This is a genomic window from Hamadaea sp., assembly GCF_013362815.1.
In the GTDB taxonomy this organism is placed as follows: Bacteria; Actinomycetota; Actinomycetes; order Mycobacteriales; family Micromonosporaceae; genus Hamadaea.
The window spans coordinates 1-55,951 of the sequence record NZ_JABFVK010000018.1; the positions used below are offsets into that span (position 1 = coordinate 1).

The following is a 55,951-nucleotide window of genomic DNA, read 5'->3' on the forward strand; positions in this document are numbered from 1 at the left end:
AACAACGAGCCGAACAAAGCCGCAGCCAGAGGACAGGTTCACCGAAGGATGTCGTAGCGAACGCGTACAGAACCCTTGTCGAGGTCGTCGATGACGTCGAAGGCAGCCCGGGAAAGGTCCAGGCAGCGGCCGGAGACGTAAGGCCCGCGGTCGTTGATGCGTACGACGACGGACTTTCCGGTGTCCAAACTGGTCACTCGGACGCGCGTGTCGAAGGCGATCGTCTTGCTCGCGGCGGTCAGCGCGTCCGGGTCGAACGTCTCACCGTTCGCGGTCTGCTGCGGCTCGTCGTAGAACGACGCTCCGCAGGTTCCGCTCGAGACGACGGCGCGCGTCTTGGTCGGGGTGGGTGACGCCTTGGTGGTACGCGTACCGCCGCGCGACGCCGGGGTGGAGCTGGACCGGCTCGGGGTGGCCGACGGACTGGCCGTAGGACTGGACGATGTAGGCGCCGCAGCGGGAGTCGCAACGGAAGCCGTCGTCGGCAGCGACGTGGGGGTGCCGACGTGCGCGATGGCGGCGGCTCCGCCGGCGATGATCGCAGTGGCGACGACAGCGGTCGTTATGGGAGCGAGGTACCGGCGGGCACCCGGCTTGCTGTGGTTCGACAAGATCCTGACCTTTCGCGGGGGTTCCAGGACAGGCCATCGAACCTAGTCAGGGTGCCGGGTGCCGGGTCAAAAGGATCATGCCCATTGGCCCGGGTATGCCCGTTATTCCCGACCGTTCGACCGAGGCGTACAGGGCCCGGACGTGCCGAAACAGGTCGGAGCCCGCTACGAACCGGCTGGGACCAGCAGCGCGACGCACTCGACGTGGTGGGTGAACGGGAAGCAGTCGAACGCCCGGAGCTGGGCGAGTTCCCAGCCCAGCCCGGCGAAGGTCGCGAGGTCTCGGGCCAGGGCGGCCGGATCACAGGCGACGTAGGACACAGCTCGCGCGCCCGAAGCGGCTACGGCTGTGACCACCTGCTTGCCTGCGCCCGTCCGGGGCGGATCGAGGACGACGAGATCCACAGGTCCATTGACTGCGGGCTTGCCGCGCCGTGGCGCGAGCGCACGTTCGACCGTCGACTCCAGGATGCGTACGGGCAGCTGGGCGAGGTTCTGCCGAGCGGCGGCCACGCCGTCGGGAGCCGACTCGACCAAGGTCACCTGGCCGGTGACGCCGAGGTGGTCGGCGAGGGCGGCGGCGAACAGCCCAGCCCCGCCGTAGAGGTCCCACGCCGTCTCCCCCGGCTTCGGCGCGAGCTGCTCGATCACGGCGTCGGCCAGGGTCTGCGCGGCGGCCGGATGCACCTGCCAGAAGCCACCGGCGGCGAGGGTGAAGTCGTGCCCGACCGCGCGCTCCACGATCGGCCGGGCCGGATCGGTCACCACGAACGCCGGTTCGCTCGATGGAGCCACCGTCTCGACGGCATCGGTGGACCACGTCCGGTCCAACACCGGCAGCGCTCGGATCCCGGGGTGGGCGATCATGCAGCGCTCGATCGGGACGACCTCGTGCGAGCGGTGTTTACGCAGCCCGGCGCGACCCTCTGCGTCCACTGTGTACCGTACGCGGGTGCGCCAGCCGGTGTCGGGTTCGCCATCCGCACCTACCGGCGACGGCAACTGCTCTACGCGTACCACTTGATCGAGGTGCGCGAACCGCGCGAGCAGTTCCTGAACGACGGAGGCCTTCCACTGCAATTGCGCGGACGGCGAGACGTGCTGGAGGTCGCAACCACCGCAAGCATTGGGGCCGGACCACGGACAGGGCGCCGGTACGCGGTCCGGCGAGGCCTCGAGGATCTCGACGGCATCAGCCCGGACGTAGCCGCGGTGCACCTCGGTGACCTCGGCGATCACCCGCTCGCCGGGGAGCGCGTGCCGCACGAACAGCACCATGCCCTCATGCCGGGCGACACAGTGCCCGCCGTGGGCCGGCGCGCCGACGGTGACCTCGACCCGGTCGAGTTCAAGCAGCGTCATAGCACCGAGGCGTCGTCGGGCGATCGTTCGCCGCGCGTGGGCCCGAGCGCGGTACGCCGGTCGAAGCGATCGAGGTTCTTCGACGCGGTCGATGAGAGCTGCCAGGGCACGCTGGTGACCATGACGCCCGGCTCGAAGAGCAGCCGGGCCTTCAGCCGGAGCGCGGACTGGTTGTGCAGCAGGTTCTCCCACCAGTGACCGACGACGTACTCGGGGATGTAGACGGTGACGATGTCGCGTGGCGCGTCCTCGCGCTGCCGCTTGACGTACTCGATGATCGGCCGGGTGATCTCGCGATAGGGCGAGTCGATCACGGTCAGCGGCAGGCTGATGCCGCGGCGATCCCACTCGTCCTGAATGTGGCGGGTGTCGGCGGTGTCCACATTGACCGTCAGCGCGGTCAGCGTGTCGGGCCGGGAGGCCTTGGCGTACGCCAGCGCCCGCAGCGTCGGCATGTGCAACTTCGACACCAGGACGATCGCGTGGTTGCGGGCCGGCAGGATCGGCTTCTCCTCGGTCGGTTCCAGCTCCCGGGCGACGCGGTCGTAGTGCTTGCGGATGGCGACCATCAGCGCGTAGATCACCGCCATCGCCGCGATCGAGATCCAGGCGCCCTTGGTGAACTTCGTGACCAGGACCAGGATCAGCACGAAGCCGGTCAGGATCATGCCGAACGTGTTGATCGCCCGCGAGCGCTTCATCTTCGCGCGTACGCCGGGATCGCGTTCGGTTCGCAGGAGCCGGTTCCAGTGCCGGATCATGCCGGTCTGCGACAGCGTGAACGACACGAACACGCCCACGATGTAGAGCTGGATCAGCTTGGTGGTCTCCGCCCGGAAGGCCACGACCAGCACCGCCGCCGCGGCCGCCAGGAAGACGATGCCGTTGGAGAAGGCCAGCCGGTCGCCCCGGGTGTGCAGCTGCCGCGGCAGGAACCGGTCCTGGGCCAGGATCGAGCCGAGCACCGGGAAGCCGTTGAACGCCGTATTGGCCGCGAGGACGAGGATCAGCGCGGTCATCGTCAGCACGATGAAGTAGCCGAACCGGAAGTCGCCGAAGACCGTCTCGGCCAGCTGCGCGGTGACCGTCGGCTGCTTGGTGAAGGGCGCGGTGCCCTCGATCTGGCTCTCGGCGCACCCGATCGCCGGGTTGACCTCGAAACACTCGACGTACTGCAGCTTGGTCGCCCGCGCCAGCAGGATGATGCCGGCCATCATGGCGATCGAGATCGAGCCGAGCAGCAGCAGCGTGGTCGCCGCGTTCCTCGACTTCGGCGGCTTGAACGCCGGTACGCCGTTGGAGATCGCCTCGACACCGGTCAACGCGGCACAGCCCGAGGAGAACGCCCGGACCAGCAGGAAGACGAAGGCGAAGCCGGCGCCCACGTACAGCCCGTGCTCCGGCTTGATCGTCATGTCGGCACTGGGCGCCCGCAGATCCTGGCCGGCGACGAAGATCCGCCAGACGCCGACGATGATCATGACGCCGATCGCCACCATGAACGCGTACGTGGGCACGGCGAAGGCGCTGCCCGCCTCCCGGATGCCCCGCAGGTTCATCGCGGTGAGCACGGCGATCAGAATCACCGCGACGCCCACCTTGTGCTCGCCGACATATCCGATCATGTCACCGAGGGCGTCCACGCCGGACGAGATCGACACCGCGACGGTCAAGACGTAGTCCACAAGCAGCGCGCTGGCGACCGTCAGGCCGAACTTGGACCCCAGGTTCACCGTGGCGACCTCGTAGTCACCGCCACCCGACGGGTACGCGTGCACGTTCTGCCGGTAGGAGGCGACCACCGTCACCATCACCACCGCGACGGCGAGCGCAATCCACGGCGAGTACAGGAACGCCGCCGCACCCGCCGCCGACAACGTCAACAGGATCTCGGCCGGGGCGTACGCGACCGAAGACAACGCGTCGGAGGCGAACACCGGCAGCGCGATCCGCTTCGGCAGCAGCGTGTGATGCAGCCGGTCCGAGCGGAACGGTCGACCCAGGAGCAGGCGTTTCAGCACGGACGTCGGGTTCGGCACACCCGCAGCCTACGGCCCTTTCCTTTGCTGCACCGCCCAGGGCGGCTCGCGTGCCGCGCCCACGCTTCCGCAGGGTGGCCCGGTGCGGCTCGGGCGTTCCGTGGCGGGTGGCCCGGTGCGGCTCGGCCGGATGTGGCACGCTCAGATCAACAGCGACAGGAGGCGCCGGGTGCATATCGTGATCATGGGCTGCGGACGGGTGGGGTCCACCGTCGCGCACAGCCTGGAGAGCCGAGGCCACTCGGTGGCCGTCATCGACCAGGACGGCGACGCGTTCCGCCGCCTCCCGGCCGACTTCTCCGGGATCACCGTGACCGGGGTCGGCTTCGACCGCGAGGTCCTGATCCAGGCCGGGATCGAACGGGCCGACTGCTTCGCCGCCGTGTCCAGCGGAGACAACTCCAACATCATCTCGGCCCGGCTGGCCCGGGAGACGTTCGGCGTACCGAACGTGGTGGCGCGCATCTACGACCAGAACCGCGCCGAGGTCTATGAGCGCCTGGGCATCCCGACCGTCGCCACGGTGCGGTGGACCGCCATGCGTGTCGTCCGGCATCTGCTCCCCGAGGACACCGGCGAGGTCTGGCGCGACCCGACGAGCGTCGTGTCGATCGTCGAAGCGCCGCTGCACGCGGACTGGATCGGCCGGCCGCTCTCCGCGATCGAGGAGGCCTCCGGCACGCGCGCGGCGTACGTCATGCGCTTCGGACTGGGCATCCTGCCCACCGTCTCGACCGTCCTCCAGGACGGCGATCAGCTGTTCATGCTGGTCACCGACGAGATCGCGGCGGCTGTCCGCAAGGTCACCGGCTCCGCCCCCACCGCACACTGAGGAGTCCGCATGCGCGTCGCCATCGCCGGAGCCGGCAACGTCGGCCGCTCGATCGCCCAGGAGCTGGTCGAGAACGGCCACCAGGTCCTGCTGATCGAAAAACTGCCCAAGATGTTGCGGCCGGAACGCGTACCGGCCGCGGAGTGGGCCCTCGCCGACGCCTGCGAGCTGTCCAGCCTCCAGGAGCTCGACATCGCCAGCTGTGACGTCGTGGTCGCGGCGACCGGCGATGACAAGGTGAACCTGGTCGTGTCGCTGCTGGCCAAGACCGAGTTCGCGGTCGCCCGGGTCGTCGCCCGGGTCAACCGGGCCGAGAACGAGTGGCTGTTCACCGAGCAGTGGGGGGTGGACGTCTCCGTCAGCAAGCCACGCCTGATGGCCGCGCTGGTCGAGGAAGCGGTCACGGTCGGCGACCTGGTCCGGCTGATGACCTTCCGGCAGGGCGAGGCCAATCTGGTCGAGATCACCCTGCCGTCGACCGCGCCCTACGTCGGGCGACCGGTCCGCGAAGTCCCGCTGCCGCCGGACTCCGCCCTGGTCGCGATCGTGCGGGGACGCCGGGTCATCGCGCCGAGTCCCGACGACCCGATCGAGTCGGGCGACGAACTCATCTTCGTGTGCACGGCCGCTGTCGAGGAACAGGTACGCGCGACGCTGCTGGGCGTTTGACGGTTCAGTTGCAGATCACGGTTACGCGTGCTTCCTGAATCCACCAGGCGCGGAAGCGTGCGTAACCGTGATCTGCAGAAGGTCTGCGGGGTCAGGCGGCGTCAGCGGCGCGGATACGCCGGACGGCGTACACCGTGAGCGCCAGGAGCAGTAGGTAAGGCGGGTAGCCGAGGACGATCCGGGCGATGCCCAGGGCGACGTCGGCGTGCGCCAGGTAGAGCAGGTACTGCAGGCCGGCCTTGATGATGTAGGTGGCCGCCCACAGCACGGTCAGCCAGGCGAACGCCCGGACCAGCCGGGGTTCGGCCCGCCAGCCCTTCTTGCCGCCGTCCGCGACGACGGAGTAGATCCAGCCGACCAACGGCTGCCGGAAGACCACCGAGGCCAGCAGCGCGATGCCGTAGCAGAGGCTGTAGATGATCCCGGGCAGGTAGAACGAGCGCTCTTCGCCGGACCGCCAGGCCAGGATCGCGCCGAGCGCGATGCCGACGAGCCCGTTGATCGCGAACCGCACCGGCTTGCCCTGCGCCAGCCGCCATCCGGCCAAGCCGACCGCCACCCCGACGGACGCGATGATGGCCAGCTTGAGGGCGGGCTTGTCGCCGAGCGCGGTGAAGCTCCCGTCCGGCACGACGGCGTCGAAGATCATGTTGGCGATGATGAAGACGAGCACCGGGATGCCGGACTCGACCAGCCCACGCCAGCCCCCGAGCTGCTCGGCCATCTGCTCCGACAAGGGCGGCAGCTTCTCCGGGTCACGTTCGTCGGTCACGACCGGTCCACGCGCGTCATCGGTCATCGGTGCCTCACTTCGGGGCGTCGAGCGAATAGTGCGGGTTGTAGATGACCTTGCGGCCGTCCCGGACGGCGACGCGCCCGGCGGCGGTCAGCGCCCGGCCCGGTTCGATGCCGGCGATGTGCCGCCGACCGAGGAAGACAAGGGTCACGACGTCTGTGCCGTCGTAGAGCTCCGCCTCCAGGGTCGGCAGGTTCGTCCGCGGCGTGTAGACCACGGTACGCAGTCGGCCCGACAGCTTCACGAGCTCGCCGCGGCGTACGCGGTCGGCGCAGACGCAGTCGGCCTTGGCGCTCTCCCGCCGGACCTCCTCCGACTCGAGCTCTTGATCACTCGCGGTGAATTTCCGCAGGAAACGCCGTAGACCGGACGCCTCCGGCTGGGACTGATGATCCTCGACGGCCGCCATGACCCCGTCGTCACACCCTCTCAAGCATCAATGCGACTTCTCTAGCGTACGTCGATTCATGCCCGGCGGGGCCGGGGCGAGGGCTTGCGCTTTTCCTCGCCACCCGGAGTGGCGGTAATGGCGGGCTCCCCGTCGGTGGCGGCCTGAGCGGCGGCCGCGTCGGCCATCTCCCGGGGGAGGCGTAGCAACAGCGGCTCCCGGACCGGCTTGGCCTCCGGTCCCCGGGCCACCACGAGGCCCTGGAGGCACTCGACGAGGGGCTCTGCGGTGCCCGGGTCGATCGCGGCCGGGCCCTGATAGACGCCGCGCACCATCCAGCGCGGCCCGTCCACGCCGACGAAGCGCAGATCGGTCAGGCCGTCCGGCGTACGCACGCGGGCGCGCAGCTCGGTGCCGTAGTCGCCGGGCTCCTCCTCGGCTGCCACACCGTCGTCGAACAACGACTTGCGGATCTCTCCGCGTACCTCGTCCCAGATGCCTTCGCCCCGGGGGGCGGCGAAGACGCCGAGCTGCAGGGCGCTGTCGCCGTACACGAGGACCACCTGCTGGATGATCCCCTCGGCGTCGGCCTGCACCCGCAGGTCCACGCCGTCGATCGCCGGGACGAGCAGTGCGCCGAGATCGAGCCGGGCCACCCCCTCGGGCGCCTCCGACTGGTCGTAGGGGCCGACCGGGCCCGACGGCTCGCCGAACTCCGCCGGGAGGTCGTCGGCGTCAGCCGGGGTACGGCGTTCCGCGCCGCGCCGCGGAGCGTCGGCCTTCGCGTGTCGGCCGCTGCGCTGGCGGGAGAACATCACTGCATCGCCTTTCCGATCGGGGCGCCGGTGACACTACCGGCCGCGAGCGCGGCGTGACCACCCGTCGAACCGTGGCCGCCGTCGCCGCGTACCGACTCCGGCAGCTCCTGGACGAGATGGAACGCGGCCCTCTCTACCCGTTGTACAACAAGCTGGGCGATCCGGTCACCTCGAGCGACGTGCGCGGTGTTCCGGGGGTCGTGGTTGATGAGATTGACGAGGATTTCGCCCCGATAGCCCGCGTCGACCGTGCCGGGGGCGTTCAGCACCGTGAGACCGAGTTTCGCGGCGAGCCCCGAGCGCGGGTGGACGAGCCCGACGAAGCCCTCGGGCAGCGCCACCGCCACCCCCGTACGCACCATGCGCCGTTCGCCTGGGGCGAGCGTCACATCCTCGGCCGCCACGAGATCGGCGCCGGCGTCGCCGGGGTGGGCGTACGCCGGGAGCGGCAGATCGGCGTCGAGCAGGCGCACGGCGATCTCAACCTGACTGGTCATTGCTTGAACCTCCGGGGGAAGGACCTTACCGAGTGCTCACCTGCGGCACGCGCGTACCCTCGGTCACCATGGCACCCGCACGGACAACGGCGACACCCCGTCTCACGGAACGGCTCACCGTCCCCTGGTGGTGGTGGCCGCTGGGCGGTGCGCTCGCCGCGCTCGCCGCGGGTGAGATCGGCCTCGGCGCGCCGGGTCCGCGGGGCTGGGCGCCGTTCGCCGTGTTGCTGCCGCTGACCGCCGCGCTGCTGCTGTGGTTCTCCCGTCTGCGTCTGCGGGTGGCAGACAACGAGAGCGGTCCGGAGTTCGAGATCACCTTCGGCAACGACCGGGCTCACCTGCCGTTGAGCGCCATCCGCGAAGTCGTCGCACTGGACGCCTCCGGCCGGGCCGACCTGCTCGGCCCGTACGCCGACCCCGATGCCTTCGTCGTCCTGCGCCCCTGGATCGGGACGGCGGTGCAGATCGTCCTCGACGATCCGGCCGACCCCACGCCCTACTGGCTGGTCTCGACGCGCCGCCCGGTGAAGCTGGCCGAGGCGCTCCGCGAACGGCTGTCCGCCAAGACGGCCTGAGCCCACCCGGCGGTCAGCTGGGCGGCAGCGACGGGGGCAACTCGGGGCCGGGCAACGCCGGCCGGTGCCGCAGCCGCAGATCCCGCCGCAGCGCCTCACCCAGCGCCTTGGTGGATCGCCGGTTGAGGTAGCTCGCGACGGCCGCACCGGTGAGGAGCGGCCCGAGAGTCGTCAGATTGCGACCGAGCCGCTTGACGATCATGTCCCGGAGTTCCTTGCGGGCGGCGGTCCCCAGGATCGAGGCGACCCCGCCACCGGGCAGGAACGGGTTCACGCCTCGTTTGTGCGCCCAGGACTGGAGCAGGGCCGCCGAACGTTGCGCGGTGGTGCCGCGGACCGGCTGGCCGTAGACCTCGTGCAGTTCGCCGATCAGCTTCAGCTCGATGCCGATCACCGCCACCGTCTCGACCGCGAGCAGGACCGGGGTGGACAGGAGCGTCGGCGGAACCGCCCACTGGACCGAACCGACACCGCCGCCGATCGCGCCGATCCCGCCGGTCGAGCGAGCGGCGTTGCGGATCAACCGCTCCGCGAGCGCGTCGCCGTCCAGACCGGGGAAGTGCCGGCGCAGGGTCTCGTAGTCGCGTACCGGCACATGCGGCGCGAGATCGGCCACCGCGTCGGTGACCCAGCGGACGGCCTTGCCGGGCTGGAAGAGCTTGCCGACGCCGCGCCCGCGCAGGGCGGTGACCATGCGGGAGATCGCCTTGCGGCGGCTGGCGCTGTCCAGATCGGACTCCGCCAGCTCCGCCACCGCTTTGCTGAAGCCGTCGACGTCGGCGGCCTGCTCGTCGAAGGTGTCCGGCGGGCCGGCCGGATCGCCGGTACGGCCGGTGCCCGGCACGTCGTCGCCGGGCACCGGATTCTCGCTCGCCATCGCCAGCCTCCTACCGCGTCGGTGGTCTGAGAACAGTTGACCCGACTCGGTCAACCGCCGCCACCCCAAACTGCCGGATCAGATGCACTCGCGGCAGATCGGCAGGCCGTTCTTCTCCCCGGCCAGCTGACTGCGGTGATGCACCAGGAAGCACCGGGAGCAGGTGAACTCGTCCGCCTGCAGGGGCACCACCTTGACGCTGAGCTCCTCGTCGGTGAGGTCGGCTCCTGGCAGCTCGAAGCTCTCCGCAACCTCGGTCTCGTCGACGTCTACGCTGCCCGACTGCGAGTCGACGCGGCGGGCCTTGAGCTCCTCAAGGCTGTCTTCGCCGAGTTCGGCCTCGTCACGGCGCGGGGCGTCGTAGTCGGTCGCCATCGGTTCTCTCACACTCCACTAACTCGAATTCCTGCGGTGCATCCAAAGCCGCGCCGCGCGTGGGCGTCGCCGGCCGGTCCCAGCGGACGCGGCACAATACCTCGCCTGTGTCGGTGATGTACGCCCGAGCGCGCCGGGATGTTCCCAATGTGACTGAGCCGACAACCGAGCGAGACAAAAGTAGGGTCAGCGACCGCCCGAACATCGTCGGCGCGCCGGTGGATATTCGGGCTTTCCGCCGGGTCCTGCCCTCCCGGGCGGCGTCCAACGGTTACCCTCACCGTGCTGGGCCGGTGCGCGTCACCCTGTCCGGCAGGCCGGACGGCCTGTCGGCCGAGGACGTGTCGCCCCCGTTACGCCACATCGACAATCCTTCTGATATCGACTGACATCGACGGGGAGCTGGGACATGAGCTTCGCACGCATCCGAGCGCTGGCGCTGGTCGCCGTACTCGTGCTGGCCGCCGGAGTGCTGACCGTCATGGCCTTGGTCAAGGGGTCGGGCAGCTCGGCGACACCGGACGCGTGCCCGTCGGGCTACACCGTCGTGGACATGAAGCTCCCGGACGACCCCCGGACCATCCACATCAACGTCTACAACGCGACGGACAAGGCCGGCCTGGCGACGAGTGTGAAGCTGGACTTCGAGTACCGGCGGTTCAAGGTCGAGAAGACGGGGAACAACCCGCTGGGCAAGCCGGTCAGCGGCGTGGCGATTCTGCGCTACGGCCCGAAGCGGGTCGGCGCGGCGTACGTGCTGGACGCGTACTTCCTGAACAACGCCGTCCATGAATATGACAAGAATCGGACTGACGAGACCGTCGACGTGATCCTCGGCCCGGGTTTCAAGCAGCTCGCCACCCAGACCGAGGTCAACCAGGCGTTCACCGCCCTGGCCGGCGCGGGTGGGCCGCAGTTGCCCAAGAACTCCTGCGCCGCCAAGGAAGACAACTGACGTCCTAGGGTCCGCTGTCGGCCCGCAAGGCGACGAGTTCGTCATGCAGCTGCTCGTGCAACGCCGGTGGCGCGGCGAGCGCCATGTCGCCACCGGCCGGCTTGCCGGTCAGCCCGGTCACGAGCAGTCCGGCCTCCTGAGCGATCAGCCCGCCCGCGGCCAGATCCCACGGATTCAGGCCCCGCTCGTAGTACGCGTCGAGCATGCCTTCGGCCGCCGCGCACAGGTCGAGCGCGGCCGAACCGAATCGGCGGATGTCGCGTACGCGGGTGATCAGCCCGGCCACCACCACGCCCTGCTGCGCTCGCTGGTCCGCCGAGTAGCCGAAGCCGGTGCCGACCAACGCCTGTGCCAGCACGGTCTGCGCCGAGCCGGTGAGCCGCCGGTCGCCCCGCCACGCTCCCCCGCCCAGGGTCGCGTGCCACTCGTCGCCGGAGGCGGCGTTGACCACCACGCCGGCGATCACCACTCCGTCGGCCTCGGCGGCGATGGAGACGGCGTACTGGGGTAATCCGTAGAGGTAGTTCACCGTGCCGTCGATCGGGTCGATGACCCAGCGGACACCACTGGCCGCCGTGTCGTCCTGTACGCCGTACTCCTCGCCGAGGAACCCGTCGTCGGGCCGGGCCGCCCTGATTTCTTCGACGATCTGCCGTTCCACCGCCCGATCAGCGGCGGTGACCACGTCGGTCGCCGTACTCTTGGTATCGACGTGCCCGATGGCCTCGGTTCGCGTCCGGCGAGCAGTTTCCGCCGCTCGCCGGGCCACCCGCTGGGCCAGCCCGAGCAGCTCTCGTGCATCCTGATCCACCACGTTCCCATCCTCGCAAAGGCACGATCGGCGCGCGCGATGGGATGATCACCAGAGACGGCGCTACAATTCACGCCTGCCGCCCTCCGCCGCCGGGCCGACACCCTCGCGGCGAGCCGGTGGCTCCCAATCCGATACACCCGGCCGTGTCCCACGGCGCGCCCGCGGGCCGGCCGGAGGGCGCCCATGCTGATAAGCCCACTCGCTGATGACGGAAGGTCGTTCGTGACAGAAGCCCGCCAGATCGGCGCCGACGTACGGTCGCTCACCGACGCTCTCCTCGCCCAGGCCGCCGAGGCCGGTGGCCAGTTGACGCAAGCGGAGATCGCTCGTTCCGTCGAAGCCGCCGAGGTCACCCCGACTCAGGCCAAGAAGCTGTTGCGCGCCCTCTTCGAGGCGGGCGTGACGGTGGTGGCCGACGGGCGGACCGCCAAGGCTCCCGCGAAGAAGGTCGCAGCCGCGCGCTCGGCGACCCCGGCCTCCAAGGCGACCACCGCCAAGGCGACGCCCGCCAAACCGGCTGAGAAGCCCGCTGCCAAGCCCGCCGGCAAGACCCCCGCCCAGGGTGGTCCGATCGACGGCGACGGCGCTGAGGCGGTCGTCGAGCCGATCGAGAAGGCTGCCGCGAAGAAGGCGGCGGCTCCGGCTGCGAAGAAGGCTGCTCCGGCCAAGAAGGCGGCGCCGGCCAAGAAAGCCGCCGCCAAGGAGGAAGGCGACGCCGATCCGGCGGCCGCCAAGAAGGCCGCGCCCGGCAAGAAGGCCGCGCCGGCCAAGAAGGCGGCCGACGGCAAGGAGAAGGCGCCGGGCGAGGAGCCCGACGTCGAGGACCTGGAAGTCGAGGAGCTCGCCGGCGACCTCGAGGACGTGGTCGTCGACGAGCCCGTCGAGATGGCTCAGGCCGCCGCCGCGGATGCCGCCGCAGCCGACGACTTCGACTGGGACGCCGAGGAGTCCGAGGCGCTCAAGCAGGCCCGTAAGGACGCCGAACTCACCGCCTCGGCCGACTCCGTCCGGGCGTACCTGAAGCAGATCGGCAAGGTCCCGCTGCTGAACGCCGAGCAGGAGGTGGAGCTCGCCAAGCGGATCGAGGCCGGGCTCTACGCGGCGGAGCGGCTGCGCGCGGCCGACGAGGGCGAGCTGACGCTGGTCCGCGACATGCAGCGCGACCTGCTCTGGATCTCCCGCGACGGCGACCGGGCCAAGAACCACCTGCTGGAGGCCAACCTCCGGCTCGTGGTCAGCCTCGCCAAGCGGTACACGGGCCGGGGGATGGCGTTCCTGGATCTGATCCAGGAGGGCAACCTGGGTCTGATCCGGGCGGTCGAGAAGTTCGACTACACCAAGGGTTACAAGTTCTCGACGTACGCCACCTGGTGGATCCGGCAGGCGATCACGCGGGCGATGGCCGACCAGGCCCGCACGATCCGCATCCCGGTGCACATGGTCGAAGTGATCAACAAGCTCGGCCGCATACAGCGTGAGCTGCTGCAGGACCTGGGCCGGGAGCCGACTCCGGAGGAGTTGGCCAAGGAGATGGACATCACCCCGGAGAAGGTGCTGGAGATCCAGCAGTACGCCCGGGAGCCAATCTCGCTGGACCAGACCATCGGCGACGAGGGCGACAGCCAGCTCGGCGACTTCATCGAGGACTCCGAGGCGGTCGTCGCGGTCGACGCGGTCTCCTTCTCGCTGCTGCAGGACCAGCTCCAGCAGGTGCTCCAGACGCTGTCCGAGCGCGAGGCGGGCGTCGTCCGGCTGCGCTTCGGGCTGACCGACGGCCAGCCGCGGACGCTGGACGAGATCGGCCAGGTCTACGGGGTGACCCGGGAGCGCATCCGGCAGATCGAGTCCAAGACCATGTCGAAGCTGCGCCACCCGTCGCGATCGCAGGTCTTGCGCGACTATCTCGACTAAGTCTCTGCGGCGGTCGACCGCCGTCTCACTACGCAGGAACAGGGCCCCCGAGTGGGGCCCTGTTCGCGTTCAGCGAACAGTCCCCCAGACGGGCCTGCGAAACCGGACATTGAGCGCGACGGCGGTGGTTTTCGTGGCATACAGTGGGGCGGAATTGCCGTGGATTTCCCTCCAACACTCCACCGAACGTATCGGTCTGGTCACCGTGCGTACGAACTCAGGGGTGTGACCGGGCCGCTATCGCAAAGTCCGTGTTGACGTGGCACGCTGGGGGAACGCAAGGTTGGGGCACGTGGGGCCCTTCATATGTCCCAACCGAACCGTGTGGTCCGCCCCCGATGTGAGTTGAATCCAAGCTCGGATCGGGAAGCCCGTCCACGGCACCGACGTTGGAGGGTGAGTGGGCGTAAGGAAGGAACCGCCGGCAGGTTCGGCGGAGAACGAACGGACCAGCATCGGTGACGATCAGAGGAGGCCGGGCATGACAGCGACCCTCACACCGCCGCCGGAGACGGCGACGGCTCAAGACGCCGATGAGCGCTGCGACCGCTGCAACGCGGCGGGCAAGCTGCGCATCGTGCTCGCCGGTGGTGGTGAACTGGTGTTCTGCGGGCACCACGCGAACAAGTACGCCGACGACCTGGTGAAGATCACCGTCGACTACACCGTCGAGCCGGACTTCACCTGGCGGGGCAGCGAGCTCATTGCCAAGAACTAACCCCCAGACGGTGTGACCTAGACTCCAGACCCCGTCGTGCCGGGTGTGCGGCACGGCGGGGTTTTCGCATGCCAGGGCAGGCTCGCCGATAGCATTCCCCGGTGGACTCCAGCGAAGCCCTGCTCATCGCCGACCTGACCGGCGTCGCGGTCTTCGCGGTCTCCGGTGCTTCGGCGGGCGTCTACAAGCACCTCGACGCCTTCGGCGTGGTCTTCGTGGGGTTCGTCGCCGCGCTCGGTGGTGGCATCTTCCGGGACCTGGCGATCGACACCGTCCCGCCGTTGGCCTTCGCCGACTGGCGGTACTCCGTGACCGCCGTGGTCGCGTCGCTGGCGACCTTCTGGCTGCATCCACACCTCGGCAAGATCGTGCGGACGATCCTGACGCTCGACGCGGCCGGTCTTGCGCTCTTCACCGTCACCGGCACGCTCAAGGCCCTGAACGATCCCACTCCCGTCCCGGCCGTCGGCGCGTGCTTCATCGGCATGCTCACCGGCATCGGCGGCGGCCTGATGCGCGATCTGCTCACCGGGGAGATCCCCCTCGTGCTGCGCAAGGAGATCTACGCCGTCGCGTCGCTCGCCGGCGCGGCCGTGGTCGCCACCCTCAACTGGCTCCACGACGACAAGGTCATCCCGTTGTTCCTGGCCGGGTTGCTGGTGTTCGTGATCCGGATGATCGCGGTCAAGCGCCAATGGTCCGCGCCGACGGCCCGGCCCGTCGTGGCCGGTCCGACCGGCTGGCCGAGCACGCCGCTGCGCCGTCGCCGGTTCGGCGCCTGGCCGTCCGACCGACGGGCCGCTCAGGGGGGCTGGCCCACTCGACAGGGCTGGCCCGGCGAGCCCGATCAGCCCGGCGACACGCGGGGATGGCCCGAGACGGGCAGCCCGGACTGGGGCTCCGAATCGGACAGCGAGCCAGGCCAGGGCCCTGACGCACCCACCCGGTAAAGTTTGGCGGTGCCACTCGAGACCGCTCGCATGAACCCCGATCCGGACACCTTTCCCTCTCTGCGAGCCTGGCAGCGTAAAGCTCTCGTCGAGTACCTGCGGCGGCGGTCGCCGGACTTCCTCGCCGTCGCCACCCCGGGTGCGGGAAAGACCACATTCGCGCTTCGCATCGCCGCCGAGCTGCTCGCCGACGGCACCGTCGAGCGGGTCACCGTGGTCGCCCCCACCGAGCACCTCAAGACCCAGTGGTCGCTCGCGGCCGCGCGGGTCGGCATCCAGCTCGACTCGGCGTTTCGCAATTCCGACGGGTACGCCTCTCGCGACTTCCACGGCGTGGTCGTCACGTACGCCCAGGTCGGCATGGCCCCCATGGTCCACCGCCGGATGACGATGACGAAGCCGACGCTGGTCATCCTGGACGAGATCCATCACGCGGGCGATTCGCGGAGCTGGGGCGACGGCGTACTGCAGGCCTTCGAACCGGCCGAGCGGCGGCTGATGCTGACGGGGACCCCGTTCCGGTCCGACGACAACCCCATCCCGTTCGTCGAGTACGTCCGCGACGGCGCCGACGGACTGCCCCGCAGCCGGGCCGACTCGACCTACGGGTACGCCGATGCACTGACCGACGGCGTCGTCCGTCCGGTGATCTTCCTGGCGTACTCGGGCGAGACGCGGTGGCGGACCAGTGCCGGGGATGAACTCGCCGTCCGACTCGGCGAGCCGATGACGCAAGACGTGGTGGCCCAGGCTTGGCGGACCGCACTTGATCCGAGTGGCGACTGGATGCCGCAGGTGCTCCGGGCAGCCGACGCCCGCCTCCAGGTGAAACGGGCCGGTGGGATGCCCGACGCCGGCGGTCTGGTCATCGCCTCGGATCAGCAGGCCGCCCGGGCGTACGCGAAGCTGCTGGAGCGCATCACCGGGGAGAAGGCGATCGTCGTGCTCTCCGACGACGCCGGCTCGTCGAAGCGGATCGCCGACTTCGCCAACGGCGGCGAACGGTGGCTCGTCGCCGTCCGGATGGTCTCCGAAGGCGTCGACATCCCGCGGCTGGCCGTCGGGGTGTACGCCACCAGCGCTTCGACGCCGTTGTACTTCGCGCAGGCGATCGGCCGGTTCGTCCGGGCTCGGCAGCCCGGCGAGACCGCCAGCGTCTTCCTGCCCAGCGTCCCGCACCTGCTCGGGCTGGCCTCCGAGATGGAGATGCAGCGCGACCACGTCCTCGGGGCGCGGAACAAGCGCGAAGGGTTCGACGACGACCTGCTGGAGCGGGCGCAGCAGAGCGAGGACGCCAGCGGGGAGCTGACGAAGAAGATCGAGGCGTTGTCCGCCACCGCCGAGCTGGATCAGGTGATCTTCGACGGGGCGACGTTCGGCCTCCCGGCCCAGGCCGGTACGCCGGAAGAGGAGGAGTTCCTCGGGCTCCCTGGACTCCTCACGCCGGACCAGGTCGCAGCGCTGTTGCACAAACGCCAGGCCGATCAGGTGGCCGCCGCGCGGAAGCGGTCGAACGCAGCCGCCACTGCGGCAGTGGCGTCGGGCGTACCGGCGCAGCCGCGGGACATGTCGGCTGCCGAGCGCCGCCTGCACCTACGGCGGCAGCTGAACGCGCTGGTGGCCGCCCATCATCACCGGACGAACCTGCCGCACGGGAAGATCCATGCCGAGTTGCGCCGGCTCTGCGGTGGCCCGCCGAGCGCGCAGGCCACCATCGAGCAGCTCGAAGAGCGGATCGCCACCATTCAAACGATGTGAGATACGGCGAAGCCCCGCGTCAGCGGGGCTTCGGGCCGGATGGGCGGGTCACTCCTCAAGCGACTCGTAGATCTCCTTGCACTCCGGGCAGACCGGGAAGCGGCTGGGGTCGCGCGTGGGAACCCAGACCTTTCCGCACAACGCCCGGATCGGCGTGCCCTCGATCAAGGCCGCCATGATCTTGTCCTTCGGCGCGTAGTGCGAAAAGCGCTCGTGGTCGCCCTCTTCGAGGCGGTAATCGGTGTCGGTGCGCTCTTCGATGAGCGTGCCGGTCTCAGGGGTCGTACTCACCCCTCAAGTCTCTCAGAGTCTGAGCCTGTCGGCGAGTGGGATAGCGACTACCAGCAACGGAGTGTCCGACCCGCCCGCTAGGTTAGGTGGCGTGAGCATCAGGTTGAGCGAGGAAGTGGCGACCGCCCTCGAAGAAGGCGCGCCGGTAGTGGCACTGGAAAGCACGATCGTCTCGCACGGGCTACCCCGACCGGACAATCTGCGCATCGCACGCGAAATTGAAGAAACCGTACGGAAGAACGGCGCGCTGCCTGCCACCATAGGCATGGTCGAAGGCGAGCTGGTCGTGGGGCTGTCCGACGCCGAGTTGACCCGGCTCGCCACCCGCGACGACGTCGTCAAACTCTCCGTACGCGACCTCGCCACCGCGGCCGCGAAGAAGGCCGACGGCGCGACGACCGTGGCCAGCACGTCTGCCATCGCGGCAGCGGTCGGCATCGGTGTCTTCGCCACTGGTGGGCTCGGCGGCGTACACCGCGAGGCCAACCAGACCTTCGACGAGTCGGCCGACCTCATCACCCTGGCCCGGACGCCGATCGCAGTCGTGTGCGCGGGGGTGAAGTCGATCCTCGACGTCGGGGCCACCCTCGAACGCCTGGAGACGCTCGGCGTCGGCGTACTCGGCTATCGCACGCTGCGATTCCCCGGGTTCTTCATCACCGACTCCGGCTTCGACCTGACCTGGTCGGTCGAGAGCCCGGACGAGATCGCCACCGTCATGCAGGCGCAGAACGAGCAGGGTCTGCACGAGGCCGGCCTGATCGTGGCCAACCCGCTCCCGGTGAACGAACAGCTCGACCCGGACCTGCACGACAAGACGCTCGCCGAGGGCCTCCGCCTGGTGGCCGAGCGCAAGATCACCGGCAAGGACGTCACGCCCGCGCTGCTCGCCCACTTCCACTCGGCCACCGAGGGTAAGAGCCTGGAGGTCAACGTCCGGATCATCCTGCACAACTCCGCTCTCGCCGCGCAGATCGCCGCGGCCGCCAGCCGCCTGTGAAGCCCTGAACATGACCACTATCTGCTGCGTCGGCGACATCATCACCGACGTCCTCGCCGCGCTGCAGGCCCCGCTCGCCCCGGAGTCGGACACACCCGCGCACATCCAGGTCGCCGGGGGCGGCCAGGCCGCGAACACCGCATCCTGGCTGGCGGCGTCGGGTGCGGATGTCGTGCTCGTCGGCGCGATCGGCGACGATCAGTCCGGTCGGGACCGGGTCGCCGAACTCACCGCGGCCGGCGTGCGCGTTGCGGCTCAGGTCTGCCCCGGCTCGGCCACCGGCGCGATCGTCGTCCTGTCGACGCTGCACGGCCGCAGCATGATCACCGACCGTGGGGCCAATCTGCTGCTCACCCCGGAATCCGTGGCGGCCGGACTCAGCGACGCCGGCCGACTGCACCTATCGGCGTACACGTTGCTCGATCCGGGCTCGAGGCGCGCGGGTCGCTATGCGCTCGACCAGGCCCTGGCCCGCGGGATCGCGGTCAGTGTCGACGCGGCGTCCGCGCATCCGCTCGAGCAGGTGGGCCCAGAGCTTTTCTTCTCCTGGGTACGCGGAACGCAGATCCTGCTCGCGAACAGTGATGAAGCACGAGTCCTGGCTGGTGACGGTACCCCGGAAGAGCAGGCGCGGCGGCTGGCCGACGCGGTCGAGGGATCGGCGGTCGTCAAACTCGGCGGGCGGGGGGCGGTGTGGGCGCTGCCGGATGGCGAGACGATCAGCGCGCCCGCCCCCGAGGTACGCACCCTGGACACGACGGGTGCCGGTGACGCGTTCGCCGCCGGGCTGATCGGGGCGCTGGCCGCCGGCGCGTCGCCCGAGAAGGCCCTGGAAGCCGCCACGGCCCTTGGTTCGCAGGCGGTCACGACGTTGGGCGCGAGGCCGCCGGTGCGGGTTCCGTCAGAAGTGGGACGATGAAGGTATGGCTCGCAACGCCCCCATTCTGATCACCGACGCTGAGCCGAGTCTCGACAAGCAGCGACACAGCCGGGAGATCCGCTACCTGGTCATGATGTCGCTGCGGGCCGTCTGCCTCCTGCTGGGCTCGTTGCTGGCCGTCTGGCAGGTCCCCCTGCTGTGGCTGTGGCTGCTGCTCTGCGGGCTGGGCATGGTGCTGCTGCCGTGGATCGCCGTCATGGTCGCCAACGACCGCCCGGTCAAGCCGGAGCATCGGTGGCGTCACCGGCCGCCGGCCGCTGCCGGGACCTCCACCACTGAGCTGCCGACGCAGCCCGCCGGAAAGACTATCGACGTAGAACAATGAGTGATCTGATCATGGGGCCAGACGGCCTGGCCCGGTGCCCCTGGGGTGCGAGTACGCCCGACTACGAGGTCTACCACGACACCGAGTGGGGTCGTCGGATCGAAGGCGACGACGCCTTGTTCGAGCGGTTGACGCTGGAGGGGTTCCAGTCCGGCCTGTCCTGGCTGACCATCCTGCGTAAACGGGAGAACTTCCGGGCCGCGTTCGCCGGATTCTCCATTCCGGCGGTCGCCGCCTTCGGGCCGGACGACGTCGAACGACTCCTCGCCGACACCGGGATCGTCCGCAACCGGGCGAAGATCGAGGCGACCCTGCACAACGCCCGGGTGGCTGACACGCTGGACCTGTCCGAGCTGCTCTGGTCGTTCGCTCCCCCGCGACGGGGCCGCCCGGCGGCGCTGAGCGCCGTCCCAGCGGTCACCTCCGAGTCCACTGCGATGGCGAAGGCGTTGCGGAAGCGGGGATTCCGGTTCTTCGGGCCGACGACGGCGTACGCCCTGATGCAGGCGACTGGGATGGTCGACGACCACCTGGACGGCTGCCACGTCCCCCTCCTCGCCTGACGCGGAACGGCGCGCCGACCGGAGGCCGACGCGCCGTTGGAGTTGGTGGGGGTCAGGCGGCGTACACGGCCAGGCGGCCGGCGCGCTCGGGCTGCCGAAGCTTCGACAGCGTGGTCTTCTCGATCTGACGGATGCGCTCGCGAGACAGGCCGAACTCTTTGCCGACCTCGTCCAGGGTGCGCTGGCGACCGTCGTCCAGGCCGAACCGCAGCCGGATCACGGCCTGCTCGCGCTGGCTGAGGGTGGCCAGCACGAAGGCGACCTCGCCGCGCAGCTGACCCATCGCCACACTGTCCTCAGTGGCCGGAGCCGCGCAGGAGACGAAGTCCCCGAGCGCGCTCTCGCCGTCGTCGCCGACGGCCTGGTCGAGGCTGACCGGCTCACGGTCGTAGGACATCAGCTCGATGACCTGGTACTCCGGGACCTCCAGGGCAGCGGCGAGCTGCGCGATGGAGGGCTCCCGGCCCAGCTGGACCGCCAAGTCACGGCGTACGCGGACCATGCGGTTCACCTGCTCCACCATGTGCACCGGGATGCGGATCGTGCGGGCCTGGTCGGCCATCGCCCGCGTGATCGCCTGCCGGATCCACCAGGTGGCGTACGTCGAGAACTTGTAACCCTTGGTGTAGTCGAACTTCTCGACCGCCCGGATCAGACCCAGGTTGCCCTCCTGGATCAGATCCAGGAACGCCATCCCCCGGCCCGTGTACCGCTTCGCAACGCTGACGACCAGGCGAAGGTTCGCCTCGAGCAGATGGTCTTTCGCGGCTCGCCCTTCGGCCACCACGATCGCCAGATCGCTCGCGGCCGGGCAGGCGTAGCCCGCCTCGTGCGCCGCCTCCAGGAGGTGCTCGGCCATGAGCCCGGCCTCCACCCGGCGCGCCAGCTCGACCTCCTGCTCCGCGGTGAGGAGCTTGGTCTTGCCGATCGCGTTCAGGTAGGCCCGGACCAGGTCCGAGGAGACGCCGCGCTCGTCGACGGCGTCGAGGTCGTTCGTCATGACCGTTACCGCGGTGTCGTCCATGGTCTCTCCCCGTTCACTGAACATGAGAAGAGCTTGCACTTGTACGCGTGAAGTGACGGTGAGCTGACTCAACCGCGGATGTGGCGTGGCTTACGCTTGCCCGCGAACGTGAAGTTCATGGGGAGGAACAAAACGTGTTGAACCGGTTGCGCCAGGTCTTCGGCGCCGGTGGACCGAGCGTCGCCACGACCCTGCACACCAAGCGCACCCAGCCCGGTGGCGACATCAGCGGCGTCGTCCAGGTGGTCGGCGGATCGCGGCCGGTCACCATCGCCAAGGTGGTCCTCGGACTGTCCACAAAGGTATGCGTGGACGGCGACGACACGCACTTCGACGACGTCTTCTTCGCCCGGCAGGCGTTGACCGGTCCGTTCGGGCTGGCTCCCGGCGAGGAACGGGAGTTCGCGTTCGAGTACCTCGTTCCCTACGAGACCCCGCTCACGACGATCGCCGGGCACCGGCTCGGTTCGGTCGAGCTCGGTCTGCGTACGGAGCTCGAAGTGGCACGGGCCTTCGACCGGAGCGACCTCGACCCGATCGAGACGACGGCCCTCGCTGCGCAGGACACGGTGGTCAAGGCGCTGCTGGACCTGGGATTCCGGATCATCCGGTCCGATGTGGAACATGGCTCGCTGCGTGGGGTGGACCAGACGCTGCCGTTCTTCCAGGAGATCGAGTTCCACCCCGCCGCCAAGTACGCCGCCATGCTCAACCAGCTCGAAGTCACCTTCGTCGCCGGGCCGGTCGCCACTCAGGTGGTCCTCGAACTGGACCGCCGGGGTGGCCTCATCCCCAATCGCGAGGTCTTCGGCCGCTTCGTCGTCGACCACTCGGCACTGGGCGACACCGACTGGAAGGGCACCCTGGACGACTGGATCATGGAGTCCTGCCGTCGCGGCGGACTCTTCTGAGCCGAAGTCGATCACCAAGCTACGGAGTCGATCACCCGGTAACCGGAGACGGCACCTGCGGAAACGCAATCGATCACCCCGACAAGTTCATGATCGCGCGGAAAGCGGCGCGCGCGGAAAGGGGGCGCGCGGAAAGGGGGCGGGGAGCACGGAAAGCCCCGAGGGGGGCAGCGCAGGGGCTCAGGTGGGGAGGAGGAGGCCGCGGGTGATCAGGTGGCGGACGATGCCCGCCAGCGACAGCGCCAGCAGCTCGGAAGGCGCCTCGTGAGCCGCGGCGAGCAGGCCGACGAGGTCGCGAAGCGAGGTGGAACCGTCACATCCCCCGACGAGGGAGACGATCAGCGGATCGATCTCCTCGGCCCAGTGCATACCGTCGGTCAGTTCGAGGATCTGCCGCTCGACCGCCCAACCGTCCGGGCTCATCGTGGCGTCCTGCCGGAGCCGCAACCCGGGAGCCGTACGCAGACGCAGATCAAGCAGCCCTTGTAGGTCCACATCGGACAGCCGGTCCTGCCGGTCGAACCACGCGGCGACCTGCTCCCCCACCGGCGGGTCGAGGCGCTGGAAGGCGTCCTCGCAGACCACGACGGGATCGTCGGAACCGCTGTAACGGGCGCTGATCAGGCCGAATCCGATGGACTCGATCTTGTTGCGGTCGAACCAATCCAGCCAGGCGGCCGCGCGCTGCGGATCGTGACCTTCGGCCGCGTCGTAGAGCCAGAGGCGTACGTAGTCGAGGGGTTCGGTGACCTCGCGCTGGATCACCCACAGGTCGCATCCGGTGCCCGCGAACCAGCCCGCGACACGCTCGGCCCAGTCCTCCCCCGCCACGTGCACCCAGTTCGCGAGGTACTGCAAAGTGCCGCCGGGGTTCAGCAGCCGAGGCGCGGCCGCCGCCAGCTCAGCGCATACGCCGTCGCCCGGCCGTCCCGAGTCACGATAGGTGTGGGTGGTCACGCCCGGTCCGACCACGAACGGCGGGTTGCTCACCACCTGGTCGAACCGCCGCCCGGCCACCGGCGCCAGCATGTCGCCGGACAACAGCTCCCACGACAGTCCGTTCAGGTGCGCGGTAGTCGCGGCGAACCGCAACGCCCGCTCCGACAGATCGGTCGCCGTGATCGCATCCACGTGTTCCGACAAATGCAGAGCTTGTACGCCGCATCCAGTGCCCAGATCCAGTGCGCTGCCGACGGGGCGACGGATGGTCGCATCGGCGAGCGTCATCGAAGCCATGCCGACGCCGAGCACGTGGTCGGCGGGAAGCGGACGGCCCGGCCGGGCCGCTGACGGCAGATCGGCGACGACCCACCAGTCGCCGTAGATGTCGAGGTCGACGCCGGCCCGCAGGCCACCCTCGGCCCGTTCGAGCAGCCCGGAGGCGATCGCCTGCGGCAGCGGCAGCGCGCCGAGTGCGCCCGCGACCGTCGCCTCCGGCTCGGTCTGCCCCGCGAGAAAAACCCGCACGAGTACGCCTAGAGCATCGTCCGCGCCGTCGGTGGCGGCCAACGTGGCCCGGAAGTCCTCCCGCTCAGCGGCGGCCCATGCCTCCGGCCCGATCCGGGCGGCGACCCCGGCTTGGGTGAACTCGGCGTCGACGAGCGCATCGCGTAGCTGATCGAGGCCGGCGCGGTCCAGGATGCCCTGCTGTTCGGTCACTGCCCTATCCTGCCAGGACCATGCCTTCGGACCTGATAGCGGCACTGATCCAACGCTGGGGACTGGTTCTCGTCTCCACCGCGGCGGTCGCTGCGTTGTGCGTACTCATAGTGTGGGCGAGAGCTCGACGGGGCCGGAACTGGCGCGCGGACGCCCTGCTGACGGGCGTGTTCGTGGGGACCCTGCCCTGGACGTGGATGGCGCTGACCGCCCTGCACGGGCCGGAGGGCGTCAGCCTGCGCCCGTTCGTGGACCTGCTGGCCCAGGTACGCGGAGACGGCGCGGAGGCGTTCGTGCAGATCTTCGCGAACCTGGTCTTCCTGTTGCCGCTGGGCGCGTTGGCACCGCTGCGCTGGCGATGGCTGGCGAGTATGCCGCGCGTGATCCTGCTGGCGGCCGGCTACTCCGCGGCGATCGAGTTCGCCCAGTACGCCTTCCACCTGGGCCGGATCTCCAGCCTCGACGACGTCCTGCAGAACACCGCGGGAGCGGCTCTGGGCGCGCTGCTGACCCGGCGCTGGTGGAGCTCAGTGGCGTCGACGCCGCTTGGCGACCACCCGGGTGCGGCAGTAGACCGGGTCGCCGCCGGTCCGCGGCTCGTGCCCGGTGAGCAGGGCCTGCTCGAGCGGGCTGCCCTCGGGGAGACTGCCACGTTGGGTGGGGGTGCTGGGATGGGTGCGCGTGCGGCGCTGGACGATCTTGGTGCGGCGCAGCATCGACTCGGCCCGGCGCAGCGCGCGGGTGAGATCGGCGGGGCCGGCCACGCTGGACACACCGACGGTGGCGGTGATCCGGACGACCTGGCCGCCGACCCAGATCGGCGTGGCCAGCAGCTCCTCTAGCCGGGCGGCGTCGGGATGGTTGTCGCCGAGGACCCGGACGAGCGCGACGAACTCGTCCCCGCCGAGCCGGGCCACCAGCTGCCCGCCCACGTAGTCGGCGAACCGCCGGCCGAGCGCCACGAGGACCTCGTCCCCCACGATCTGCCCGTACGCGTTGTTGATCCGGTGGAAGCCGTCGACGTCGATGAGCACCGCGGACATCGGCTGCCGGGCCGGATCGGCGAGCAGCGCCGTCCCCAGCTCGTAGAACGCGCGCCGATTGAGCAGGCCGGTCAGGGAGTCCTGCCGGGCGGCGATGCGCTCGGCGAGCACCTTGCGGCGCAGCTCGACGGCGGCCGCCTCCGCCCGGCGGACCCGCCGGCCCAGCCAGACCGCCACCCCCGCGCCCGCCAAGCCGGTCAGTAAGACCGCGACGACGGCTGGATTCACGGCTGCGTTCCCCTTTCGCGCGGGCCGACGGTGTCGGCCGCCCGATTTCGCAATATGGCCGTTCGATGGAATATGCGGACCTCAGACCGCTTATCGAGGCTTCCGGTCGGCTCGACCCTCATCCACGGAAGACGATCAGTACCAGGTCACTGGGGTTATGATGCGCTCTGCATCGTGCAGATGCAAGAGCGGATGCACGTGCAGATGGCAGATACACCTCGGGGAGGGAATCAAGTTCGTGACTGAAGCGAGCCAGGGCCAGCAGCTGAGCTGGCGCAAGAGCGGACGCAGCAATGCGAGCGGGAACTGCGTCGAGGTCGCCCGGCTGCCGGAGGACGGCGGCGTGGCGATCCGGAACTCCCGGAACCCCGAAGGGCCGGCTCTCGTGTTCACCGCCGACGAGATCGCCGCCTTCGTGGGCGGCGTACGCGACGGCGACTTCGACGATCTTTTCCCAGAAGCCGCGCCTCGCGCTGGATCAGGGTTCTCGGTCGAATCTCGCCCCAAGATTCGACCCGGAACCCTGATCCAGCGCGAGGCCACCGACGGGCGGGCGTGACAGCTCGTCCCCGACACGCATACCACCGGATCGGTGAACCGCCGTTCGGTCCGCATAAGGCATGCTTCAGTTCACGACCTTGAGAAGTGGGAGGTGAGAGCCCGTGGTCGCCCCGTTCGACGCCGGCAGCGGCGGGCCCACCGCCCTGCGGATCATGCTCGGGGCGCATCTGCGCCGGCTTCGGGAGGCGAGCGGGATCTCCCGGGAAGACGCCGGCTGGCAGATCCGGGCGTCCGAGTCGAAGATCAGCCGGATGGAGCTCGGCCGCGTCGGCTTCAAGGAGCGCGACGTCGCCGACCTGCTCACCCACTACGGGCTCGCCGACGGTGAGGAGCGCGACCGGCTGCTGACCCTGGCCCGCGACGCGAACGCGCCCGGCTGGTGGCATCGGTACAGCGACATCCTGCCCGCGTGGTTCCAGCCGTACATCGGGTTGGAGTCGGCGGCGTCCCTCATCCGGAACTACGAGGTCCAATTCGTCCCCGGCCTGCTCCAGACCCGGGAGTACGCGCGGGCGGTCGTCAGCCTCGGGCATGCGCGTACCGGGCCGGAGGGGGTCGAGCGGCGCGTCGAGCTGCGGATGACCCGGCAGCAGGTGCTCCGCAAACCGGAGGCCCCCCAGTTCTGGGCGGTCGTCGACGAAGGCGCGCTCCGCCGCCCGGTCGGCGGCCGTCAGGTGATGATCGCCCAGTTGGAGGCGCTCATCGGGGCCACTGAGCTGCCCAACGTACGCATCCAGGTCGTGCCGTTCGTCATCGGCGGGCACGCCGCACACGGCGGAGCTTTCAGCATCATGCGGTTCGCCGAACCGGACCTGCCGGACGTCGTCTACGTGGAGCAGCTCACCAGCGCGATCTACCTCGACAAGCGCGAAGACGTCGACCAGTACCAGATCGTCATGGAGACGCTCTGCATCGAGGCCGCACCGCCGGAACAGACACCCGACATCCTCCGCAAAATCGCGGCCGATCTGTCCCGGTGACTTAATCTATGGATCCCCAACCCTTCATGCGAGGTGCATTGCAGTGAACGACGCACCGCCCAACGCCGAGCTGCTGTCCCGCCTGGACACTTCGGTGGCGCACTCGGCCCGGCTCTGGAACTACCTGCTCGGCGGCAAGGACAACTTCGCCGCCGACCGCGAGGCGGCCGAGCAGGTGCTGGCCTTCATGCCCGAACTCGTCCAGTCCGCGCGCTACAACCGCGAGTTCCTGGGCCGCGTGGTCCGTCACCTCGCCGGGACCGTCGGCATCGACCAGTTCCTCGACATCGGCACCGGACTGCCGACCGCGAACAACACGCACGAGGTCGCCCAGAAGACCAATCCGGCCGCGCGGATCGTCTACGTGGACAACGACCCGATGGTCCTCGTACACGCGCGTGCCCTCCTGACGAGTACGCCCGAAGGCGCGACCGACTACATCGACGCCGACATCCGTGATCCGGAGAAGATCCTGCAGAACGCCGCGCGTACGCTCGACTTCGAGCGGCCGGTCGCGATCATGCTGCTAGGCATCGTGAACTTCGTCGTGGACGACGCCGAATCGGCCGCGATCGTGCGCAAGCTCCTCGACGCCGTCCCGTCCGGCAGCTACCTCGTCATGTCGCACCCGACGGCCGAAGTCCACCGGGAAGCGGTCGAGCGGGCGATGCAGATGTGGAACTCCAGCGGCTCCGCTCCCATCTGCGCGCGTACGCCGGACGACATCGCCGGGTACTTCGAGGGGCTGGAGGTTCTCGAGCCCGGCTTCGTGACCGTGTCGCACTGGCGGCCGGACGGCAACGACGAGACCGTCGTCACCGAGTGGTGCGGCGTCGGCCTCAAGCGCTGAGCTCGCCTTTTCCCTGCCTCGGAGCCGCTGGATCAGGGTTCTGGGTCGAATCTTGCGCGAAGATTCGACCGTGAACCCTGATCCAGCGCTGATCTTGCGGACCGACGCGGATCCAGCGGGCCGGTCTGGCAAGCTGGGGGCCATGTCGAAGCTCTTCCTCGCACAGGAGCCCGCGGCCGACGAGATGCTCGCGACCGACCCGCTGGCGCTGCTCATCGGGATGCTGCTCGATCAGCAGCAGCCGCTCGAGAAGGCGTTCGCCGGGCCGTACCGGCTGGCCGAGCGGCTCGGCGTCCAGCACCTCGACGCGGCCGCCGTCGCCGGGCACGATCCCGAGGACTTCGCCCGGATCTTCGCCGTTCCCCCGGCCATCCACCGGTACCACGGTTCGATGGCGCAGCGTACGCAGCAACTGTGTCAAGCAGTCGCCGACGTTTATGACGGCGACGCCGGCCGGATCTGGGGCGAGGCGGCCGACGGCAAGGACCTCTTCAACCGGCTGACGGCGTTGCCCGGTTACGGCAAGCAGAAGGCGCACATCCTGATCGCCCTGCTCGGCAAGCAGCTCGGCGTACAACCCGACGGCTGGCGCGAGGCGGCCGGGGCGTACGGGGAGGTCGGGTCGTTCCGGTCGGCGGCCGACATCGTCGACCTGGCTTCCCTGACGAAGGTGCGCGAGTACAAGAAGGCGGCCAAAGCAGCCGCCAAAGGCTAGGGCAGGCCGCGTACTTGGGCGAGGGCGGCGAGCAGGCTGTCCGGCGACACCGCGAAGGCCCGGCTGAACGGGAACTCCACCTGATAGAGGACGAAGAGCAGCAACGCGATCATCGCCCCGACGACCGCCATCATCAGCCCGTTCGGGAAGGTGCGGTCCAGCCCGAACAGGTAGAGGAACAGCACACTGACCAGGCCGCCGGCGAGCAGCACCGGCCAAAGCAGGCCCGGCATGCCTTCACCGGCCGCCTGCAGCCGGGCACTGCGAGCGCCGGCCGCCGCACTGATCTGCGCGCTGAGTTGTGCGTACGCGTTCTGCTCCGGATCGGTCTGCGGGCGTACCGCGTCGACGCGGTGACGGAGTTGAGTGAAGGCGAGTTCGGCCCGATCATCGGGCTCGTGGCGAATCCGTAGCCGATCCCATTCCGGCCCGGTCGCATCCGCGAGGTACGCCACGATCAGCTGGCGTACCTCGGAACGGTCCACCGGGGCGAGCTGATCGGTCGACCAGTACGCCTCGACGAGGCTCCCGGCTTCGAGATCGGTGCTCGACGCCGCCGCCGATCGGGGTTCCCAGACGGCGATCGCCGCGATGGCGATGAGGATGGCGTACACCATCCCGATGGTGGCGTAGAGCGCGCTGGCGGCGTCGGAGTCGGCGACCAGCCAGCGATCGGGCACGAACTTGGAGACCACGAGGAAGCCACCCGCCGACACGGCGGCGGCCCCGGCGGTGACCAGCGTTCCGGCGAGCATGACATCCATCGAGGCCCCCAAGATCTCAGCGGCGTACGCGAGCCGCGAGGGTGATCGCGGGGACGAGCAAGCCCGCGAAGAAGGTCAGCGTGAGTGGCAGTTTCCGTTTCGGCGGCGGTGGCGGGGGTGGACGGCGGACTGCGGCCAACGCCACCGGCGAAGGGTCCACATGCGACGGTGCGACGGACGGCGGAGCAAGCGACGGCGTGGGAGGCGGAGGGGACGGTGGAATGTAGGGAGCGGGCTGAGGCCAACGGATGCCGACGGCGTACTCCTCGACTTCGCCGCCGGACGCCGATCCGGTCGGCTGCACCACCGCCGGGCTTCCGGCGTACAACCGCAGGAGCAGGCGCAGACTGCGGGCCGTGCGTGGCACTGCCACCTCGGGCCACCGCAACTCCGCGGAAGTCGCCCCCGGCGGCACCGAGGCGGTGGCGCGGACGCCGCCGAGCCAGCCCGCGAGCAGGGCGGATTCCGGGGTCGTGTTCCGGACCGCGACGGTGACCTGGAACGCCGTGGCCTCGGCGGCGATCGCCGGGGCCGCCGCCAAGCCGTCGTCGGAACCGACCACCCCACCGATGCTCAAGGCGCCCAACGTCGTCACCGTGTTGCGCGGCGCGTCCGCGTTCTCGGACGAGCCGTAGTCCCAGAGGACCGGGCAGGCCGCCGCATCGGCGTGGTACGCCGTCACCCCGGCCTCGGTGAAGGTTGCGTGCCCCGGATCGGACAACGGGATGTGATAGATGCGGCCGGTCGAGTTCTCCAACGCGAGCAGTACGCCGAACGCACTGACCGACACCGCACCGAAGGCGACACCATCCACAGTGGGCAGAGCCGCCGAGGTCATCGCTCCCGAGGACGGATCGACGCGCACGAGCCGCGTCGGCGAAGCCGCCAGCCCGTAGAGCGCGCCGTCGAGCGGATTCACCGCCCAGTCACCCAGATCGATCTGATCGGACAGCTGAACCCGCCGCACCACCTTCAGCGCGGGGAGCTGCACGTCGACTAGTGACGAGCCGTCCAGCAGGAGCCAGTCGTCGCCACTCACCGCGCCCGCGTAGGCGCTCGGCACGATCGCCGGCCCTACCGCAGTCACCTGACCAGCCGCGTCGACGGTGACCGTCTGCCCTCCGGAGATCGCGTACACGTAGTCGTCGAAGTAGCCGAGAGCGTTCAACGGCTTCGGCAGATCGGCGATCTTCGCGTACCCGTGGGCGTCCTCGTCGAAGCGCAGCAGCGTCTTGTCCTGTGCGAGAACGAAACCGTTGCGGCACAACGGTTGCGCGGCCGGGGTGGTTACTGTAGCCGGCACCACCCCGGCCGCCATCGCCAGCGCGAGCAGCCACGCGCCGGGCATGGCTCGCTACCGATCCCGCTGGGTGAGCAGCCGCGCGAGCGCGGTCAGCTCCAGCGTCCGGGCCAGCGGCGGGTCGTCGTGCAACCGGTCCAACGCCCGGCTGATCAACTCGCTCGCCTGCGCCACGCACCATTGCCGCCCGCCCGCAGCGTCCACGGCGTCCGCGAGCCGCTCCAGCTCCGCCTCCTTCAGCTCGTCTTCCTTGGCGTACGCGTCGAGCAGCGGACGGGCAGCGGGAACGCCCGAGCGCAGCGCGACGACGACGGGCAGGCTCTTCTTCCGGCTGCGCAGGTCGGAGTAGACCGGTTTGCCGGTGATCGCGGGATCGCCCCAGATGCCGAGCAGGTCATCGGTGATCTGGAAGGCGAGCCCGAGATCGGCCCCGAACCCACGGAGCCGGGCGACCTGCTCGGCGGTGCCGCCGCCGAGGAGAGCACCCAGACCGGTGGCGCATTCGATCAGCGCGCCTGTCTTGCGCCGCGCCATCGCCAGGCACTCCGCTGTCGTGACGTCGTCGCGCGATTCGAAGGCCAAGTCCTCGCCTTGGCCGTGGAGCAGGTCGCCGACCGCGCCCGACAGCATCTTCTGGGCCAGCCGGGCCCGGGTGGGACCGGCCACCCGGGAATCGGCCGGCCCGCTGAGCAGGCCGAGGGTGTCGAAGGCCAGCGCCAGGAGCGCGTCGCCGACCAGGATCGCCTGAGCGACGCCGAACTCCTTCCACACCGTCGGCCGGTGCCGCCGGGTCTCGTCGCCGTCCATCACGTCGTCGTGGATCAGCGAGAAGTTGTGGGCCAGCTCGACGGCGACGGCCGCCGGCAGCGCAGGTGCGGGCGCACCACCCACGGCCTGGGCCGCGAGCAGGACCAGCGCCGGGCGCAGCGCCTTGCCGGTGTGGGCGTGCACGGCCGGGATGCCGTGCCGGTCCCACCACCCGAAGTGGTAGCCGGACGCGTGCCGCAGCACGGCCGGCAGCGAGTCGACCGCCGCCCGGATCGCCGGTTCGGCCAGCGCCCGGGCCGAATCGACCGCCTGCCGGGCGACCTGCGCCGCCGGGGTGGGCTGAGCGGGGGCGACGCGTCCGGTGCCGACGTCCGCTTCCGGCGTACGCGATCGCAACGGGACGTCGACCGGACGCTCAGTCATGGAAGTGCCCGATCTGGACGTTCTCGAGCACGCCGAGCGCGTCCGGGACCATGACTGCGACCGAGTAGTAGGCACTGACCAGGTAGGACATGATCGCCTGGTCGTTGATGCCCATGAACCGCACCGAAAGGCTCGGCTGGTACTCGTCGGGGATGCCGGTCTGGTGCAGGCCGACGACGCCCTGCTCGTCCTCGCCGAGCCGCATGGCGATGACCGACGTCGTGTGGGTGTCCGTGACGGGGATCTTCGAGCACGGAAGCAGGGGCACCCCACGCCACGATGGCATGTGGTGCCCCTGGAAGTCGATCGTGGCCGGATAGATCCCGCGCCGGGTGCACTCCCGCCCGAACGCTGCGATCGCGCGCGGGTGCGCCAGGAGCACGTGGGTGCTCCGGCGGCGGCTGAGCAGCTCGTCGAAGTCGTCCGGGGTGGGCGGCCCGGTCCGCGTGTGGATGCGTTGCTTGAGGTCCGCGTTGTGGAGCAGACCGATTTCGCGGTTGTTGACCATCTCGAACTCCTGTCGTTCTCGAAGAGCCTCAACGGTCAATCGCAACTGTTGCTCGGTCTGATTCATCGGATGGTTATAAAGATCTGCGACTCGTGTGTGGATCCGCAGCACGGTCTGCGCGACGCTGAGTTCGTACTCCCGTGGCGACATGTCATAGTCGACGAAGGTGCTCGGCAGCTTCGGCTCGCCGTCGTGACCGGCCGACAGCTCGATCTCCGCCTCGCCGTGCCGGTTCTGCCGCGGCACCCGGCTGCTGCGCAACCGGCTCAGATGGGCGGCGAGCGCCGGAGACTGCTCGGCGATCTCGTCGAACGACCGGCGCGGGAGGCTCAGCACGATGCAGGCGGTGGCCGCGCGTACGGAGTATTCCCAGGTCAGATCGGATTCGACGAGCACCTGATCGCCGAAGCACTCGCCGTCGGCCAGGACGCCGAGGACTGCCTTCGCGCCGTACTCACCGAGGCCGACCTTGTCGGCCTTGCCGTGCGCCATCAGGTAGAGCTGGTCGGCCGGCGCGCCCGCCTCGACGATCGTGTCGCCGGCGGCGTACTCCCGTTGGGCGAATCTTCTGGACAGCGCGTCGAGCGTCTCGAGATCTTCGAAGTCGCGGAGCTGTGGCAGTTCGCGCAGCTCCGGTGGGACGACCCGGACCTGGTCACCGATGTTGGTGAAGGTCAGCCGCCCGTCGCCGACGGCATAGGTGAGCCGCCGGTTCACCCGGTACGCCGCTCCCGTGACCTGGAGCCAGGGCAGGACCCGGAGCAGCCAGCGGGAGGTGATCTCCTGCATCTGCGGGACGGACTTGGTGGTCGTCGCCAGGTTCCGCGCCGCTGCGGTACTGAGGCTCGACCGGCCGTTCGGGGACTCGGACCCCGCTTCGATGGGTTCGCTCGGAGCGTCGAGGATCGTCATTTCGCCACCGTCCGTTCTGCTGCGAGGGGCACCGCCGGCGGTCCCCGGCGATGGTTGAGCTGACGCCGCGCACTCGATCCGAATGCCTGCGGCGGGCGGCGGTACGGGCCGCTTGGCGCAATGAGATCAGCGGCCTTCGGGGTGGTGTCAAGTTAAATCACCATTGGAGGTGAAAACACGTGCTATGGGCGATTCGATGCGCTGGGATCAGGGGAGCAAGCCGCACTCCAGGAGGGTCGCTGCCCATGTCACAACCATTCCGGTTGCCCGAGTTCTACGTTCCGCACCCGGCCCGGCTGAATCCCCACCTCGAACGCGCCCGCGTCCACAGCAAGGCCTGGGCTCGGGAGATGGACATGATCGAGGGTTCCGGCATCTGGGACGAGCAGACGTACGACTCCCATGATTACCCGTTGCTGTGCGCGTACACCCACCCGGACGCCTCGGCAGAACGCCTGGAGCTGGTGACGGATTGGTACGTCTGGGTGTTCTTCTTCGACGACCACTTCCTGGAGGTCTACAAGCGTACGCAGGACCGCGAAGGAGCGAAGTCCTATCTGGACCGCCTACCCGCGTTCATGCCGATCGGCGGCGAATCGATGCCTGCTCCGGGGAACGCGGTCGAGCGAGGGCTGGCCGACCTGTGGACTCGGACCGTTCCGTCGATGTCGGCCGCGTGGCGGGAGCGCTTCGCCGAGGCGACCCTGCATCTGTTGCAGGAGTCGCTCTGGGAGCTGGGCAACATCAGCGAGAAGCGCATCCCGAACCCGGTCGAGTACGTCGAGATGCGCCGCAAAGTCGGCGGCGCACCCTGGTCGGCCGGGCTGGTGGAGTTCGCGGTCGCCGCCGAGGTGCCGGCCACGATCGCCGGGACCCGGCCGCTCCGGGTGCTGCGGGACACCTTCTCCGACGGCGTACACCTGCGCAACGACATCTTCTCGTATCAGCGGGAGACCGAGCAGGAGGGCGAGGTCAACAACGGGGTCCTGGTGGTCGAGCACTTCCTGGGATGCAGCCCGCAGGAGGCCGCCGACACCGTCAACGACCTGCTCACCTCGCGGCTGCATCAGTTCGAGAACACCGCGCTGGCCGAGTTGCCCGCGCTGTTCGCCGAGCACTACGTGGACCCGGGCGGGCAGGCCGACACGCTCCGCTACGTCCAGGGCCTGCAGGACTGGCAGAGCGGCGGCCACGAATGGCACCTGCGCTCGTCGCGCTACATGAACGACCTCGCCACCGCGGCGCTGCCGATTCCGCCCGCGTCCGTGCACGGCCTGGTCCGGACCTTCAGTCACGTGCCGCACCAGGCCGTGGGCCACCTCCCGCTCCCTGCGATTCCCATGCCGTACGCGACGAAGCAGAGCCCGCACCTGCACGCCGCCCGGCGCAACACGCTCGATTGGGCGGCCCGCATGGGCATGCTCAGCCCGACCCCCGGGCTGCTCGGCAGCGGTCTGTGGACGGCGCCCGTGATGGCCGGATTCGACTTCGCGTACTGCGCCGCGATGTTGCACTGGCGAGCCACGGCTCGTGAGTTGGATCTGTCGGCACAGTGGCTCACTTGGGGAACCTACGGTGACGACTACTTCCCGCTCGTCTTCGGGCGTACGCGCGACTTGGCCGGCGCGAAGGCGTTCACCCAGCGGATGAGGCTGTTCATGCCGCTCACCGGACCGGCTCCCGACGCGGTTCCGGTCAACCCCGTCGAGCTCGGGCTGGCCGACCTCTGGGCGCGTACCGCGATCACCCTGGACGAGCAGGCCCGCCACGAGTTCCGCGACGCGGTCCTGAGCATGGTGGACAGCTGGCGGTGGGAGCTGCTGCAGCAGTCCCAGAACCGGATCGCAGATCCGGTGGACTACCTCGAGATGCGCCGGCTCACCTTCGGCTCGCAGCTGACCATGAGCCTGTGCCGGATCACGCGATCGGACCTCGTGCCCGCCGAGATCTACCGGAGCCGGCCGGTCCGGGCGCTCGACGACTCGGCGGCCGACTACGCCTGCCTGACCAACGACCTGTTCTCCTACCAGAAGGAGATCGAGTACGAGGGCGAGCTGGCCAACGGCGTCCTGGTGATCCAGCGGTTCCTCAACTGCGACGCGCTCACCGCCTCGGCGATCACCGCCGACCTCATGGAGGCCCGCCTTCGCCAGTTCGAGCACCTGGTCGCGGAGGACCTGCCCCGGTTGTTCGTCGACGCCCAGCTGCCACCGGAGACCCGGACGGCGCTGCTGAGCTACGCCGACGAACTGCGCGACTGGATGGCCGGCATCCTGCGCTGGCACCAGGGCACCAGCCGGTACGACGAGGCCTCACTCCGAGAGCGGTACACCTCGTCCCGACCGACGATCCCGGCGCCGGCCGGACTGGGCACGTCGGCGGCCCGTCTGCCGTCGCTCAGCTCGCTGACCGGGCCAGGCTGAGGCTGAGGGCTGTCTCGAACGCGGCGTCGGCGTCGACCTCGACATCGGGGGCGACGCCGACGCCTTCCCAGTTCGTGCCGGTCAAGGGGTGCACCGCCCGCGCGGTCGGGATGCTCGCCTCCAGGTGCGGAGTCAGGCGCAGGCCGATGCGCGGGTGTGCGCCGCCGCGGGTCGCCTGACCGATCAGGGTCGCGCGGCCGGTCACCTTCAAGTCGTACGCGACCTGCTCACCGCCCGAGAACGTCTTCGGTCCGACGAGGACGTACACCGGCTTCGCCCCGCCGAAGCGTCGGCCAGGCACGGCAGCCGCCGTCCACCAGTGCCGGGTCGAGTCGGTCGCCCGCTCGTAGATGCCGGTCAGCGGGGTCTCCTCGTCGTCGAACAGGTAGCTCAGCAGGTGAGCGACGATGGCCGGTTCGCCGCCGACGCAGCCCCGCACGTCGACGATCAGCGAGTCGGCGTCGGCGATCAACGTCATGGCGGCGGTGATCACCTCGGCGGTGATCGCGGCCGGCAGCAGGCGCGGCTGGATGTCGAGGTACGCGATGTTGCCGTCCAGCCGCTCGACGCGATGCATCCCCGACGCCGTACGCCCGGCGACGCCCACCATCTCGGCGAGGAACGCCGCCTCCTGGGCCGCCCGGCTCTCGTCGGCCGGTTCGGGCAGCTCCTCCTCGTGATGGAGCAGCCGCAGGTGCTTGTCGCCGTTGATCCGCTGAGCGTCGGCGGTCACGAGCGCGGCCAGTTCCGCCTCGGAGTCCACGGCGTAGCGCCCGGAGGCGATGCCTTCGGCCAGGATCTCGTCGATCTTCTCGGCGATCTCCGGGAAGACGTAGTACTGGCGCAGCTGGTCCCGGAACTTCTCCACGATTGTCATGCCGGGAAGTGAAGCACGCTCTTGACGAAAGCGTCAAGAGTCCTTGACACTTAACTCATGACGGAACCGGAAGAGACCCTGGAGGTCTCCTCGGCCACTCAGTACGCCGCACTCGGCCACCCGATGCGACTGCGCCTGCTGTTCGTCCTCGGCAAGCGGCAGGCCACGATCAGCCAGCTCGCCGCCGACCTCGGTACGCGTAAAGGCAACATCGCGCACCACCTCGGCGTCCTGCGTGAGGCGGGGATGGTGAAGATCGCGTACACCAAACCCGTCCGCGGCGGCACCGAGCAGTACTACGAACGGGTCGCCCGGAAGATCCACTTCACGGGCGAGCAGGCGATCGCACAGAAGGCCCTGACCTTGCGCGTACTGTCCGAGGAGATCGAGGCAGCCGCTCCCGATCCGTTCCTCGTCCTGCGGCAGATCCATCTGACCCAGGCCCAAGCCGCTCAACTCGCGACGACGCTGTCCGACCTCGTGGACGGCGTCGAAGAGGCGGGCGAGGACGAGCCTCGCTACCGGCTGCTCGCCGGCCTGTTCGCCCCGCAGCCGCCCGCCGCCTAGCGGTACGCGCCGACGACGTCCTCCGGCCCGACGAGGCGTACGCCGTCGACACTGGATCCACTGCGAGAGACCACGATCAAGGGCGTCGTGACATCCGCGCCCGGAAGTTTCGCCCTGTGGACCACGAGTTCGGCGAAGTCGTGCGAGTCGAAGGCTCGCCGTTCCAGCCACTTGATCGATCCGACCATGGTGATCTTCTTCGCGATCGGACCCCGATCCGCGCCTACGAGATCGATCTGCGGATCGTTGGTACGCGTCCAGTAGCCGCCGACGACGCCGGTCTCCGGCGGTAGGACGTCGCCCGGCATGCGACCGAGCGCGTCGCGGATCACCGGTTCGACCGCCGTGCCTCGCCAATCAGTCCAAGATCGCCGGATCCGGGCCAGCGTCAGGTCGCCGCGACCTCGGTCGATCTCGGTCAGATACGGCCCGAGAAAGGCGAGCCAGAAACGCAGATGAGGGTCGGCGATGAGATAGCGGGTCTCCTTGGACGGCTGCGTCGACAGCGGCGTGACCGCCTGCACCGCCCGCTTCGCGGTGAGCAATGCCAGGGCGCGGGTCAACGACGCGTGCGGCATGCCTCCGGCTGCTCGGGCGATCAGGCTGTAGGCGCGTTCGCCGCTACCCAGTGCGGTCAGCACCAGCCGGGCTTGGGATTCCGGCGGGAACTCGGCGGCAAGCGCGCGTTCGCCGCTGACCAGCAGCGCAGACGTGGGATCCGGCACCACCTCCGCCAGGTACTCGTCCACCGACGCTCCGTGCGGCCATTCGTCGAGCACCAGCGGCAGTCCACCGGAGACCAGGTAGGCGTCGATCGCCTCCGCGGCGGGCAGGTCGAGCATGCTGCCGACGTCGGCCGGGCCGAGCGGTGGCACCACCATCTCCGTGGCACGCTGGTGGAACGGCCGGCCGTACTCGTTGAGCGCCTCCATCATCGCCAAGTCGGATCCGATGCAGATCAGCAGCACTGGCTTGGCCGAGAGGTCGCGGTCGAAGATCTTCTGCAGCGTGCCCTCGAAGCCAGGATCCGTCGCGATGACGTAGGGCATCTCATCCAGCACCACGACACTCGGCTGATCGTCTGGAATCGCCGCGACCAGCAGGCGTAACGCCGCATCCCACGTGCCCGGTTCCTGACCGTCGAACATCGAGGCACGCGGCAGGTCTGACTCCGCGCCGGCCTGGATGAACAGGCGCAGCTCCGCTTCCGCCGATGGCTGGGCGGAAGCGGTGTAGAAGACATGCGGCACTTCGGCACGCCGGACGAACTCCTCGACCAAGCGGGATTTGCCGACCCGGCGGCGCCCACGCATGAGCACCGCACGACCAGGGCGACCTGTCCGGCCGCCGGAGCGTACGCGATCAAGAAGCTTGGTGAGCTGAGCCAGCTCCGTCCGCCGGCCGACGAATCCATCCATACAGCTCACCGCCCTCGCATAATACGCTCACGCATGAGTCTTTCACGGATGATTGACTCACATCTGAGCGTATCAGGGTCAGCGGGCGGGTGGGAGGAGACGCGGACCGGTGTCCGGGCGCGGCTTCGGCTCCTCGATCACGCCCCAGGCGTGCAGGACGGCGTACCCGTCGGAGCGGGCCAGCACCGGGTTGAGGGTGAGCCGGCGTACGCCGGGGACCTCGTCGGCCAGGTGACCGATGCGGAGCAGCAGGTCTTCGAGGGCGGAAACGGCCACCGGAGTGCCGCCGGCCGCTCCGGTGAGGAGGTCGGCGGCGCGCGGCGTGCGTACGAGGTCGAAGGCGTCACGGTCGGTCAACGGGGCCGCCCGCCACGCTCTGTCGCCGACCAGGTCGGCCACGACGCCGCCGAGGCCGAATCCGACTACCGGCCCGAACGCGGGGTCGTCCACCAGCTCGACGACGCAGGGGATGCCCGGGGCCGTCATCGGCTGGACGAAGATCTCGACGCCCGTGCCGAAGAGCCCCTCCAGGTCCTGGTACGCACGGCGCAGTTGAGCCTCGTCGTCCACGTCCAGGCGTACTGCCCCGAGGTCGATGCGATGCGGGCGTTCCACCACCTTGAGCGCCACCGGCACTCCGCCGAACTTCGCGTACGCCGACAATGCCTCCTCGACGCCCCGCGCGCGCAGATGCGGCACCACCTCGATCCCGTACGCCGCCAGCGCCTCCTCCACTGTGGCGGCCTCCGGTGGCGGCCCGGACACGGGTGAGGGCGGGATGACACCCTCGGATTCGCGCAGCCACATGGCTCGGCGGCTGACCCGGGCGAGCGCCCGGACGGCCTCCTCGATCGACGGATAGGACGGTACGGAATCGGGCGCACGCCCGTAGAGGAACGTTGCCACGACGGGCTTTTCGTGGGCGCTCGCCGCGTCGGCCACCGAGGCGGCGAACGGCGCGACACCGGAGTCCGAGAGCGTCATGGCACCGGTCGGCAACGGTGGTGCGACCACGACGAGCAGCGAATCCGTCTCGTCGGCCGCGAGGGTGGCTTGCAGCGCGGCGGCGAACTCGTCCTCGGCGGCCGACGGCCCGACCGTGGCGACCGGCCCCACCGCGAGGCCGGCCGAGACCAGGGCGGAGCTGGCCAGCGAGGCGAGCGGAGCGGCGTTGCCGACGATGCCGACCCGGTGTCCGGCCGGCATCGGGGCCCCGGTGAGCAGCAGGCCGACGTCGACGAGTTCGGCGACGGTGTCGACCTGGATCACCCCGGAGTGCTCGCCGAGGGCCTGCATCGCCGACGGGTCCAGTGTGGACCCCAACCCGGTACGCCCGGACAGCACGACGATCGGCTTCTCCCGCCCGACTTCGCGAGCGATCCGGGCGAACTTGCGCGGATTGCCGAACGTCTCGAGGTACATCAGGATCACGTCGGTGTCGGGATCGCCCGCCCAGTACTGCAAGAGGTCGTTGCCGGAGACGTCGCCCCGCTGCCCGACGCTGACGAAGCTGGAGACGCCGAGCCCACGCCGGTCCGCCTCGGCCATGAGCAGCAGACCGAGGGTGCCGGACTGGCAGAACAGGGCGGCTCGCCCGGGTCTCGGCAATTGCGGGGACAGCGTGGCGTTCAACGCCTGTGTCCCGATGCCGAGACTGCCCGGCCCGATGACTCGCATGCCGGTCGCACGGGCCGTCCGGACCAGCTCCCGGCGTTGCTCCGGTGCCAGATCGGTGACGACGAGCAGCCCTGCGACGCGGCCGGCGCAATCGGAGACCACCGCCGGAACGGCGGCCGGTGGGACGGCCACCACCGCCAAGTCGACGTCACCGTCCACAGCGGACAGGGACTCGCCGGGGCGGATCAGGTGCGGGCGATGTGCATACGACTCGGAAATGTGCCGGACCAATGCGGCGCCGACGCCGGACCCGGAGCGTGCGGCCCCGTAGATCGCGATCCCCCGCGGTCTGAGCAGGCGCGCCACGGACCTGGCCTCGGTACGCCGCTCGCGGTCGGCCTGGACCTGACGCGAGCGGTCGGTGGGCGCGATCGGAAAGGTCAGGTGGACGACGCCGTCGGCGTATTCGCGGTTGACCTGGTAGCCCGCGTCGGCGAAGACGCGCAGCATCGCGCCGTTCTCCGGGAGCACCTCGGCCACGAACCTCGTGATCCCAGCGGGTTCGGCGCTCGCCGTCAGGTGTTCGAGCAGGACCGAGCCGATCCCGCGACCCTGGTACGCGTCGGCGACCACGAACGCGACCTCGGCGTCGGGAGCTTGCGGGCCGAGCCGCTCGTACCGGCCGACGGCGATGATCTCGGAACTCCCGTCGGAGCGGCCGTGCAGGACGACGATCGCCTCCCGGTCGCGATGGTCGACGTTGACGAACCGGTCGAGGTCGCGCGCCGGAATCCGCGGGTACGGCGAGAAGTAGCGCAGATAGCGGGTGCGTTCGGAGAACCGGGCGTGCATGGCCACGATGGCGTCGGCGTCGGCCGGATCGATGGGCCGGATGCCGACCGTCGAACCGTCGGAGAGGAGCACGTCCACCTGGTCGCGCACGGTTCAGTCCCGTGGGTCGTACGGGTCGAGGCCGTGCAGCGGATAGACCGCTTTGCGGGTCGCGAGGATCGCGCGGTCGAGCGGCGTCGGCTCGGACTCCGGAACCCATGGGGCGTAACGGATGTCGCCGTCGTCGGTCATCCGCTGCGGCGCGACCCGTTCGGGGCGCAGGCTCTCGGCCAGGTCGATCCACTCGCGCGGAATCAGGGTGGCCGGGTCGAGCGGATCGCCCGTGATCGTCGCCAGGAGATGGGTCCACGCCCTCGGCACCGCCTCGACCAGGGCGTACCCACCGCCGCCGGTGGCGATCCAGCGGCCGTCGCACAGCTCCTCGGCGAGATCGCGCAGGGCGAGGTACGCCGCCCGCTGACCGTCGACCGACAGCCGCAGGTCCGCCAAGGGGTCCAGGCGATGCGGATCGGCTCCACATTGGGTGAAGAGCACCTGAGGCTGGAAGGCCCGCAGCAGCCCCGGCACGACGGCGTGGAACGCCCGCAACCAGTCACGATCGTTGGCGCCCGGCGGCAACGCGACGTTCACCGCGCTGCCCTCCGCATTCGGGCCGCCGATCTCCTCCGGGAACCCCGTCCCCGGGAACAGCGCGATCGGCGTCTCGTGCAGGCTGATCGTGAGTACGCGAGGGTCGTCGTAGAACGCCGTCTGCACCCCGTCACCGTGGTGCACATCGATGTCCACATAGGCGACTCGTTCCGCTCCCCGCGCGAGCAGGTCCGCGATCGCGATCGCCGGATCGTTGTAGACGCAGAATCCCGAGGCGCGCGCCGGCATCGCGTGATGCAGACCGCCCGCGATGTTGACGGCCCGCCGCTGCTCCCCCGCCCACACCGCACGGGCGGCGGCCAAGGTCGCGCCGGCGATCAGCGCCGACGCCTCGTGCATCCCGTCGAACACGGGGTTGTCCGACGTGTTCAGGCCGTAGCCGTGGAAGAAGAAGTCGTCGGGCGCGGCCTTCACCGCGGCGATGTAATCGGCCCGGTGGACCAGGCCCAGCTCCTCGTCCGTCGCCGCGATCGGCTTGCGGACCGTGACACCCGGCCTTTCCAGCAAGTGGTACGCATTGGCGAGAGCCATCGTGAGGCGTACCCGGACCGGGTCGAGCGGATGCTCGCCGAGGTCATAGCCGAGCAGCGCCTCATCCCAGACCACCAGGCTGTTCATCACTGACCCGGATCTTTCGCGGGCTCTTCCCCGGTCGCGATCGGGCGGCTGGGGTCGGTGATCCAGTGGCTCCACGAGCCGAGGTAGAGCGCGGCGTCTTCGCGGCCCGTCGCGTGCAACTGGAGAACCGCACGCGCGGCGGTGATCCCGCTCCCGCAGTACGCCCCCACCTGCGTGTCGGCCGGCACCTCGGGAAGTACGCCAGGAGCGTTGACCGCACCGGGGATGTGCCCGGCGACGGAGTCGATCGGTTCCACCTCGCCCCGGTAGCGTTCCGCGGCGCGTACGTCGAAAAGGACGTTCTTCGCCGCGAAGTCCAACGCCTCGTCGGCTTCGATCGTCGGCAGGTGACCGGGCTCCACCGTGAAGTCGCCGGGCTTGGTCTCCGGAGTCTCCGTCGTGAGCCCGTCGGCCCAGGCCGGAAAGCCGCCCTCGAGTACTCGCACATCCCGGTGACCCGCCCAGCGCAACGTCCACCACGTACGCGCAGCGGCCAGCAGGTCACCGCCGTCGTAGACGACGACCGGGCGATCGGCGCTCACTCCGGCGGCGCGCAGCTTCCCTTGCAACTCCGCCAAGTCCGGCAGCGGATGCCGGCCACCCTCGCCGGGCGGGCCGCACAGGTCCTCGTCGACGTCGAGGAACACCGCGCCAGGCAGATGACCTTCGGCGTATGCCCCACGCCCGGAAGGTCCGCCGAGACGCCAGCGAACGTCGAGCAGGGTCACTTCGGGCAGCCGAGCCACGAGCTCTTCAGCACTGATGAACGGGGTCACGCTCGCCATTCTGTCAGGCGACCGGGCTCCGGTGCTCTTGATCTTCGCGCGATCCGGGATAACGCGGCCTCGACGCTCGCCGAGGGGACGTTATCCCGGAGATCGCGATCAGAAAGGTCAGCGGGTGGTGACGAACACCCGCGAGGCGACCTCGCGTGGCAGGCGTACCTGCTCGCCGGAGCGGTCGATGGTCACGCCGTCGCGCTCCTGCGCCACCGTGACGGTCGCGCCCGGGTCGACCCCGGCCGCGTGCAGCTGCCGCAGCACCTCGGCGTCGGTCTGCACGCTTTCGCAGATACGCCGCACGATGACCGAGCCGGACAGCCCGGGGAAGGCCAGGTTCCGCTCGGACTCCGTCTCGGCCTTCGGCTGGACGCCGTCGAACGCGTCTAGCCCGGGGATCGGGTTGCCGTAGGGCGAGCGCGTCGGCCGGTTGAGCAGCTCGTAGACCCGCTGCTCGACGGTGTCGCTCATGACGTGCTCCCAGCGGCAGGCCTCGTCGTGGGCTTCCTCGTAGGGCATCCCGATGACGTTGACGAGCAGCAGCTCGGCCAGCCGGTGCTTGCGCATCACGGCGACCGCGTGCATCCGCCCGGAATCCGTCAGCTCCAGGTGCCGGTCGCTCTCGACGACTCGCAGCAGACCGTCCCGCTCCATCCGGGCGACCGTCTGGCTGACCGTGGGACCGCTCTGGTGCAGCCGCTCGGCGATCCGGGCCCGCAGCGGCGCGACGCCCTCCTCTTCGAGTTCGAGGATGGTGCGCAGGTACATCTCAGTAGTGTCAACTAGGTCGTTCACGGTCTTCGGTCCTCCGGCAGCTCGCGCCGTGGGAGCTTCCTGACGCAGGGGCTCTGTGGCTGCCTGCGATTCTATTGGGTGATTCCAGTTAACGGCGAACACGGCACGGCCAAGATCGCCAGGTGGGCATGTCTGATCAGCCCACCGCGGCGGCGAAGGTGATCAGAACCACGAGTAACAGCAGTCCGGCGAACAGGTGACCAGCCGGGCTCGGTCCTTCGCCGGGACCGTCGACGATCTCGATAACAGTCGGTTTGTCGGCTCTGTACCTGATCAGCACCGGTGCCCGTCTGGGGTACGCCGAACGGCGGCGTACTGGGCCGAGGGCGAGGATTCGCTGCCCGCCCTGCGTCCGGAAGGACACCACCGGGCGATACCAGACCCGCCCGGCGAACCCCGATCGGAATTGACTCTCGACGATCGTCCCGGCCGCCTCGATCCCGCCCCGGCGCAGCCGCTCCGACCACAGCACCCGGCGTACGCCCGCAAGCAGGAACGCCACCGCGACCGCCGCCCAGACGACCGCGACCACCGCCGCGAACAGGCCCATGCCCGCGCAGCGTAGTGCCGACCGGCAATCCCCGAAACCCCCGGCGACCAACCGGGGGAGATGCTGCGCGACGTGAGCGGGCGTACGCTCGTCGTGACTGTCTAGACCCGTGCTGAGCTGCGGATTGTCGGACAGATGACAATGCGGTATCCGGCTCGAATCCCGAAGCGGAAGGTTCTCATGACATCGCCCGAGAACGAGGAGCAGCCCATGACTGCCGTCGCGGATGCCCGGCCGACCTATCTCGACCGGACCGAGTGGACTGTGGACGACCTCAAGGACCTGCCGGAGGACCTGAACTATGAGCTCGTCAATGGACGGTTGATCTTGCCGTCCCCAACCTTCACCCATCAGGAAATCGCTATTCGGATCAAGCTCGCGCTCGACGAGCACTGCCCACAAACGCACGTCGTCAGCACTGATCAGTCGATCGCGATCGACAACGCGAACGAACCGCGTCCCGACGTGGTCGTCATGCCGGTCGAACACATCGACGTCTCACCCGTGCCGGTTGCCGGTTCGCTCCTCGCGGTCGAGGTGGTTTCGGCGTCGCAGAGCGTCCGCGAGATGGTCGACAAGGCCCAGGCGTACGCCATCGCGGAGATCCCGCACTACTGGATCATCGACACTCACGATGACCAGCTCTCCCTCAGCGAGCTGACGCTCGACCCGTCCGATGGACAGTACAAGATGGGTAAGGCGACGGTCGGCGTGTTCAAGACGGAGCAGCCGTTCCCAGTGACGATCGACTTGCCCGCGTTGTCTACTCGATACGCGAAGCTGCGCGCGCGGGCCGGGCGCTAGTTGCTGGACTTGTCGATCTCCTTGGCCAGCTTGACCAGTCCCGGCGCAGCAGCCGCCGGATCGGCGTCGGCCGCCAACGACAGCCGCAGGAAGAGCAGCCTCGCGTCACCGGTCAGCCACCCGATCTCCACGACCGGGCCCACTTGCCCCTTCGCCGGTGTGACCAGCTGATACGCCGCCTTGCCGACGCCGGGGACGTCTGTCGCGCCCTTCGGCTTCACGACGTCTTTGAAGACGGAGGCGTCAGCCTTCGTCTGGGTCACCGAGAGCACCACTTCCGGAAGCGGGCTCTGCTCTGTGCGTACGACACAGGTGAAGGTTTTGTCTTTGGTGGCCGCGGCCGCGATCGTGAACGACTGGCCCAGCGACGCACTGACCTTGGCGAAGTCGATGAGCTGGCACGCGCCGCCCTCCGCCGCGGCCGGACGCTGTTGCACCGTGGGCGCGGGTTTCGGGGTGGGCGGGGAGGCGGTGCACCCGGACAGGAGGAGTGCCGCGGTCACCGCACCGGCAAGCGCGGCACGCACGGCGGAGAAGGTAGCACTAATCCCGCAGGGGTGAGAAGGCGTCGAGGAGCTCTTCCGCGACCCGCATCGAGACCTGGGGATCGGCGTCCGGCGAACCGATGCGCGGGTCGAAGTTGAGGTCGAGGAACAACTCGGTCATTCCCTGCTCAGCCAGGCGTTCCACGTCGCCACGGATCTCTGCGAAGCTGCCGGTGAGCGGCCGCCGGTCGGCTCGACCGGGTTCACGGACGCGGACGGCGCAGCGGCAGATGAACCGCATCGTCTCCGGATCGCGGCCGACTTCCTCGGCGCCCTGACGGATCAGTCGGATCATCGGCGCGACGTCTTGTTGCGTGGCTGAGCTGCTGCTGATCCAGCCGTCGGCGATCCGGCCGGCTCGACGCAGCGCGGCCGGCGCGGTTCCACCCAGCAGGACCGGTACGCGCGCCTGCACGGGCTTGGGTTCGAACTCCGCCCGGGGCACCTCGTAGAACCGCCCGGAATGCTCGGGCCACTTCTCCGTCCACAGTGTACGCAGAACGGAGACGTACTCGGCGACGCGTGCCCCCCGTTCGCCCAGGGAAGCGCCGGTCGCGGTGAATTCCTCAGGCTGCCAACCGGTGCCGATCCCGGCGTCCACCCGGCCGCCGGAGAGGACGTCGAGCGTCGCGAGCTGCTTGGCGAGGATGACCGGGGAGAGGAACGGAAGATTCACGACCGCGACGCCCAGCCGGATCCGCCACGTCTGCGCGGCGACGAAGGCGAGCGGCAGCAACGGATCGAGGACGCTGCGGTACTGGTCGGCCAGGCCCTCCGGGGCGAGCAGTCGCTGGAAGGTCCACAGGCTGTCGTAGCCGAGCTCCTCGGCGCGTACCGCGATCGGCAGGATGCGGTCGGGAGTCGCCCAGGAACCGGAGACCGGCAGTCCCACGCCAAGCTTCATAAGACTCAGGGTAGATCCGTCGCCATTTCTTGCACGATATGCCGGGCGATCGCGAGCGAACTGGTCGCGGCCGGAGAAGGCGCGTTGAGTACGTGCACCTGCCGGGGTGCCCGGACGATGAGGAAGTCGTCGACGAGGCTGCCGTCCGGCCGGATCGCCTGGGCGCGTACGCCCGAACCCGCGGGTTCGAGGTCGGCCCGGGTGATCTCCGGGACCAGCTGCGCCACGCTTTCGGCGAACCGCCGCCGCGACAGCGAACGAGTCACCTCGCCCAGTCCGTACTTCCAATGCTTGCGCGCCAGCCGCTGGAAGCCGCCGTAGGTGAGGGTGGCGGCCAGCTCGCCCGGCCGGACCTTCGCCCACCGGTATCCCTCGCGGGCCAACGCGAGCACGGCGTTCGGTCCGGCGTGGACGGTCCCGTCGATCATCTTGGTCAGGTGTACGCCGAGGAACGGGAACCGGGGATCGGGCACCGGATAGATCAACCCTCGGACGAGGTCGGTGCGATGCGCTTTGAGCTGTGCGTACTCCCCGCGGAACGGGATGATCCGAGCGGGCGGGGTGATCCCGGCGAGCGCTGCGATCCGGTCGGAGTAGAGGCCGGCACAGTTGATCAACGTGTCGTAGCGCAGATCCCCAGTGGTCGTCACGACGGTGTCGGGGCGGATCGCCGTCACCGCGCTGTTGAGTTGGACCTGGCCGCCGAGCTTCTCGATCTGCCCCGCCAGGGCCAGCGCCACCCGGCCGTAGTCGACGATTCCCGTCGACGGCACGTGCAAGGCTCCGACGCAGGCGACCTCGGGTTCCAGCTCCCGCGCCTCGTGCGCCGTCACCATGCGTACGGTGATCCCGTTGCCACGGGCCCGCTCCTCCAGCATCCGGAGCTGGCCCAGCTGACCGGCCGCCGTCGCCACGATGAGTTTGCCCGTGATCGCGTACGGGACGTCGTGCTCCTCACAGAACTCGATCATCTGCGCCACCCCGGCCCGGCACAGGCGTGCCTTCAGGCTGCCGGGCGGATAGTAGACACCCGCGTGCAGGACGCCGGAGTTGTGGCCGGTCTGGTGGGCCCCGGGCCGGCCCTCCTTCTCCACCACCGTCACGTCGGCGGCGGGTTGGTCGAGGAGGAGTTGACGGGCCACGGCCAGGCCGACGATGCCACCACCGATGACGACGTAGCGGGTCACCGGAGCAGCGTACGCCGATCTTCGCTGCACACAGCCGTCGCGAACTGTCACGAAGTTGTCAGCCTCGTCTTACGCTGAAGGACATGACCGGACGAGTCGTCCATTTCGAAGTGCCCGCCGAGGACATGCAGCGGGCGCAGAAGTTCTACACCCAGGCGTTCGGATGGGACCTCACCCCGATCCCGGCGATGGGCTACACGCTGGTCTCGACCACGCCGAGCGGCGATCGCGGTCCACTGACCCCGGGCGCGATCAACGGCGGGCTGCTCGATCGGAAGGCGCCGTTCGACGGCCCGGTGATCACCATCGAGGTCGCCGACATCGACGCCGCGCTCGCCTCCGTCGTCCGGCTCGGCGGTGAGGCGGTCATCGGCCGCCAGGCCGTGGGCGACATGGGCTTCACCGGCTACTTCCGGGACACCGAGGGCAACCTGATCGGCCTCTGGCAGAACGCCTGACCCCTCCTTGGGCGCTGGATCAGGGTTCCAGGTCGAATCTTGGGGCAAGATTCGACCGACATCCCTGATCCAGCGTGCATCCAAAGCCAAGCCCGGTCAGGTGACGTAGGGGCAGTGGCGGCAGCCTCGCTCGCAGCAGGTGCCGCGGTTCGCGAGGAACCTGGCGCTGAGGACGAACAGGCCGGTCTCGGGATCGAGGTAGCCGGCCTGCCCGTCCGCGACCGCCTCAGCGTGCCGGCGCAGGATCTCCGCTCGCCTCGGGTGATCCGGCGCCAACCGGCTCGGGTGCGGCTCGGTCAAGGCCCGCGGCGCCAACGGCAACGGCTTCACGGCTCCCCTTCCGCACCGGAACGCTCATGGCCGCGACGGCGGCCAGCAGCATCACGGTACCGGCGACGGCCGGCAGGCCGAGCCGCTCCCCCAGCGCCGCCACTGCCACCGCCAGTGCGCTGACCGGCTCGATCAGCACCAGCATCGCCGCGGTGGTCGCGGGCACGGTCTTCAAACCATTGAAGAACATGGTGTACGCCATCGCAGTGGGCACGATTCCGAGAAAGATCAGCCACCCGAACGCGGCGGGCCCGTTCGACCCCGGAAGCAGGCCCTCCGCTGCGGCCAACGGCAAGAGGCACAGCGTCGCCACCACGAACGAGGCCAGCGTCTTGCCGACGTCATCCGAACCGATGTGGTCGGCGTACCGCCGGGTGAGCAGAGTGACCAGCGCGTAGCCGGCGGCGGAGGCGAGCGCCCAGATCACCCCGAGCACCGGGTGTGGGCCGACCTCGCCCGGACCACCCACGATCATGACCAGACCCGCGATCGCGACCCCGATGGCCAGGACCGCGCGGCCGGTGAGCGGCTCGCCGAGAAAGAGCCGCGCGCCGATCGCGACCAGAATCGGGCATGCGCCCAGCGTGGCCACGGTGCCGACGGCGACGCCGGCCTCAGCGATCGACAAGTAGTAGGCGGATTGGTAGACGGCCAGACCGAGGCCGATCACGATCATGACCCAGCCGCGCGGGAACACCGCCCGGGGCCCGATCGGCCGACGCCGAACCAGCTGGACCAGAGCGAGCACGAGTACGCCGAACGCGGCGCGCCAGAAGGACACGGCCAACGGCCCGAGGCCGCTGGTCCGATAGAGGACCGACGCGACGACACCGCCCATGCCCCAGGCAACGGCTGCGGTCGCGACGAAGAAGACGCCTGACTTCATTTCCGAGTTCTCCACTGAAAGTCGTCCGAACCATGACTGGCGTCTGCGGGCGACGACTCATCGTCCGGGCTTCACACAGCCCGGAACAGGTGGAGATGGGTGCCGACCGCGGTCAGGCGACCGGTGGCGAAATGATGGTGCGTCCCATGGCGATCACCCTATAGGGCGAGAGGGGAGCCGACGGCTCCCCTCTCGTACCGCGGGACGATGATCAGCTGCAGCCGCTGGTGGAGCCGCAGCCCTCGCAGACGTAGCAGCTACCGGCCGGGCGCATCTTCGTGCCGCAGGTGAAGCACAGCGGCGCGTCGGCCGCCTTGCCCAGTACGGCTTCCAGCAGCTCGGTCGAGGAACCGACCGCCTTGGCCGGAGCCGGCGCCTGGATCTGCATGACCGGCTTCTCCGGCGCGGCCGGCGGCACGTACTCCGTGCCCTCCTCCTCGGCGCGCAGCTGGGCGGTCCGCTCGGCGGCGGTGAAAATGCCCAGCTCGGCCCGCCGGTCGTACGGGAGGAAGTCGAGCGCCAGGCGACGGAAGATGTAGTCCATCACCGAGTTGGCGATCCGGATGTCCGGGTCGTCGGTCATCCCCGCCGGCTCGAACCGCATGTTGGTGAACTTGCCGACGTAGGTCTCCAGCGGAACGCCGTACTGCAGGCCGATCGAGATCGCCACGGAGAAGGCGTCCATCACACCCGCCAGGGTGGAGCCCTGCTTCGACATCTTCAGGAAGACCTCGCCCAGGCCGTCGTCCGGGTAGGAGGACGCGGTCAGGTAACCCTCGGCGTCGCCGACCGTGAACGAGACCGTCTGGGACGGACGCTTCTTCGGCAGCCGCTTGCGGACCGGCCGGTACTCGACGACCTTCTCCACCTCGGCCGGGGCCGTCGAGACGACCTCCGCCTTCTCCTCGGCCTTGGCCTTCTTGCCGACCGACAGCGGCTGGCCGACCTTGCAGTTGTCGCGGTAGATCGCGAGCGCCTTGAGGCCAAGTTTCCAGCCGTCGTAGTACATCTTCTCGACGTCCTCGACGGTCGCCGACTCCGGCATGTTCACCGTCTTGCTGATCGCGCCCGAGATGAACGGCTGGATCGCCGCCATCATCAGCACGTGGCCCATCGGGGAGATGGCCCGCTCGCCCATGGCGCAGTCGAAGACCGACAGGTGCTCGGCCTTCAGCCCGGGCGCGTCCACCACGTGGCCGTGCTGGGCGATGTACTCGACGATCGCCTCGACCTGCTCCTCCTGGTAACCCAGGGAACGCAGCGCCCGCGGCACGGTCTGGTTGACGATCTGCATCGACCCGCCGCCGACCAGCTTCTTGAACTTGACCAGCGCCAGGTCCGGCTCGACCCCGGTGGTGTCGCAGTCCATCATGAAGCCGATGGTGCCGGTCGGGGCGAGCACGCTCGCCTGCGAGTTACGCCAGCCCTGCTTCTCACCGATCTTGTTGCCGAGCTGCCACTGCTTGGCGGCTTCCTTGGTGATCGCCTTCGCGACGTCGCCGATCGGCTTGATCTCGTCGCAAGCGGCGGCGTGCTTACGCATCACGCGCTGGTGGGGCGTGGCGTTGCGGGCGTAGCCGTCGTACGGGCCGACGACTCCGGCCAGTTCGGCCGACCGACGGTACGCCGTCCCCGTCATCAAGGCGGTGATCGCGGCGGCGACCGCCCGGCCACCCTCCGAGTCGTACGGCAGGCCACTGGCCATGAGGAGGGCGCCGAGGTTGGCGTACCCGATGCCGAGCTGGCGGTAGGCCCGGGTGTTCTCGGTGATCTTCTTCGTCGGGAAGTCGGCGAAGCAGATCGAGATGTCCATCGCGGTGATGACGAACTCGACCGACTTGACGAACTTCTCGATCTCGAACGAGCCGTCGTCGGCGAGGAACTTCATCAGGTTCAGCGAGGCCAGGTTGCACGACGTATCGTCGAGGTGCATGTATTCCGAACACGGGTTGCTCGCCGTGATCCGGCCGGTCTCCGAGCAGGTGTGCCAGTCGTTGATCGTCCCGTCGTACTGGATGCCGGGATCGGCGCACTCCCACGCGGCCTGGGCCATCTTGCGGAACAGCGATTTGGCGTCGACGGTGTCGACGACCCGGCCGTCGAGGCGGCCGAGCAGGTCGAACGACTTGCCCTCGTCGACCGCGTGCATGAACTCGTCGTTGACGCGCACCGAGTTGTTGGCGTTCTGGTACTGCACGCTGATGATGTCGTGCCCGCCGAGGTCCATGTCGAAGCCGGCGTCGCGCAGCGCCCGGATCTTGTCCTCCTCGCGCGCCTTGGTCGCGATGAAGTCCTCGACGTCGGGGTGATCGACGTCGAGGATGACCATCTTCGCCGCGCGCCGGGTCGCCCCGCCGCTCTTGATGGTCCCCGCAGACGCGTCGGCGCCGCGCATGAAGCTGACCGGGCCGGACGCCGTCCCGCCGGAGGAGAGCAGCTCCTTGCTGGCCCGGATGCGGGACAGGTTGATGCCGGAGCCGGAGCCGCCCTTGAAGATCAGCCCCTCCTCCTTGTACCAGTCCATGATCGAGTCGACCGAGTCGTCGACCGACAGGATGAAGCAGGCGCTGACCTGCTGCGGGCTCAGCGTGCCGACGTTGAACCAGACCGGGGAGTTGAAGCTGAAGACCTGGTGCAGCAGCATCCAGGTGAGCTCGTGCTCGAACAGCTCGGCGTCGCCGTCGCTCGCGAAGTAGCCGAACTCCTCGCCGGCCTTGCGATAGGTCTGCACCACGCGGTCGATCAGCTGGCGCAGGCTCCACTCGCGCTCGGGCGTGCCCACCGCGCCCCGGAAGTACTTGGTGGTGACGATGTTCGTGGCGTTGACGCTCCAGAACTCCGGAAACTCGACGCCCCGCTGCTCGAAGTTGATCGAGCCGTCCCGCCAGTTGGTCATGACGACGTCGCGGCGCTCCCACGCCACCTCGTCGTAGGGATGGACCCCTTCCGTGGTCCAGACCCGGTCGATCTTCATCCCCGCCGCTCGCGTGCGTCCCGCCATCGAGAGCCCCCTCCAGCTTTCACCATCTGTATAACGCGTGCCTGTGACAATTCAGTTCGTGATCCAGCGCCCTTCAGCAGGGCGTTCAGACGGCGGACGTACTGCCGTTACGAGTGCGCAGAGCGGCGATTTCACGCTCGAAGTCGTCCAGGGACTCGAAATCCCGATAGACGGACGCAAACCGGAGGTACGCCACCTCGTCCAGCTCCCGGAGGGGCTGCAGAATGGCCAGCCCGACCTCGTGCGAGGGGATCTCGGCCGCCCCTCGGGCCCGGATGGTCTCCTCGACCCGCTGCGCGAGCAGTGCGATCTTGTCCTCGTCGACGGGCCGGCCCTGGCAGGCCTTGCGTACGCCGCTGACGATCTTGGACCGGCTGAACGGCTCGGTCACACCGCTTCGCTTCACCACGGCGAGAACGGCCTCTTCGACCGTCGTGAACCGTTTGCCGCACTCTGGGCAGTGACGTCGCCGCCGGATGATCTGTCCGTCTTCGGCCTCACGGGAATCGACCACTCGGGAATCGGCGTGCCGGCAGTACGGGCAGCGCATCAGGTCCCCCTCCTCCCACCCGGCCGGGTACCACGTCCGGCGGACATGGCTGATCACGGGCCGTCCCCGAAAGGCCGACGCCGATGAGATGACGCAGATCACCGTGGCCGGTCACTCGACGCTATCTATAGATGTCGAGCGCCTCGGTCACCACAAGATGTTGGGGTTGAACTTATTCCTCAGACGGTCCTCGCGCAAGTTCGACACGGCATCGCCGACACGTGTCGCGAATCTCAACACGCCGCGCCGCCTCGTGGTTACTGCCCGCTGCGAATCCGCCCGAAAGGCAGGGCTTGAAAGGGGTACCAGAACAACCGTACGATGTCGAGACCGACACGCGTCGTACAACTGTTTGAAGGTGTCGGTGAAACACGATACGGTCATCTCAGCGAATCCGGACACAACGCCGCCAGCGGCGCTCGGGCCTTCGCCGATGATCAGCTTCCCCGGATCAGTTCAGCAGGAGGGCAGCCAGATGGCGTCCGAGAAGAAGCCCAAGACCGCGATGCGCAGCGTGGCCTCGATCTCCGCCACGACGCTCGACCTGCCAGGCGGTCCCGAGCTCACCGCCCGTCAGCGGCGCATCCTGGACACCATTCGTGCCTGGATGGACCAGAAGGGCTACCCGCCCACCGTCCGCGAGATCGGCGACGCCGTGGGCCTGGTCAGCCCGTCGAGCGTCGCTTACCAGCTCAAGGAGCTGGAGCGGAAGGGCTACCTCCGCCGCGATCCGCACCGCCCGCGCGCCGTCGACGTCCGCCCGCCGGCCGACACCGACCCGGAGCTGCTCGGCATGCTGCGGCCCACCCCGGCGTACGTGCCGGTCGTCGGACGCATCGCCGCCGGTGGCCCCATCCTCGCGGAGGAATCCGTCGAGGACGTCTTCCCGCTCCCCCGCGAACTCGTCGGCGAGGGCACTCTCTTCCTGCTCCAGGTCAAGGGCGACTCGATGATCGAGGCGGCCATCTGCGACGGCGACTGGGTCGCTGTACGCCAGCAGCCCACCGCCGACTCCGGAGACATCGTTGCCGCGATGATCGAAGGAGAGGCGACGGTGAAGACCTACCGCAAGCGGAACGGGCATGTGCTCCTGATGCCGCGCAACCCCGCGTACGAGCCGATTCCCGGCGACGAGGCCTCGATCCTGGGTAAAGTCGTCGCCGTCATGCGGCGGGTGTAAAACGGATCCCATTTCGTCCCTGGCTGCGTTGCTCGACACCTCGTTGCCCCGAGGCAACGTCGGCGTCGTGCGCCTTGCCAGGAACAAAATGGGATCCGTTTTACGTACCTTCGAGGGTTGAATAGGTAGCTGGGCGCTGTCCGCGGGTTGACGCGAGCTGCCTTTCCTGCAGATCAGGGTTATGCATGCCAAATCGGGGCTCCGAAGCATGCGTAACCGTGATCTGCAGGGAAAACAACGCAGCGGCGGGCGCGGTTTTGGCATACCGAATTGCTGGCGGGGCTGAAACGGATGCCATTTCGTTCCTGGCAAGGCGCACGACGCCGACGTTGCCTCGGGGCAACGAGGTGTCGAGCAACGCAGCCAGGGGCGGAATGGGGCCGTTGAAGCAAACACGGCCGTCAGCCACACCCAACGAACCCGGTATCAATACCGGTTCTGATCCCCCCAGGGATCCTGGTTAGGGCGCGGGTTGGGTTGCGGGGGGTAATACGGCTGCTGCTGCTGTCCGTACCCCGGCTGCGGGCGCGGCTGCGGCGACCCGTACACCCCTGCCCCCTGGTCCGGATACCCGCCCCTGCCTCGGTCGTCGTACGCGTGGACGGGGGCGAGCACCGTGGTGGGCGCATTGTCATGCGGGCCGGGGAAGTCGGCGTCGCCGAATTCGTCGAGCGCTTCCCGCTCTCGCTTGGCCTTCTTCTTCGCCGCGGCAGCCGCCTTCTGGCGCTTCTTCTTGCCGCTGATCATCCCGAAGACGCCGAGGCCGACGAGGATCAGGCCGGCGAAGCCCACCCCGGCGAGCAGCATGTAGACCTGGTCCAGCGAGAGGTCTTTGAACCATTTCATGAGTGCCGAGTCCCCTTCGGACGCTTTCACCGTCGGCGGGGCGACGTAGCGCTTCGTCGTCGGCGTGTAGCTCAGCAGCGACGCGGTTTCCTTGTCGGTCGCCTTGTCCAGACGCGGAGCGGTGATGAACTGCGTACCGTCGTCGGAGTAGGTGATCGCGCCGCTGTACTGCTCGGCCGGCTGCGGCAGCCCGGTCACTCGCGGCTCGGTCTTCAGCGCGGCGAGCACGTCGTTTCCGTTGACGTCCCACTCGTACGCGTCGGCTTGCGTACGCAGCACGACCCGGCTGCCGTCGGGTGCGACGGCGCCCCCGGTGAACCCCTTGCGGCCGGCCCCACCGAGCATGTTGTCCGTGACGGTGGTCAGGATGTCGATCTTTCCGACCTGCTTCAGCGGTACGCCCTCGGCTCCCGGCGCCAGCGCAGCGCTCGGCGTGTAGAGGAACGCCGTGCGATCGTTCTCGTGCGTCACGAGGATGGGCGTGCCGTCACCGTTGATCAGGAGCGCCTGGACCTCGTGCTTGTCACCTTCCGGGAAGGTCAGCCGATAGATCTGCGGCGTCGTGAGGGCGGCCGGCAGCTTCCACAGGGCGACGCTCGGCCGCTCCTTGGCGTTACCGGTGTCGGCGATCCACATCGTGCCGTCCTTGGCCCGGACGATGTCGTTCGGCGAGTTGGAGCCGTTCCCGCCGAAGGCGATGCCCTTACCCGAGATCTTGCAGTTCGCGGTGAGCTGCCAGATCTTCTGGTGGCTCTCGACCGGATTGTCGACGTTCTCCGCGGTGTTGACGGCCAAGTAGCCCGTGCTGGTCGCCACGATGCCCGACAGCTCACCGACACGCTCGTCGCTGAGCTTGCAGAGCTTCTTTCCCTGGGCCGGGGCGGCTGCTGCCGCCGAGGGAGAGGGGTCGGCCGCCAGCGCTGGGGACCCGAGCAGAAGCGCGGCCCCCACCGCCATGACCGAGAACGTCACACGCCGCATTCGGCAAGTCTCGCATGCTCGGCCGGGACGGTGGGGAATCCGGTGCTGTCGTTACGCGACAGCGCTCGTGTTCTTACTATCCGTCACCAGGTAGGGGGCCAACTCCGCAGCCAGTTCCGCGTCTACGCGTACCCGCAAGAATGTGCCTTCCTCCTGATGGTCCGTTTCCTGGACTTCTCCGCGCAGATGGAGCCGGGTGACCAGATCGCCCCGGTCGTAGGGCACCAGGACGGCGACCTCGACCGCGGGACGCGGCAGGCGTGCCTCGATCGCAGCCTTGAGCTCCGCGATCCCCGCGCCCGTCTGGGCGGAGACGAACAGCGCGCCGGGCCATTCGCGCTTCAACCGCAGCAGCGTCTCCTCGTCAGCCGCGTCGACCTTGTTCACGACCAGCAACTCCGGCAGCTTGTCCGCGCCCACCT

At 69.1% G+C, this 55,951-nt stretch carries 54 protein-coding genes and 3 pseudogenes (1 of these 57 cut by a window edge); 23 read left to right on the forward strand and 34 right to left on the reverse strand.

Translation table 11 applies throughout. The annotated features are described in order from the left end of the window. Positions 1–38: 38 nt before the first annotated feature. From HOV77_RS10855 to HOV77_RS10865, 3 genes are all read right to left on the reverse strand, one after another. On the reverse strand, positions 39–611 hold the full coding sequence (locus HOV77_RS10855; RefSeq protein ID WP_290860954.1) for a septal ring lytic transglycosylase RlpA family protein: 573 nt from the start codon (positions 609–611) through the stop codon (positions 39–41). 165 nt (positions 612–776) lie between these two features. Continuing rightward, entirely contained in the window at positions 777–1,973 is a 1,197-nt protein-coding gene (locus HOV77_RS10860; RefSeq protein WP_290860956.1) for a TRAM domain-containing protein, read from the reverse strand. Next, complete coding sequence (locus tag HOV77_RS10865; RefSeq protein WP_290860958.1) at positions 1,970–4,012, reverse strand: APC family permease; 2,043 nt, start codon at positions 4,010–4,012, stop codon at positions 1,970–1,972. The genes HOV77_RS10860 and HOV77_RS10865 overlap by 4 nt, the downstream gene beginning before the upstream one ends. 169 nt (positions 4,013–4,181) lie before the next feature. Here HOV77_RS10865 and HOV77_RS10870 point away from each other — a divergent pair, with 169 nt between their 5' ends. Continuing rightward, on the forward strand, positions 4,182–4,844 hold the full coding sequence (locus HOV77_RS10870; protein WP_290860960.1) for a TrkA family potassium uptake protein: 663 nt from the start codon (positions 4,182–4,184) through the stop codon (positions 4,842–4,844). Positions 4,845–4,853: 9 nt separating this feature from the next. After that, the gene (locus tag HOV77_RS10875) at positions 4,854–5,513 is read left to right on the forward strand and encodes a TrkA family potassium uptake protein (RefSeq protein ID WP_290860962.1); all 660 of its coding nucleotides are present in this window, start codon (positions 4,854–4,856) and stop codon (positions 5,511–5,513) included. A 91-nt stretch (positions 5,514–5,604) separates the two neighbouring features. On the opposite strand, the gene HOV77_RS10880 is transcribed toward HOV77_RS10875, so the two are convergent. Genes HOV77_RS10880 through dut form a run of 4 tightly spaced genes read right to left on the reverse strand, consistent with a single transcriptional unit; the run spans position 5,605 to position 8,012 of the window. Continuing rightward, entirely contained in the window at positions 5,605–6,312 is a 708-nt protein-coding gene (locus HOV77_RS10880; protein WP_290860964.1) for a DUF3159 domain-containing protein, read from the reverse strand. A gap of 7 nt (positions 6,313–6,319) precedes the next feature. Next, positions 6,320–6,718, reverse strand: a complete 399-nt coding sequence (locus HOV77_RS10885) for an OB-fold nucleic acid binding domain-containing protein (protein ID WP_290860966.1) — start codon at positions 6,716–6,718, stop codon at positions 6,320–6,322. Between the two features lie 56 nt (positions 6,719–6,774). Then, complete coding sequence (locus HOV77_RS10890; protein WP_290860968.1) at positions 6,775–7,512, reverse strand: DUF3710 domain-containing protein; 738 nt, start codon at positions 7,510–7,512, stop codon at positions 6,775–6,777. Then, positions 7,512–8,012, reverse strand: coding sequence for a dUTP diphosphatase (gene dut, locus HOV77_RS10895; protein ID WP_290860970.1), 501 nt, complete (start codon positions 8,010–8,012; stop codon positions 7,512–7,514). Before dut ends, HOV77_RS10890 begins: the two co-directional genes overlap by 1 nt. 68 nt (positions 8,013–8,080) lie before the next feature. Between dut and HOV77_RS10900 the strand changes: the two genes are divergently transcribed. Beyond that, positions 8,081–8,587 carry a DUF3093 domain-containing protein gene (locus HOV77_RS10900; RefSeq protein WP_290860972.1) on the forward strand — a complete coding sequence of 169 codons (507 nt, stop codon included), beginning with the start codon at positions 8,081–8,083 and terminating at the stop codon, positions 8,585–8,587. A gap of 13 nt (positions 8,588–8,600) precedes the next feature. Here the strand turns inward: HOV77_RS10900 and HOV77_RS10905 are convergent, their stop codons facing one another. Further along, complete coding sequence (locus HOV77_RS10905) at positions 8,601–9,464, reverse strand: hypothetical protein (protein WP_290860974.1); 864 nt, start codon at positions 9,462–9,464, stop codon at positions 8,601–8,603. A gap of 78 nt (positions 9,465–9,542) precedes the next feature. Continuing rightward, the gene (locus tag HOV77_RS10910) at positions 9,543–9,839 is read right to left on the reverse strand and encodes a DUF4193 domain-containing protein (protein WP_290860976.1); all 297 of its coding nucleotides are present in this window, start codon (positions 9,837–9,839) and stop codon (positions 9,543–9,545) included. 409 nt (positions 9,840–10,248) lie between these two features. Between HOV77_RS10910 and HOV77_RS10915 the strand changes: the two genes are divergently transcribed. After that, positions 10,249–10,794 carry a LytR C-terminal domain-containing protein gene (locus HOV77_RS10915; RefSeq protein ID WP_290860978.1) on the forward strand — a complete coding sequence of 182 codons (546 nt, stop codon included), beginning with the start codon at positions 10,249–10,251 and terminating at the stop codon, positions 10,792–10,794. Positions 10,795–10,798: 4 nt separating this feature from the next. Here the strand turns inward: HOV77_RS10915 and HOV77_RS10920 are convergent, their stop codons facing one another. Then, positions 10,799–11,605: an inositol monophosphatase family protein gene (locus HOV77_RS10920; protein ID WP_290861155.1), complete on the reverse strand. Its 807-nt coding sequence runs from the start codon at positions 11,603–11,605 to the stop codon at positions 10,799–10,801. A gap of 225 nt (positions 11,606–11,830) precedes the next feature. On the opposite strand from HOV77_RS10920, the gene HOV77_RS10925 reads away from it, so the two are divergent. From HOV77_RS10925 to HOV77_RS10940, 4 genes and pseudogenes are all read left to right on the forward strand, one after another. After that, positions 11,831–13,519, forward strand: coding sequence for an RNA polymerase sigma factor (locus HOV77_RS10925; RefSeq protein WP_290860980.1), 1,689 nt, complete (start codon positions 11,831–11,833; stop codon positions 13,517–13,519). Positions 13,520–14,000: 481 nt separating this feature from the next. Next, positions 14,001–14,237: a hypothetical protein gene (locus HOV77_RS10930; protein ID WP_290860982.1), complete on the forward strand. Its 237-nt coding sequence runs from the start codon at positions 14,001–14,003 to the stop codon at positions 14,235–14,237. 101 nt (positions 14,238–14,338) lie between these two features. Beyond that, a pseudogene (locus tag HOV77_RS10935) lies at positions 14,339–14,956 on the forward strand (trimeric intracellular cation channel family protein); the annotation flags it as partial. A gap of 261 nt (positions 14,957–15,217) precedes the next feature. Then, a complete protein-coding gene (locus tag HOV77_RS10940) occupies positions 15,218–16,945 on the forward strand; it encodes a DEAD/DEAH box helicase (RefSeq protein ID WP_290861157.1) in 1,728 nt (575 codons plus the stop codon). A 48-nt stretch (positions 16,946–16,993) separates the two neighbouring features. Here HOV77_RS10940 and HOV77_RS10945 read toward each other — a convergent pair whose 3' ends face one another. After that, positions 16,994–17,236, reverse strand: coding sequence for a DUF3039 domain-containing protein (locus tag HOV77_RS10945; RefSeq protein WP_290860984.1), 243 nt, complete (start codon positions 17,234–17,236; stop codon positions 16,994–16,996). A 91-nt stretch (positions 17,237–17,327) separates the two neighbouring features. Here HOV77_RS10945 and HOV77_RS10950 point away from each other — a divergent pair, with 91 nt between their 5' ends. Genes HOV77_RS10950 through HOV77_RS10965 form a run of 4 tightly spaced genes read left to right on the forward strand, consistent with a single transcriptional unit; the run spans position 17,328 to position 20,064 of the window. Further along, positions 17,328–18,236, forward strand: coding sequence for a pseudouridine-5'-phosphate glycosidase (locus HOV77_RS10950; protein ID WP_290860986.1), 909 nt, complete (start codon positions 17,328–17,330; stop codon positions 18,234–18,236). A gap of 10 nt (positions 18,237–18,246) precedes the next feature. After that, on the forward strand, positions 18,247–19,155 hold the full coding sequence (locus HOV77_RS10955; protein ID WP_290860988.1) for a PfkB family carbohydrate kinase: 909 nt from the start codon (positions 18,247–18,249) through the stop codon (positions 19,153–19,155). A 4-nt stretch (positions 19,156–19,159) separates the two neighbouring features. Continuing rightward, positions 19,160–19,501, forward strand: a complete 342-nt coding sequence (locus HOV77_RS10960; protein WP_290860990.1) for a DUF3099 domain-containing protein — start codon at positions 19,160–19,162, stop codon at positions 19,499–19,501. Beyond that, entirely contained in the window at positions 19,498–20,064 is a 567-nt protein-coding gene (locus HOV77_RS10965) for a DNA-3-methyladenine glycosylase I (RefSeq protein WP_290860992.1), read from the forward strand. The genes HOV77_RS10960 and HOV77_RS10965 overlap by 4 nt, the downstream gene beginning before the upstream one ends. Before the next feature lie 52 nt (positions 20,065–20,116). Here HOV77_RS10965 and sigB read toward each other — a convergent pair whose 3' ends face one another. Further along, the gene (sigB, locus tag HOV77_RS10970) at positions 20,117–21,088 is read right to left on the reverse strand and encodes an RNA polymerase sigma factor SigB (protein WP_290860994.1); all 972 of its coding nucleotides are present in this window, start codon (positions 21,086–21,088) and stop codon (positions 20,117–20,119) included. Between the two features lie 134 nt (positions 21,089–21,222). On the opposite strand from sigB, the gene HOV77_RS10975 reads away from it, so the two are divergent. After that, positions 21,223–21,999: a sporulation protein gene (locus HOV77_RS10975; RefSeq protein ID WP_290860996.1), complete on the forward strand. Its 777-nt coding sequence runs from the start codon at positions 21,223–21,225 to the stop codon at positions 21,997–21,999. Positions 22,000–22,179: 180 nt separating this feature from the next. Here HOV77_RS10975 and HOV77_RS10980 read toward each other — a convergent pair whose 3' ends face one another. Then, entirely contained in the window at positions 22,180–23,658 is a 1,479-nt protein-coding gene (locus HOV77_RS10980) for a methyltransferase (protein WP_290860998.1), read from the reverse strand. Between the two features lie 197 nt (positions 23,659–23,855). Here HOV77_RS10980 and HOV77_RS34755 point away from each other — a divergent pair. After that, positions 23,856–24,161 (forward strand): annotated as a pseudogene (locus tag HOV77_RS34755) (VanZ family protein); the annotation flags it as partial. A gap of 24 nt (positions 24,162–24,185) precedes the next feature. Here HOV77_RS34755 and HOV77_RS10985 read toward each other — a convergent pair. Next, positions 24,186–24,929, reverse strand: coding sequence for a GGDEF domain-containing protein (locus HOV77_RS10985; RefSeq protein WP_290861000.1), 744 nt, complete (start codon positions 24,927–24,929; stop codon positions 24,186–24,188). A 229-nt stretch (positions 24,930–25,158) separates the two neighbouring features. Between HOV77_RS10985 and HOV77_RS10990 the strand changes: the two are divergent. The 4 genes and pseudogenes from HOV77_RS10990 to HOV77_RS11005 form a co-directional block, all read left to right on the forward strand. Continuing rightward, positions 25,159–25,380, forward strand: a pseudogene (locus HOV77_RS10990) (DUF397 domain-containing protein); the annotation flags it as partial. A 262-nt stretch (positions 25,381–25,642) separates the two neighbouring features. Continuing rightward, positions 25,643–26,470 (forward strand): helix-turn-helix transcriptional regulator, encoded by an 828-nt coding sequence (locus tag HOV77_RS10995; RefSeq protein WP_290861159.1) that lies wholly within the window; start codon positions 25,643–25,645, stop codon positions 26,468–26,470. Between the two features lie 43 nt (positions 26,471–26,513). Further along, positions 26,514–27,320, forward strand: a complete 807-nt coding sequence (locus tag HOV77_RS11000) for an SAM-dependent methyltransferase (protein ID WP_290861002.1) — start codon at positions 26,514–26,516, stop codon at positions 27,318–27,320. A 142-nt stretch (positions 27,321–27,462) separates the two neighbouring features. Beyond that, complete coding sequence (locus HOV77_RS11005; RefSeq protein WP_290861004.1) at positions 27,463–28,035, forward strand: HhH-GPD-type base excision DNA repair protein; 573 nt, start codon at positions 27,463–27,465, stop codon at positions 28,033–28,035. Here HOV77_RS11005 and HOV77_RS11010 read toward each other — a convergent pair. From HOV77_RS11010 to HOV77_RS11025, 4 genes are read right to left on the reverse strand one after another with little or no spacing between them, the layout of a single operon-like run. Continuing rightward, a complete protein-coding gene (locus HOV77_RS11010; RefSeq protein ID WP_290861006.1) occupies positions 28,032–28,799 on the reverse strand; it encodes a DUF4239 domain-containing protein in 768 nt (255 codons plus the stop codon). The genes HOV77_RS11005 and HOV77_RS11010 overlap by 4 nt on opposite strands. A gap of 16 nt (positions 28,800–28,815) precedes the next feature. Continuing rightward, positions 28,816–30,147 carry a hypothetical protein gene (locus HOV77_RS11015; RefSeq protein WP_290861008.1) on the reverse strand — a complete coding sequence of 444 codons (1,332 nt, stop codon included), beginning with the start codon at positions 30,145–30,147 and terminating at the stop codon, positions 28,816–28,818. 6 nt (positions 30,148–30,153) lie between these two features. Next, positions 30,154–31,290, reverse strand: coding sequence for a polyprenyl synthetase family protein (locus HOV77_RS11020; protein WP_290861010.1), 1,137 nt, complete (start codon positions 31,288–31,290; stop codon positions 30,154–30,156). Continuing rightward, positions 31,283–32,710, reverse strand: a complete 1,428-nt coding sequence (locus tag HOV77_RS11025) for a family 2B encapsulin nanocompartment shell protein (protein ID WP_290861012.1) — start codon at positions 32,708–32,710, stop codon at positions 31,283–31,285. The genes HOV77_RS11020 and HOV77_RS11025 overlap by 8 nt, the downstream gene beginning before the upstream one ends. A gap of 245 nt (positions 32,711–32,955) precedes the next feature. On the opposite strand from HOV77_RS11025, the gene HOV77_RS11030 reads away from it, so the two are divergent. Continuing rightward, positions 32,956–35,133 (forward strand): germacradienol/geosmin synthase, encoded by a 2,178-nt coding sequence (locus tag HOV77_RS11030; protein ID WP_290861014.1) that lies wholly within the window; start codon positions 32,956–32,958, stop codon positions 35,131–35,133. Here HOV77_RS11030 and HOV77_RS11035 read toward each other — a convergent pair. After that, positions 35,108–36,010 carry a S41 family peptidase gene (locus HOV77_RS11035; protein WP_290861016.1) on the reverse strand — a complete coding sequence of 301 codons (903 nt, stop codon included), beginning with the start codon at positions 36,008–36,010 and terminating at the stop codon, positions 35,108–35,110. The genes HOV77_RS11030 and HOV77_RS11035 overlap by 26 nt on opposite strands. A gap of 57 nt (positions 36,011–36,067) precedes the next feature. Between HOV77_RS11035 and HOV77_RS11040 the strand changes: the two genes are divergently transcribed. Further along, positions 36,068–36,577, forward strand: a complete 510-nt coding sequence (locus HOV77_RS11040) for a helix-turn-helix domain-containing protein (protein WP_290861018.1) — start codon at positions 36,068–36,070, stop codon at positions 36,575–36,577. Here the strand turns inward: HOV77_RS11040 and HOV77_RS11045 are convergent. From HOV77_RS11045 to HOV77_RS11070, 6 genes are all read right to left on the reverse strand, one after another. Then, on the reverse strand, positions 36,574–37,995 hold the full coding sequence (locus HOV77_RS11045) for an AAA family ATPase (RefSeq protein ID WP_290861020.1): 1,422 nt from the start codon (positions 37,993–37,995) through the stop codon (positions 36,574–36,576). The two genes, HOV77_RS11040 and HOV77_RS11045, sit on opposite strands and share 4 nt — an antisense overlap. 78 nt (positions 37,996–38,073) lie before the next feature. Next, positions 38,074–40,554, reverse strand: coding sequence for a GNAT family N-acetyltransferase (locus HOV77_RS11050; RefSeq protein WP_290861022.1), 2,481 nt, complete (start codon positions 40,552–40,554; stop codon positions 38,074–38,076). Between the two features lie 3 nt (positions 40,555–40,557). Beyond that, positions 40,558–41,733 (reverse strand): acetoin utilization protein AcuC, encoded by a 1,176-nt coding sequence (locus tag HOV77_RS11055; protein WP_290861024.1) that lies wholly within the window; start codon positions 41,731–41,733, stop codon positions 40,558–40,560. Continuing rightward, complete coding sequence (locus HOV77_RS11060; RefSeq protein WP_290861026.1) at positions 41,733–42,509, reverse strand: sulfurtransferase; 777 nt, start codon at positions 42,507–42,509, stop codon at positions 41,733–41,735. The genes HOV77_RS11055 and HOV77_RS11060 overlap by 1 nt, the downstream gene beginning before the upstream one ends. A gap of 117 nt (positions 42,510–42,626) precedes the next feature. Continuing rightward, positions 42,627–43,307 (reverse strand): metal-dependent transcriptional regulator, encoded by a 681-nt coding sequence (locus tag HOV77_RS11065; protein ID WP_290861028.1) that lies wholly within the window; start codon positions 43,305–43,307, stop codon positions 42,627–42,629. 136 nt (positions 43,308–43,443) lie between these two features. Further along, positions 43,444–43,857 carry a DUF3592 domain-containing protein gene (locus tag HOV77_RS11070; RefSeq protein ID WP_290861030.1) on the reverse strand — a complete coding sequence of 138 codons (414 nt, stop codon included), beginning with the start codon at positions 43,855–43,857 and terminating at the stop codon, positions 43,444–43,446. A gap of 180 nt (positions 43,858–44,037) precedes the next feature. Between HOV77_RS11070 and HOV77_RS11075 the strand changes: the two genes are divergently transcribed. After that, a complete protein-coding gene (locus tag HOV77_RS11075) occupies positions 44,038–44,661 on the forward strand; it encodes a Uma2 family endonuclease (RefSeq protein ID WP_290861032.1) in 624 nt (207 codons plus the stop codon). On the opposite strand, the gene HOV77_RS11080 is transcribed toward HOV77_RS11075, so the two are convergent. Genes HOV77_RS11080 through lhgO form a run of 3 tightly spaced genes read right to left on the reverse strand, consistent with a single transcriptional unit; the run spans position 44,658 to position 47,297 of the window. Further along, a complete protein-coding gene (locus HOV77_RS11080) occupies positions 44,658–45,188 on the reverse strand; it encodes a hypothetical protein (protein WP_290861034.1) in 531 nt (176 codons plus the stop codon). The two genes, HOV77_RS11075 and HOV77_RS11080, sit on opposite strands and share 4 nt — an antisense overlap. 16 nt (positions 45,189–45,204) lie before the next feature. Then, the gene (locus tag HOV77_RS11085) at positions 45,205–46,110 is read right to left on the reverse strand and encodes a TIGR03619 family F420-dependent LLM class oxidoreductase (RefSeq protein ID WP_290861036.1); all 906 of its coding nucleotides are present in this window, start codon (positions 46,108–46,110) and stop codon (positions 45,205–45,207) included. A 5-nt stretch (positions 46,111–46,115) separates the two neighbouring features. Then, positions 46,116–47,297 carry an L-2-hydroxyglutarate oxidase gene (gene lhgO / locus HOV77_RS11090; RefSeq protein WP_290861038.1) on the reverse strand — a complete coding sequence of 394 codons (1,182 nt, stop codon included), beginning with the start codon at positions 47,295–47,297 and terminating at the stop codon, positions 46,116–46,118. Between the two features lie 83 nt (positions 47,298–47,380). On the opposite strand from lhgO, the gene HOV77_RS11095 reads away from it, so the two are divergent. After that, positions 47,381–47,755, forward strand: coding sequence for a VOC family protein (locus HOV77_RS11095; protein WP_290861040.1), 375 nt, complete (start codon positions 47,381–47,383; stop codon positions 47,753–47,755). Between the two features lie 96 nt (positions 47,756–47,851). Here the strand turns inward: HOV77_RS11095 and HOV77_RS11100 are convergent, their stop codons facing one another. The 4 genes from HOV77_RS11100 to nrdR form a co-directional block, all read right to left on the reverse strand. Then, entirely contained in the window at positions 47,852–48,085 is a 234-nt protein-coding gene (locus HOV77_RS11100; RefSeq protein WP_290861042.1) for a DUF5522 domain-containing protein, read from the reverse strand. Continuing rightward, the gene (locus tag HOV77_RS11105; RefSeq protein WP_290861044.1) at positions 47,982–48,971 is read right to left on the reverse strand and encodes a DMT family transporter; all 990 of its coding nucleotides are present in this window, start codon (positions 48,969–48,971) and stop codon (positions 47,982–47,984) included. Before HOV77_RS11105 ends, HOV77_RS11100 begins: the two co-directional genes overlap by 104 nt. A gap of 211 nt (positions 48,972–49,182) precedes the next feature. Next, the gene (locus HOV77_RS11110) at positions 49,183–51,972 is read right to left on the reverse strand and encodes a vitamin B12-dependent ribonucleotide reductase (RefSeq protein WP_290861046.1); all 2,790 of its coding nucleotides are present in this window, start codon (positions 51,970–51,972) and stop codon (positions 49,183–49,185) included. 85 nt (positions 51,973–52,057) lie between these two features. Continuing rightward, positions 52,058–52,522: a transcriptional regulator NrdR gene (nrdR, locus tag HOV77_RS11115; protein ID WP_290861161.1), complete on the reverse strand. Its 465-nt coding sequence runs from the start codon at positions 52,520–52,522 to the stop codon at positions 52,058–52,060. 505 nt (positions 52,523–53,027) lie between these two features. Between nrdR and lexA the strand changes: the two genes are divergently transcribed. Beyond that, positions 53,028–53,702, forward strand: a complete 675-nt coding sequence (gene lexA / locus HOV77_RS11120) for a transcriptional repressor LexA (RefSeq protein WP_363260043.1) — start codon at positions 53,028–53,030, stop codon at positions 53,700–53,702. 426 nt (positions 53,703–54,128) lie between these two features. Here the strand turns inward: lexA and HOV77_RS11125 are convergent, their stop codons facing one another. Both HOV77_RS11125 and hflX read right to left on the reverse strand, forming a co-directional pair. Beyond that, the gene (locus HOV77_RS11125; RefSeq protein WP_290861048.1) at positions 54,129–55,529 is read right to left on the reverse strand and encodes a hypothetical protein; all 1,401 of its coding nucleotides are present in this window, start codon (positions 55,527–55,529) and stop codon (positions 54,129–54,131) included. A gap of 51 nt (positions 55,530–55,580) precedes the next feature. Then, positions 55,581–55,951: the end of a GTPase HflX gene (gene hflX, locus HOV77_RS11130; RefSeq protein ID WP_290861050.1), read on the reverse strand. 1,078 nt of this gene lie beyond the right edge of the window; the window shows 371 of its 1,449 coding nt (coding positions 1,079–1,449); its start codon lies off the right edge, out of view; it ends in the stop codon at positions 55,581–55,583.

What these genes read in the sequence shown, in the direction of transcription:
- HOV77_RS11105 (WP_290861044.1), bottom strand. Translation starts at nt 48,971, where the DNA reads ATGAAGTCAGGCGTCTTCTTCGTCGCGACCGCAGCCGTTGCCTGGGGC.
- HOV77_RS11005 (WP_290861004.1), top strand. Translation starts at nt 27,463, where the DNA reads ATGTCGAAGCTCTTCCTCGCACAGGAGCCCGCGGCCGACGAGATGCTC.
- nrdR (WP_290861161.1), bottom strand. Translation starts at nt 52,522, where the DNA reads ATGCGCTGCCCGTACTGCCGGCACGCCGATTCCCGAGTGGTCGATTCC.
- HOV77_RS11030 (WP_290861014.1), top strand. Translation starts at nt 32,956, where the DNA reads ATGTCACAACCATTCCGGTTGCCCGAGTTCTACGTTCCGCACCCGGCC.
- lexA (WP_363260043.1), top strand. Translation starts at nt 53,028, where the DNA reads ATGCGCAGCGTGGCCTCGATCTCCGCCACGACGCTCGACCTGCCAGGC.
- HOV77_RS11025 (WP_290861012.1), bottom strand. Translation starts at nt 32,710, where the DNA reads ATGACGATCCTCGACGCTCCGAGCGAACCCATCGAAGCGGGGTCCGAG.
- HOV77_RS11015 (WP_290861008.1), bottom strand. Translation starts at nt 30,147, where the DNA reads ATGCCCGGCGCGTGGCTGCTCGCGCTGGCGATGGCGGCCGGGGTGGTG.
- HOV77_RS11055 (WP_290861024.1), bottom strand. Translation starts at nt 41,733, where the DNA reads ATGAACAGCCTGGTGGTCTGGGATGAGGCGCTGCTCGGCTATGACCTC.
- sigB (WP_290860994.1), bottom strand. Translation starts at nt 21,088, where the DNA reads ATGGACGACACCGCGGTAACGGTCATGACGAACGACCTCGACGCCGTC.
- HOV77_RS10860 (WP_290860956.1), bottom strand. Translation starts at nt 1,973, where the DNA reads ATGACGCTGCTTGAACTCGACCGGGTCGAGGTCACCGTCGGCGCGCCG.
- HOV77_RS10900 (WP_290860972.1), top strand. Translation starts at nt 8,081, where the DNA reads ATGGCACCCGCACGGACAACGGCGACACCCCGTCTCACGGAACGGCTC.
- HOV77_RS10885 (WP_290860966.1), bottom strand. Translation starts at nt 6,718, where the DNA reads ATGGCGGCCGTCGAGGATCATCAGTCCCAGCCGGAGGCGTCCGGTCTA.
- HOV77_RS10930 (WP_290860982.1), top strand. Translation starts at nt 14,001, where the DNA reads ATGACAGCGACCCTCACACCGCCGCCGGAGACGGCGACGGCTCAAGAC.
- HOV77_RS11095 (WP_290861040.1), top strand. Translation starts at nt 47,381, where the DNA reads ATGACCGGACGAGTCGTCCATTTCGAAGTGCCCGCCGAGGACATGCAG.
- HOV77_RS11045 (WP_290861020.1), bottom strand. Translation starts at nt 37,995, where the DNA reads ATGGATGGATTCGTCGGCCGGCGGACGGAGCTGGCTCAGCTCACCAAG.
- HOV77_RS10940 (WP_290861157.1), top strand. Translation starts at nt 15,218, where the DNA reads ATGAACCCCGATCCGGACACCTTTCCCTCTCTGCGAGCCTGGCAGCGT.
- HOV77_RS10910 (WP_290860976.1), bottom strand. Translation starts at nt 9,839, where the DNA reads ATGGCGACCGACTACGACGCCCCGCGCCGTGACGAGGCCGAACTCGGC.
- HOV77_RS10915 (WP_290860978.1), top strand. Translation starts at nt 10,249, where the DNA reads ATGAGCTTCGCACGCATCCGAGCGCTGGCGCTGGTCGCCGTACTCGTG.
- HOV77_RS10880 (WP_290860964.1), bottom strand. Translation starts at nt 6,312, where the DNA reads ATGACCGATGACGCGCGTGGACCGGTCGTGACCGACGAACGTGACCCG.
- HOV77_RS11070 (WP_290861030.1), bottom strand. Translation starts at nt 43,857, where the DNA reads ATGGGCCTGTTCGCGGCGGTGGTCGCGGTCGTCTGGGCGGCGGTCGCG.
- HOV77_RS10995 (WP_290861159.1), top strand. Translation starts at nt 25,643, where the DNA reads ATGCTCGGGGCGCATCTGCGCCGGCTTCGGGAGGCGAGCGGGATCTCC.
- HOV77_RS11020 (WP_290861010.1), bottom strand. Translation starts at nt 31,290, where the DNA reads ATGACTGAGCGTCCGGTCGACGTCCCGTTGCGATCGCGTACGCCGGAA.
- HOV77_RS10965 (WP_290860992.1), top strand. Translation starts at nt 19,498, where the DNA reads ATGAGTGATCTGATCATGGGGCCAGACGGCCTGGCCCGGTGCCCCTGG.
- HOV77_RS11040 (WP_290861018.1), top strand. Translation starts at nt 36,068, where the DNA reads ATGACGGAACCGGAAGAGACCCTGGAGGTCTCCTCGGCCACTCAGTAC.
- HOV77_RS10875 (WP_290860962.1), top strand. Translation starts at nt 4,854, where the DNA reads ATGCGCGTCGCCATCGCCGGAGCCGGCAACGTCGGCCGCTCGATCGCC.
- HOV77_RS11085 (WP_290861036.1), bottom strand. Translation starts at nt 46,110, where the DNA reads ATGAAGCTTGGCGTGGGACTGCCGGTCTCCGGTTCCTGGGCGACTCCC.
- HOV77_RS11010 (WP_290861006.1), bottom strand. Translation starts at nt 28,799, where the DNA reads ATGGATGTCATGCTCGCCGGAACGCTGGTCACCGCCGGGGCCGCCGCC.
- HOV77_RS10960 (WP_290860990.1), top strand. Translation starts at nt 19,160, where the DNA reads ATGGCTCGCAACGCCCCCATTCTGATCACCGACGCTGAGCCGAGTCTC.
- HOV77_RS10905 (WP_290860974.1), bottom strand. Translation starts at nt 9,464, where the DNA reads ATGGCGAGCGAGAATCCGGTGCCCGGCGACGACGTGCCGGGCACCGGC.
- dut (WP_290860970.1), bottom strand. Translation starts at nt 8,012, where the DNA reads ATGACCAGTCAGGTTGAGATCGCCGTGCGCCTGCTCGACGCCGATCTG.
- HOV77_RS11125 (WP_290861048.1), bottom strand. Translation starts at nt 55,529, where the DNA reads ATGCGGCGTGTGACGTTCTCGGTCATGGCGGTGGGGGCCGCGCTTCTG.
- HOV77_RS11035 (WP_290861016.1), bottom strand. Translation starts at nt 36,010, where the DNA reads ATGACAATCGTGGAGAAGTTCCGGGACCAGCTGCGCCAGTACTACGTC.
- HOV77_RS10890 (WP_290860968.1), bottom strand. Translation starts at nt 7,512, where the DNA reads ATGTTCTCCCGCCAGCGCAGCGGCCGACACGCGAAGGCCGACGCTCCG.
- HOV77_RS11110 (WP_290861046.1), bottom strand. Translation starts at nt 51,972, where the DNA reads ATGGCGGGACGCACGCGAGCGGCGGGGATGAAGATCGACCGGGTCTGG.
- HOV77_RS11075 (WP_290861032.1), top strand. Translation starts at nt 44,038, where the DNA reads ATGACATCGCCCGAGAACGAGGAGCAGCCCATGACTGCCGTCGCGGAT.
- HOV77_RS10955 (WP_290860988.1), top strand. Translation starts at nt 18,247, where the DNA reads ATGACCACTATCTGCTGCGTCGGCGACATCATCACCGACGTCCTCGCC.